This window comes from Nocardioides sp. NPDC047086 (assembly GCF_040643685.1).
Lineage (GTDB): Bacteria > Actinomycetota > Actinomycetes > Propionibacteriales > Nocardioidaceae > Nocardioides.
The window spans coordinates 47,099-96,943 of sequence record NZ_JBEYUV010000021.1; the positions used below are offsets into that span (position 1 = coordinate 47,099).

Sequence of the window (49,845 nt, forward strand, 5' to 3'; positions counted from 1 at the left end):
GTGGCGTACGAAAGTCGAGTTTCGTACGCCACAACTGCAATCTCGCGCTCCAGAACTACAGATTCGGCGTGGGTGTTGTCAGCGCTGGCGGAGGGCGGCGATGGTGAGGACGAGACGCTCGAGCGTGTACGCCGGGTCGCTGGCGGCGCCCTTGAGGTCGGCGTCGGCTCGGGCGACCGAGCGGAGCGCCTCGCCGATGCCTTCGCGGGACCAGCCGCGGGCTAAACCTGCGATGGACTTCTGCTTCCAGGGTGGAGTGCCGCTGTCGCGGATGCCAGCGACGTGGTTGGCGACGGTGCGGAGCTGGCCGGCCACTGCGGAGAGGACGTAGACGGGGGAAGAGCCGGTGTCGAGGGCCCAGCGGATCTCCTCGAGGGCCTTGACCCGGTCGCCGGAGACGATCGCGTCGGCGATCACGTAGTTCTTCACCTCGGCCCGGCCGCCGAAGTACTGCTTCACGTGCTCCAGGCCGAGTCGCTTCGCCTCGTTGTCGCCGGCGAGCTGGCTCGCCGCGGCCGCCAGGGCGCGGAGATCCTGACCGACCGCCTGGATCAGGAAGTCGGCGCCCTCCTCGTCGATGCTCGCGCCGTGCAGCCGCATCTCGGCCTTCACGAAGCTTCCGAACTCGCGCGCCTTCAGCTCCACGGACTTCTGTTCGGTCACCTTCGGGAGCTTGCGAAGCTTGGCGAGAGTGCCGCTGCCCTTCTGGCCGCCTCCGTGGACGAGGACGAGGGCAACCTCCTCCGACGGCATCCCGGCATACTCCACCAGACCCGCAACCGACTCGTCCGGCAGGTTCTCCAGGTTGCGCACCACGACGCAGCGGATGCTCGAGAAGAGCGAAGGTGCACTCAGCTCGCCGAGCGTCGCCAGCGTCAGATCGGCGGCGGTCGCCTCGGAGACCTCGGCCTCGGCGTCGTAGCTCTTCACCGCGGCCTTCGCAGCCGCGACCGTGCGCTCCCCCAGGAACTCCTCCTTGCCGGTCACCAGCGTCACCCGACCCAGGACGTCGGAGGCAGACAGGTTGCCGGTGGGGCTCGGTGCGGAGGCGGTGCGTGCCATGCTCAAACCCTCCCACACGGCACCGACATCCGAGCCTTGGCCGGCGCTTGCGTCGGCCAAACGCGAGGAGGTCGAGCGAGCGCAGCGGCTGAGCCTGCGAAGCCGCGAAGCGGGTCGAGACCAACGCTATCGAGTAACAACCGCCACTTCACCCCCGCTCTCGACGACTGCGACCGAGCCGTCGCGGTCGGTGCGGTAGACCTTGGTGCCGCTCTCCTCGAGCCCCTGGACCGTGGCGGTCGCCGGATGACCGTAGTCGTTGCCCGAACCGACCGAGGTGAGCGCGACCTGCGCCCGCAACGTACGCAGCCAGTCGAGGTCCTGGTAGCGCGAGCCGTGGTGAGGCACCTTGAGCACGTCGATGTCGAGCCCGGCGAGGTCATCGGCGAGCTGGTCCTGCCCCTCCGGCTCGATGTCGCCGGTCAGCAGCAGGCGCAGGCCGCGGGACTCGACGAGGAGGACGACGCTCGCGTCGTTGGCCGTGGAGCCGTCTCCGGGCCCGCGGGTATCGGACTCGCCCGCGGGCCAGAGCACCTGGATCTGCGCCTCGCCGACGGTGCTCGTGGCTGCGTAGGGAGCCGGAACCGGCACCACCCCGTCCGCACCGGCGGCCTCCCCGAGGACCCGCACGCCCGCGGGCGGATCCTGGAGGCGTGAGGTCCACAGCTCACCGACCCGGCGCCCGGCGAAGACGCCTTCGATGCCGTTGACGTGGTCGGCGTGAAAGTGGGTGATGACCGCGAGCGGAACGTCCTCGATCTCGAGGCGGTCGAGGCAGTCGTCGACGAGGTCCGGATCGGGGCCGGCGTCCACGATGACGGCACTCCCTGACCCTGTGCGTACCACCAGGGCATCTCCTTGTCCCACGTCGCACATCACCAGCACCCACCCCGGCGGGGGCCAGCCGGGGCTCGGCAGCCGCACCAGCGCGACCGCGAGCAGCACCAGGCACCCGGCCACCCCGGTGACCGGATGCCGCAGGATCCGAGGAGCGAGGAAGGCGATCGCGGCACAGATGACCACCAGCATCGCCAAGGCCGCCGGCCCTGTCGCCCAGCCGACCTCCGCGGTCGGCAGGCCGGCACCGAAGCGGGCCACCGCGATGATCCAGGCGACGCACCAGGTCGCGATCGTGCCCGCGACCATCCCGAGCGGATCCCACACCAGCCCGAGCAGACCGCCCAGGAGACCGAGTACCGTCGCGGGCGCGACGGCGGGCTCGACGAGCAGGTTGGCGAGCACCGCGACGAGGCTGACCTGGCCGGAGATGGCCGCGACCACCGGGGTGCATGCCAGCTGCGCCGCTGCCGGGACCGCGATCGCCTCCGCGCACCACTGCGGCATCCAACGTCTCAGGGCGTCGCGCCAGGGTGGCCCGAAGAGCAGGATGCCGGCCGTGGCCAGGACCGAGAGGGTGAACCCGATCGAGGTGGCCAGCCCCGGGTCGAGCAGCAGGAGCCCGATCACCGCCGCGCCGAGACCGCGCAGCGCTCGCTGCCGTCCGTTGTGCGTCATCGCCAGCAGTCCGACCGCCCCCATCGCGGCGGCCCGCACCACACTCGGCTCGGTGCGGGCGAGCACGATGAACCCGAGGATGCCGAGCACCCCGACTGCGTACAGCCATCTCCCCCGCACCCCGGCCCAGCGGGCGACGATGAGCAGGAATCCCACCACCAGGGTCAGGTTGGTGCCCGAGACCGCGAGCAGATGGGTGAGCCCGGTCGTGCGGAAGTCGTCCGCGAGATCGTCGGAGAGGCCGGTGTCGTCGCCGTCGACCAGCGCCGGGACCAGCGCCGCCTGGTCGGGCGGCCGGTGCGCCACCGCGTCGCGGATGGAGCCACGCAGCGTCTCCGAGGCTCGCCACCAGATGCCCGGACCCGCCACGACCCGCGGCTCCCCGGCGATCAGCAGCGCGGACTCCTCGTGCGAGTCGCTCCTGCCCAGGCGCCCGGTCGTCGACACCGTCGTCCCCAGCGGGACGTCCGCCCACGTCTCGTTGCCGAGCACGACCACCGGCGTACGCAGCTGGTAGACCACCCCACGGCCCCTGATCTCCCGCACGCTGGCGCGCCGGAGCTGGTACGTCGCGTGCTCGCCCCGCACCTCCTTCGGGTCGGTCGTGACGGTGGCGACCACCCGCACCTGCGCCTCGCGCTCAGCCAGGTCCACCACCGGGTTGTCGCTGACGCGGGCGACGTGCAGGCCGGCGACGACCGCGGCCCCGGCGATCATCAGCACCAACGCCAGCGCCGTCGGGCGGCGCTTCCGTGCCGCCCATCCTCCGCCGATGCCCAGGACCGCGGTGAGGAGCACCAGCAGGACCACCCCGGGCCGCCCGCCGGCCGCTACGACCGGCCCGGCCAACGCCCCCGCCCAGGCACCGGCCCCGAGAAGGGGCAGCCGCAGGTCGTTCACAACGTGACCAGCGGTGCCAGCGAGTCATAGGTCTTCGGCCCGATCCCGTCGACCTCGAGCAGCTCGTCGACAGAGGTGAACGCGCCGTTGGTGGTGCGCCAGTCGATGATCGCCTGCGCCGTCACCGGACCCACCCCTGGCAACGTCTCCAGCTCTTCCATCGAGGCGGCGTTGAGGCTCACCGCTGCGCCGGGCGCCCCAGCAGCCGGAGCGCCGGAGCCGGGCGCCGCGACGCCTCCGCCGCCGTTCGGCGCACCCACCACGATCTGCTGACCGTCGCTGAGCAGAGCGGCGAGGTTGAGTCCCGCGAGGTGCTTGTGAGACGCCCCGCCCGCGGCCTCGACCGCATCCACCACCCGCGAGCCGACCGGCAGCACGACGATGCCGGGCTTGGGCACCTTGCCCTCCACGTCGACCGTCACCGTCCCGGCCGATACTCCGCCCGACGGCACCGCGGCCGTGCTCGCAGGCGGGGCCGAGCCGGTCGGCAACGAGACCAGCGGCGAGGCCGAGGGCGAGGCCCGGGCCGCTGGCACCACCTCCGGGTCGGCGCGGATCATCCACCAGCAGGCCACCGCCAACCCGGCCACCAACACCAGCGAGACGACCACGAGGTGCCACGGACCGAGACTCACCCGTCCACGCAGCGGTTCCGGCAGCATCGTGTCGGGCGAGATCACGACCTGACGCCGCGACGCGTGACGCCCCGGGACCGGCACCAACGGATCCAGCTCCGCGGTGTCGGTCGCACCCGGCCCGTCCCACCACGGCGGCTGCCAGTCCCCCTCGCCCTCGTCCTCCTCCCCCGACGGGTCGAGCTCGGCGCGCAGCTGCTCCAGCCGCCGGGCGACGGCATCAGCGTGATCAGAGGTCGGTCGGGTCCGCATGACGCCGAAGCTATGCGTCGACGCCGACACTTCCGAGCGCGTTCTCAGCGCCTGTGGACAACTCGATCCTCAACCGTCCCTGTGGACGGTGATCGGCCCAGAATCAGGCCCACGGATCAGAGCTTGGGCCCCACGACGACCGCCACGCACCCCGGCCCGACGTGCGCACCGAGCACCGCCCCCAGCACCCCGACACGTACGTCGCCGTTGATCTTGCCGTCCAGCTCGGCGGAGAGCCCCTCGGTCATCGCGGCCGCCCGATCCGGGCTGCCCAGGTGAGCGACGACGACCTCGACGGCCTCCGCGTCCTCACCCGCCTCGGCCCCGAGGGCCTGCAGCCGCGCGATCGCCCGCTCAGCCGTACGCACCCGCTCGTGCGGCACGACCCGCCCCTCCTCGATCGTGAGCAGCGGCTTGACCGCCAGCGCGGTCCCGAGCAGGGCGGCGGCAGCACCGATCCGCCCACCTCGGCGCAGATACTCGAGGGTGTCGACGTAGAAGTAGGAACGCGTCGCAGCGACCCGCGACAACGCGGCCTCGCGCGCCTCGGCGGCGCTCCCGCCGCGCCCGGCCACCTCTGCGGCGGCCAGCACCGCGAACCCGACCCCGGGTCCGACCAGCCGAGTGTCCACGGTGATCACCGGCACCGGAGCCTCCCGCGCCGCGAGCATCGAGGACTCGCACGTCGCGCTCAGCTCCGCGGAGAGGTGGATGGAGACGATCTCCTCGAACCCCTGCGCGGCGAGCTTCGCATACACCTCCCCCAGCAGCGCCGGAGAGGGCCGCGAGGTGGTCACCGTCTTGTGCGCAGCCAACGCCGCCAGCAACGCTTCGGGCGACGTCTCCTCCACCCCGTCGTCGTACGAGGTCCCATCCACGATCACCTGCAACGGCACCGATGTGATCAGCTCCGCGGCATCCCCGAGATCGGATGGAAGCATCGCGGTCGAGTCGGTCACGATCGCTACCCGGGCCATGTCAGAAGCCTACAGATCGACCCATCGGGTCGGCACCACGAGCCGACCCGATCAGAGCCGATCAGTGCCGATCAGATGACGATGTTGACCAGCTTCGGCGCACGGACGATGACCTTGCGGACGGTCTGCCCCTCGATCGCGGCCGCGATCGTCGGGTCGGCCAGCGCGGCCACCTCCAGGTCTGCCTCGGAGATGGAGGGCGAGACCTCCAGGCGGGCGCGCACCTTGCCCTTGATCTGAACGACCGCTGTCACGGAGTCCTCCACGAGCAGGCGGGGCTCGACCGTCGGCCACGCAGCTCGCGCAACCGTCGGCTCGTGCCCCAGGATCTCCCACATCTCTTCAGCGGTGTACGGAGCGACCAGCGACAGCAGGATGGCGACGACCTCGGCCGCCTCTCGCACGGCGACGTCCTTCGGGCCGCACCCGGAGTCGATGGCCTTGCGGGTGGCGTTGACCAGCTCCATGGTCCGGGCGACGACGACGTTGAACTTCCTGCCTTCCAGGAGGTCCTCGGCCTCGGCAACGGTCTTGTGGGTCACCCGGCGCAGCGACACGTCGCCTGCGGAGAAGTCGACGCCCGGCTCGGAGTCAACGTCACCAGCCAGTCTCCACGCACGCTGCAGGAACTTCAGCGAGCCACCAGGAGACAGGTCGGCCCAATCGATGTCGGCCTCGGGCGGGCCGGCGAAGACCATCGTCACGCGGGTGGCATCGACGCCGAACTCGTCGATGGTCTCGCCCAGGTCGACACCGTTGCCCAGGGACTTCGACATCCCCTTGCCCTCGTTGATGACCTCACCCTGCGTCAGCAGCTCCTTGAACGGCTCGTTGAAGTCGATCAGGCCGATGTCGTTGAGCGCTTTGACGAAGAAGCGGGCGTACAGCAGGTGCATGACCGCGTGCTCCTTGCCGCCGACATAGTGGTCGACGGCACCCCAGGTCTTGATCGCCTCGGGGTCGAACGCGGCCTTGTCGTAGTGCGGCGAGGTGTAACGCAGGAAGTACCACGACGAGTCCACGAACGTGTCCATGGTGTCGGAGTCCCGCTTCGCTGGGGCACCGCACTTCGGGCAGTCGACGTTCGCCCAGTCCTCGGCTGCGGCCAGGGGCGAGACGCCCTTCGGCTTCAGGTCTGCGCCCTTGAGGTCGGGCAGTACGACCGGCAGCTGGTCCTCGGGAACCGGGACCGGGCCGCACGACTCACAGTGGATGATCGGGATCGGCGCACCCCAGTAGCGCTGCCGGCTCAGCAGCCAGTCGCGCAGCCGGTAGTTGATGGTGCCCTTGCCCTGGCCCTCGGCCTCCAGCTTCTCGATGATCTTGTGGATCCCGCTCGCCTTGTCGGCGACGCCCTCCAACTCGGGAGAGTTCACGTACGCACCGTCACCTGCGGTTGCGACGTAGGTCTCCTCCGGATTGTCAGTGTCAGGAACGTCGACAACACGGCGGACCGGCAGTGCGAACTTCTTCGCGAAGTCCAGGTCGCGCTGGTCATGCGCGGGCACCGCCATGATCGCGCCGGTGCCGTACTCCGCCAGCACGTAGTCCGACGCCCACACCGGGATCTGCTCACCATTGACCGGGTTGACCGCAGTGACTCCCAGATCAACACCTGTCTTCGGACGGTCGGTCGACATGCGGTCGATCTCGGAGGACTTGCGGACCTCGATGACGTAATCCTCCAGAGCCTGCTTCTGCTCAGGGGCAACGATCTCCGAGGCCAGGGCTGCATCGGCCGCGACGACCATGAAGGTGGCGCCGTACAGCGTGTCGGGTCGCGTGGTGAACACGGTGACCTTCTTGGAGCCGCCATCGGCCAAGGTGATGTCGAAGTCGACGTGCGCACCCTCGGACCGGCCGATCCAGTTGCGCTGCATGGCCAGGACCTCTTCGGGCCACTTGATCTGGTTCATGTCGTCCAGCAGGCGCTGGGCGTAGTCGGTGATCTTGAAGTACCACTGGTTCAGGTCGCGCTTGGTGACCGTGGCCCCGCAGCGCTCGCACTGACCGTTGACGACCTGTTCGTTCGCCAGAACGGTCTGGTCGTTCGGGCACCAGTTGACCGGGCTCTTCTTGCGGTAGGCCAGCCCCGCCTCGTACAGCTTGATGAACAGCCACTGGGTCCAGTGGTAGTACTCCGGGTCGGAGGTGTGCAGCCGGCGCGACCAGTCGAAGGAGATGCCGTAGCGCTTGAAGGACTCCGCCTGGGTCTCGATGTTGGCGTAGGTCCAGCCGGCGGGGTTCTCGTTGCGCTTGATCGCGGCGTTCTCGGCAGGCAGGCCGAAGGAGTCCCAGCCGATCGGGTTCAGGACGTCGAAGCCCTTCAGCCACCAGTAGCGGGCCAGTACGTCGTGCAGCGCGGTCACCTCGGCGTGGCCCATGTGCAGGTCGCCGGAGGGGTAGGGGAACATCGTGAGCGCGTAGCGCTTCTCGGCCCCCTCTCGCTGGCCCGCCTTGAACGGCTCCAGCTTCTCCCAGATGGGGCGCCACTTGTCCTGCAGCTCGGTGACGTCGTACGTCGCCTGCTCAGCCTGGTCCTGCGTCATTGGTCTTTCGTCCTTGTCGAGTGTCGTGCGTCAAGACTGCTTCTGGAACGATCCCTAGAAATGAGAACGGCCCCTCACATGGAGGGGTAGCCGCGTGACCGGGGTGTGTCCCTCAGGGTCAGCGCGGCTGCCTAAGAAGCAGGACAGACATCTGCATGTGTTCAGGGTAGCCGACCACCGCCACCATCGTCATTCGCAGTCCTGCCATACTCCCGCGCCCGGTGCCGGTGACAGGGTCGAAGTCCTCTAGAAAGGCACTTTCGATACCCCATGAGTTCCGCCCTGCAGATCGACCGACAGAAAATAGGTCCGGAGGGGCCTTCACCTATTGCGACGGCGCATCTGAGCGTGCCAAACTGGCGGCGCTCCGCTGCTCGTGATGTCGGTCGTGAATGAGGACCCCCCCATCTCATCCAAGGAACGCTCCGAGCAGCGGAGTCCAAATCTTTGAGGCCCGGCGACCAAGTCGCCGGGCCTCAAAACGTATTGGAGATCAAGCGCCGCGCCCGAGCTTGCGAAGGCGCGATGCGCGCGTCGAGATCCGGTCGCGTACGTGTAGCGAGCCCCACGCCTACGGCACGCGAGCAACCCATTCCCGCGTGCCGTGCTTGCTCTCGACCAGCGCCGCGGCCTCGTCGATCGTGGCCTGATCGAGGCCGACGTACGCCGCCCCGAAGCTCTGCTCGAACTCGGCCAGCAGTGCCTCGATGACCTTGTCGCGGCTCAGCCCGGTCTGGGAACGGATCGGGTCGACGCGCTTGGCAGCGCTCCTGGTGCCCTTGTCGGACATCTTCTCCCGGCCGATCCGGAGCACCTCGAGCATCTTGTCGGCGTCGATGTCGTAGGCCATCGTGACGTGGTGCAGGACGCCACCGGGGATCCGCTTCTGGGCGGCGCCGGCGATCTTGCCGACCGGGGAGGCGATGTCGTTCAGACCGGCGTAGGCGGCCTCGATGCCGACGCTGCGCAGGCCGCGCAGCACCCACTCGTCGAGGAAGGCGTAGGACTCCTGGAAGGACATGCCAGCCACGAGCGTGTCGGGCACAGCGAGGCTGTAGGTGATCGTGTTGCCGGGCTCGATGAACATCGCACCGCCGCCTGAGATGCGGCGTACGACCTCGATGCCGTGACGCTCGGCGGCGGCCTCGTCGACCTCGTTGGAGAGCGACTGGTAGCTGCCGATCACGACCGCGCTGCTCGCCCAGTCCCAGAACCTCAGGTTGGGGGCGCGGCGGCCCTCGGCCACCTGGCGGACGATGACCTCGTCGAGGGCCATCTGCATCGTCGGCGACAGCGGGCCGGTCTCGACGATCTCGAGGTCGAGATCGTCCCAGGTCGTGGCCCGGCCCAGCGCCCGCAGCACCGTCAGGGCGATGTCACGGGTGCCGAAGCCGACCAGCTCGGCATCACGGGCCGCGGCGTCCAGCTCCGCGGTCAGCTGGTCGAGGGACACCTCGACGGACTGTCCCTCCAGCGCCGTGGTCAGCCACCCCAGCGCCTCGTCGGGTTCCAGGAAGAAGTCCCCCGAGAGGACGACGTCGATGATCGTGTCAGCGGAGACCGTCACGTCGACGACGACCAGCTTGCCGCCGCGTACCTTCCGCTCGCCATGCACTCGTTCGCTCACAGTTCCTCAACACCGCGGGCGCCCCGATTCATCCTCCCTCGTCGAGGCGTCACCCGCCTGCCGCTGGTCGAGCCGCCGGAGCCGCTAGGCGGAGGCGTGTCGAGACCAACACAGTCGAATCGAGCGCGGAGGGGACTGTGTTGGTCTCGACACGCTCGGCCGCAGGCGGCCTCGCGGCTCGACCAGCGGCCGACGTAGCTGACGCTTCGGCAGGAGGGGGTCAGACGGCGGCGCCGCAGGAGCCGGCGGTGTCGGCCAGGCGGGTCAGGCCGGCCGGGCCGACGAGGGGGCGGGGGTCATCGGCGAGGGTCCAGGCTCCGTCGACGAGGACGTAGTCGCCGCGGACGTCATCGGCGAGGAGGGAACGTACGCCGGCGACCAGCCGGTCCACGTCGGCGAACGAGGTGCCGATGCCGATGCTCGCGCGGACGGCGCCGCCGGTGAGCCCGAGGCGCTTGAGGAGCGGCTGGGCACAGAACCGGCCGTCGCGTACGCCCAGGCCGTGCTCGGCGGAGAGGTAGGCCGCGACCCGGCCGGGCTCGATGCCGTCGACGGTGAACGTGACCACCCCGACGGGCTCGTCGGAGTCGGGCCAGAGCCTCACGACGTCGACACCCTCCAGCGCGGACAGGCCGGCCACGAGGCGCCCCCTCAGTGACGCCTCGTGGCGGTCCAGCTCGGCGGCCGAGAGGCTGCCGAGAGTCGTACAGGCCGCGGCCAGGGCGTCCGCGCCGATGACGTTGGGCGAGCCGCCCTCGTGGCGCGCGGGGGCGGGCTGCCACGTGGTCTCGCCCACCTCCACGTCGTCGACCGCCCCTCCCCCGGCGAGGTAGGGGGTACCGACGTCGAGCCAGTCGCGGCGCCCGACCAGGGCGCCGGCGCCGTAGGGGGCGTAGAGCTTGTGGCCGGAGAAGGCGACGTAGTCGGCGCCGGTCGCGGCGAGCGAGAAGTGGCGGTGGGCGAGCAGCTGGGCGCCGTCGACGAGGACCCGGGCGCCGTGGGCATGGGCGAGGGTGACGATCTCGCCGACCGGCAGCGCCTCGCCGGTGACGTTGGAGGCACCGGTGATCGCGACCAGGGCGTAGTCGCCGCGGGCCAGCTCGCTCGCGAGGGCGTCGATGGTGCCGGCGAGGGTGTCGCGGCCGGCGATCGCGGTGACGCCCGCCTCGACCCGGTGCCACGGGAGCAGGTTGGCGTGGTGCTCGATGTCGAGGACGAGCACCCGACCGGGTACGCAACCGGCCAGCAGGTTCACCGCATCGGTGGTGTTGCGGGCGATGACGGTGACGTCGTCCTCGCGGGCGCCGACATAGGCGCCGATGGTCGCGCGCGACTCCTCGTAGAGGGCGGTCGAGACCTGGGACAGGTAGCCGGCGCCGCGGTGCACCGAGGCGTACCAGGGCAGGACCTCGGCCACCCGGTCGGCCACGGCTTGCAGCGCAGGCGCCGAGGCGGCGACATCGAGGTTGGCGTACGTCGTCGTGGTTCCGTCCAGCAGCGGGACCTGCGTGTTCGAGCCGACGAGCGGAAGCAGGGACATGGGGCACCCTTCGGGTCATGGCTCCCCCAGGGCTGCCCGGCGAAGCACGCGCTTGCCCGCGCCACCTCGGCGAGGGCCTGGTCGTCACCCGGAGCACCCCACCGCGTGGGAGGGTTGCCCGCCAGCAAGCCGGGGCTTCGCGCTGGCAGTCGTGACCTTCGCCCGGAATGCTGCCCGAGACCGGGCGCGCCCACCAACTCGTCATCTCGATCGGTGGGCACGCATCTCAGATCACGGACGGCCTCGCCAGGGCTTGCCGTTGCCGTTGCCGTTGCCTCCGTCGTCACAGGCGCCGAAGAACTCCGCGACGGGGTCACAGTCCTCGCCGTCGTCCTCCTCCGGGGGCGGTGGCGGTGCGATCAGCTGCTTCTCGTGACCGGACTCGGGATCCTGGCCGTCGACGTAGACCGGCTCCGGGAAGTTCTCGACCTCCTTGCCCTCCATCGCCTTCGCCATGATGGCCGCCCAGGTCTCGGTGGGATAGTCGGCGCCGAAGTAGGACGGCATCCAGCCGCCGTCGAGCTTCCCTTCGCCGTTGCCGCGCGAGTAGCGGACGGCGGTGGCGATCTGCGGGGTGAACCCGACGAACCACGACGAGCAGACGTACTGCTCGTTGGTGCAGGTGCCGGTGCCGGTCTTGCCGGCCACCGGCCGGCCGATGCGCTGCGCCTTCTGGCCCGAGCCGCTCTGCACCACACCCTGCATCGCGTACGTCACGTCGGCGGCGACATCTTCGGAGATCGCGTGCCGGGCGTTCTTGCGGCCGTTCCAGCTGTAGAGGACGTTGCCGGCGCGGTCGCGGACCTTCTTCACCACGTGCACGTCGTGGCGGTAGCCGCCGTCGGCGATCGTGGCGTAGGCGTTGGCCATGTTGATCGGGCTGACGTTGGCGCGGCCGAGGGCGATCCGGTCGTCGGTCTTGTGGTCGAAGTCGGTGGTGGTGCTGGGGATCCCCGGGAACTTGGGGTCCGCCTTCGCCGGGGCGACACCCGCGGCCACCGCGGTGTCGTAGATCGCCTTGCGGCCCGCCTCGGGACCACCCATCGACTCGGTCATGTCGATGTAGGCCGTGTTCACCGACTGCTCCAGCGCCTTGAGCATGGTGATGTGCTCGCCGTAGTCCATCCCGTCGGCGATCCCGGCTTGCTCACCCTCGTTCACGACCGGCTTGCCGGTGTAGGTCGTGAACGGCGAGTCACCGGCCCAGGTCGACTCCAGTGAGTAGCCCTTCGCGATCGCCGCCGCGGTGGCGAAGACCTTCATCGTCGACCCGGCGTGACCACCGGTCGCGGCCCAGTTGTGCTGGCTGTCGAGATAGTCCTGGCCACCGTAGAAGCCGAGCAGTGCGCCGGACCCGACGTCGACCGAGGCGGTCGCCACGTGCAGGGCGTTCTTCTGCTCCGGGTCGTCCTTGACGTACGCCTTGCGGTTCTTGGGCTTGACCGTCTTGGCGGCGGTCGCGGACGCCTTCATCACCTTCGGCGAGAGCGTCGCGGTGATCCGCAGGCCACCGCTGTCGATGTCCTCCTCGGTGAACAGCGGCTTGCCGTCGGCACCCTTCAGGGCAAGCAGCTCGGCCTTGATCATGGTGAGCGCGTGGCCGCGCTGGCCACCGAGCCGGCTCGGCACCGTCTTCGCGGGGAACTTCGGCAGCGCGTCCTTCACCTTGTCGGCATCCGCCTGCTTCAGGTAGCCCAGGTCGACCATGCCGGAGAGGACGTAGCGGTAGCGGCCGAGCAGCTTCTCCTCGCCGCGGAAGGTGCTGCTGGCGGGGTCGAAGCCGGCCGGGTTGTTGAGGATGGCCGCGAGCGCCGCCGTCTCCTGCAGCGAGAGGTCCTTGGTGGACTTCGCGAAGTAGGCCTTCGCGGCCGCCTCGATGCCGTAGGCGCCCCGGTTGAAGTAGATCGTGTTGAGGTAGTCGGTGAGGATCTGGTCCTTGCTCTTCTGCCTGGTCAGCTTCAGGGCGATGACCGCTTCCTTCAGCTTGCGGGAGTAGGAGCGCTCCGAGTCGAGGTAGTAGTTCTTGACGTACTGCTGGGTGATCGTGGACGCGCCACCCGCGGTGCCCTCGGTCGTGTTGGAGAACGCGGCTCGCACGATGCCCTTCACGTCGACGCCGCTGTTCTCGTAGAACGTACGGTCCTCGGCGGCCACCACGGCGTGCTTGACCACCTCCGGGATCTCGTCGGCGTCCAGCTTGGTCCGGTTCTGGTCGCCCTCCTGGTAGCGGCCGAGCTCGGTCTTGCCGTTGCTGTAGTAGACGAACGAGGTCTCGACCTCGAAGGCGGCGTTGGGGTCCGGCACGTTGATCCGGTTGTAGGTCACGATCGCCGTCACCGACCCGATCAGGGCGATGGCCAGGAACCCGACCAGCACCACCTTCGCCGTCAGCTTCCCCCAGCGTCGCCAGCTCGTCGAAGCCCAGGAGGCCGAACCCGTGGACGTCGAACCCCTGGAGGTCGCGCTCCTGGCCGCCGCCCACTTCTCGGCCGCCCAGACCTTGGCAGGCTCGGCCCGGGCGACCCAGGCCCGGGCGGAGGCCGGTCTGGGCGCCGCGCGACGCGCGCCCGGCGGCCTGCTGGGCGTGGCCGGGGGTGGCTCGGCCACGATCCGCGGAGCGGGCGGAGGCGGCGGCCGCCAGGACGGCGGCGGACCGGTCGGACCCTTCGGAGGCTCGGCGCTCCGGTGTTCCATTGCTCCACCTGACCTAGGCAACTGATTGCGGCGGCCGTTGATCCTACCCGGGTGGGTATGACGACGGAGGCCGACCCCACAAGGGGCCGGCCTCCGTGTCGGTCGTACGCGGCGGCGTACGGCCTTCAGATCCCCAAGATCAGCGGAGCTTCAGGTCGAAGCGGTCGTTCTCCATGACCTTGACCCACGCCTTGACGAAGTCGTTGACGAACTTCTCCTTGGCGTCGTCGGCACCGTAGACCTCCGCAAGGGCACGGAGCTCGGAGTTGGCACCGAAGACCAGGTCGACGCGGGAACCGGTCCAGCCGTTGGAGCTGGTGTAGGTCGCCTCGTCGGCGGACGGGGTCCACTGCTGGTCGTAGTCGAGCAGGTTGACGAAGAAGTCGTTCGTCAGCACGCCCGGGGTCTTGGTGAAGACACCGAGGTCGGAGCCGTCCCAGTTGTTGCCGAGCACACGCAGACCGCCGACCAGGACCGTCGCCTCGGGGGCCGAGAGGCCGAGGAGGCTCGCGCGGTCGAGGAACAGGAACTCGGTGGGGAGGTTGAGGAACCCGGAGTCGTAGTTGCGGAAGCCGTCGGCGACCGGCTCGAGCCAGGCGAAGTTCTCGACATCGGTCTGCTCCTGGGTCGCGTCGACGCGGCCGGCGGAGAACGGGACCGTGACGTCCTGGCCCGCGGCCTTGGCGGCCAGCTCGATGCCCACGCCACCGGCGAGAACGAGCACGTCGGCGAAGGAGACACCGGTCGCGGCCGCGATCTCTTCGTACTTCGCGATGACCGGCTTGAGCTCCTCGGGCTGGTTGACCTTCCACGAGACCTGCGGCTCGAGACGGATGCGACCGCCGTTGGCACCACCGCGGTGGTCGGACGTACGGTGCGTGGCCGCCGCCTTCCACGCGGTCGAGACCAGCTGCTGCACGCTCAGACCGGACGCGGCGATGGCCGTCTTGGCGGCGGAGATCGCGGCCTCGTCGGTCGCGCCGCCCTCGGCGGGGAGCGGGTCCTGCCAGAGCAGGTCCTCGGCCGGGACCTCGGAGCCGACGTAGCGGCTCTTCGGACCCATGTCGCGGTGGGTCAGCTTGAACCAGGCACGGGCGTACGCGTCGGAGAAGGCCTCCTGGTCGTCCCTGAACCGGCGGGAGATCTCGTCGAACTCCGGGTCCACGCGCAGCGCCAGGTCGGAGGTGAGCATGCGCGGCTCGCGCTTGCCCTCACCGTGCGCCTCGGGGACCATGTCGGAGCCCGCGCCGTTCTTCGGACGCCACTGCTTGGCGCCGGCCGGCGACTCGAACAGCTCCCACTCGTAGGCGTAGAGAATGTGGAAGAACTCGTTGTCCCAGCGGGTCGGGTGGTAGGTCCAGGTGACCTCGAGGCCCGAGGTGAGTGCGTCCGCGCCGACACCGGTGCCGTGGCCGTTCTTCCAGCCGAGGCCCTGGTTCTCCAGCGGCGCGGCCTCCGGGTCGGGGCCGACCAGATCGTCGGGGTGGGCACCGTGGGTCTTGCCGAAGGTGTGGCCACCGGCGATGAGGGCGACGGTCTCCTCGGAGTTCATCCCCATCCGGCGGAAGGTCTCCTTGATGTCCACCGCGGACTTCATCGGGTCGGGCTCGCCGTTGGGACCCTCCGGGTTGACGTAGATCAGACCCATCTGGACAGCGGCCAGCGGCGCCTGCAGGTCGCGGTCGCCGGTGTAGCGCTCGTCGTCGAGCCAGACCTTCTCCGGACCCCAGTAGATGTCATCGTCGGACTCCCAGACGTCCGCGCGACCGCCCGAGAAGCCGAAGGTCTTGAAGCCGCCCTCCTCCATCGCCACGTTGCCCGCCAGGACCATCAGATCGGCCCAGGAGAGGTTCTTGCCGTACTTCTTCTTGACCGGCCACAGCAGACGACGGGCCTTGTCGAGGGAGACGTTGTCCGGCCAGGAGTTGAGCGGCGCGAAACGCTGCTGGCCACGGCCGGCGCCACCGCGACCGTCGTGGCTGCGGTAGGTGCCGGAGGCGTGCCACGCCATCCGGACGAAGAGCCCGGCGTAGCTACCGAAGTCAGCCGGCCACCAGTCCTTGGAGTCGGTCATGACCGCGGCGATGTCCGCCTTGACGGCAGGCAGGTCCAGGGACTCGAAAGCCTTCGCGTAGTCGAAGTCCTCGCCCATCGGGTCGCTCACAGGGGCGTCCTTGGCGAGAATCTTCAGGTTGAGCTTGTTCGGCCACCACTCCTGGTTGGCATTGCCGACGGTGGGGTGAACGCGGCCTGCGTTCATCACCGGGCACTTGCTCACGGCCTCTTCAGTCATGAGATTCCTATCCGTTTCTGATCGGACTGGCTGCTGCCAGACGCTGTGATTCACATGTGTTGCGCCGGCCGATGACAACCTCAGCCGGCGCGGGCTCTACCCCTGGGACAGGCTGCAGTCCGCGCAGGTGCCCCAGTAGATGACCTCGGCCTCGTCGATCGTGAAGCCGTTGTCATCAGATGCCGTCAGGCAGGGCGCATGGCCGACGGCGCAGTCGACATCGGCGATCGCCCCGCAGGAGCGGCAGACCACGTGGTGGTGGTTGTCCCCGACCCGGGTCTCATAACGAGCCACCGAGCCGGACGGCTGGATGCGGCGTACGATCCCGGCCGCCGAGAGGGCGGCGAGGGAGTCATAGACGGCTTGATGGGAGACGTCGGGAAGCCGCTCGCGCACCGCTCCGAGGATGGTCTCGGTGTCGGCGTGCGCGTTCTCGGTGACGGCCCCCAGAACGGCCACTCGCGGGCGAGTGACGCGCAGGGAGGCACCTCTCAGCAGCTGTTCGTAGTCCGCATTCCCCACAACCCAGAGCCTACGCGAATTCTTGAATGAGTCAAGAAACGGAGGGTGATTCTTTTCCTTCGGATCTCGCTGCCGGACGAGTCGCGAAGCGGCCGGCCATCAGCGGGATCAGGACGGAGATCGCCAGCGGGATGACGAACATCGAGCGCTCGCCGAAGAGCTCGGCGACGGCAGCGATCAGGGACGCCGCGGCGAGGTAGCCGGCATAGTTGGCGAGGTTGACCCGGGCGATCGCGTCCTCGGCGTTGTCCGGGGAGATGTGGGCGGCGGCGACGAAGGACTGCGGCGGGACCATCGCCAGGCTGCCGCCGAGGATCGCGAAGCCGACGGCCGCCACGCTCCAGTGCGGGGCGACGACGATCAGCACCAGGGCGCCCACGCCGACGATGCCGCCGGTGCGGATCACCCGCTCGGGGCCGAAGCGGGCGACGAGGCGGTCGCCGGGGAGGCGTATGGCCAGGAGGACCAGCTGGTAGGCGGCGTAGATCGCCGGCGCGACCGCAGCCGCGGCGCCCAGGCCGTCGACGACATAGATCCCGCCCCAGGCAGAGGCTGCCGAGTCGATGAACCACATCGCGAACGTCGGTACGGCGACCAGAAGGAGGGGCAGCCACGGCAGCGGGGGCTTCGGGCGCAGCGTACCGCTGGGCCTCTTCTCGGCCGCGTCGACCGCCTCCGGCGGCAGCAGGAGCCGGAAGGTGGCGAGGTTGGCGGCCAGGCCGATGAGGGCGATCGGGATCATGTCCAGGCCCAGAGGTACGCCGAGGGCGATCGTCACGGTCGCGTAGATGGCCCCGAGGACGGCCGCCGCGCTCCACATCGCGTGGAAGCCGTTCATCAGCGGGCGGCCGTACGCGTCCTGCGTGGCCGTGCCCTGCATGTTCATCGCGGCATCGACGCCGCCGAGGAAGAAGCCGTAGACGCCGTTGAGGACCAGCAGGGTCACCATCGTCGGCGCGAAGGCGGGCGCCACCGCGGTCAGCGAGGCTCCGGCGAGCATCAGCGAGAGGGTCGCGGCGCTGCCGATCCTGCTGGCGAGGTGACCCGAGACGACGCTGCCGACCGCCCCCACCGCGGTGGTGATGCCGAGCACGACGAAGACGTCGCCGGCGCTGAGGTCGAGCTTCGTCGCGATCGACTCGAGCCTGGTGATGAGCGAGGCGAAGGTCAGGCCCTGGATCGCGAAGGCGACGAAGACCGCCGTGCGGGCCAGCTGGAGTCGGGTCATGGACGCGAAGTCTGCACCCTCCCACGCTGATCGTGCACCCGTTTGTCGGGTCAGTTCCCCTTGAGCAGCCCGTCGAGGATCTTCTCGCCGTCCTTGCCGTCACGCTTGCCCAGGCTGTCGAACTCCTCGCGCAGCTGCTCCATCTCGCGCTTGGCGCTCTCGCCCTTCTCGACCAGGTCGCGGATCTGCTGGATCTGGTCCTCCCACTCCTCGGACTGGCCGCCGTCGATGACGTTCCAGCTCTCCAGGTTCTCGCGCCAGCGGTCGAGCTTGTCGAGGCGCTTGAGGGTCTTGTTGTCCGACTTGTGGGTGTCGGTGTCGTCGGAGCCGTCCGAGTCATCCGCGTCGTCGGTGTTGCTGGGCGGGTTCTCGGAGCTGTCGGAGCCGTCGGAGCCGTCGGAGCTCTGGGACGACTGATCGGCCTGGGCGGGCTCGTAGGAGGCCAGCCAGGACGCGGCGAAGACGCAGGCGACCACGAGCGCGAGCGCACCGACGAGTCGGCCGGTGGGGAACGTACGCAGCGACCTCGGGCGCGGCCCGCGGACGGGCGGCGGGGCGTCAGGACGGGGCAGGACGCCGGTGCGGGAGCCCGGCAGCGCCATCGGCTCGTCGAGCGATCGCGGCGGCATCGCCTGGGTCGGGTGCGGCGCCTGCCCGGCGGAGAGCCGGTCGGTCGCGTCGGGGTCGGCGCCGCTGAGGACATAGCCGAGCTCGTGCCCGACCTGGTCCATCGACGGCCGGGCGGCCGGGTTCTTGTCGAGCATCCGGGTGACCAGCCGCGCCAGCGGCGCGGGCACCGCCCGGAAGTCGGTGATCCGCGGCACCGGGTCGCTGAGGTGCATGTGCAGGATCTTGACCGGGTGCGGCGCGGAGTAGGGCGCCTTGCCGGTGAGCATCTCGAAGAGCACACAGCCCAGCGAGTAGACGTCGGCGGGCGGCCCGACAGGGTCGCCGGCGGCCTGCTCGGGCGAGAGGTAGGACGGGCTGCCGATCACATGGCCGGTCTGGGTCAGCCCGGCGTCGACCCCCGTCATGGCGTACGCGATGCCGAAGTCGAGCACGGTCAGCCGGCCGTCACCGTCGAACATGAGGTTGGCCGGCTTGATGTCGCGGTGCACCACACCGGCCCGGTGGGCGGCGCCGAGCGCACCGGCGACCTGGCGGGTGTATTCGACGGCCATGTCGACCGGCATCGCGCCACGCTGCTGGAGCGGCTCGGCCAGGGTCGGGCCGGGCAGCAGCTCCATCACCAGGAAGACGTCGTTGTCGTCGCTGCCCGCGTCAAAGATCTTGACCACGTCGTCGTGGACGACCCGGGCGGTCGAGAGCGACTCGCGGCGGAACCGCTCGGCCATCGTGGGGTCGTCCACATCGCGCAGCAGCTTCACCGCGACATCGCGGTCCAGGACGGTGTCACGCGCCCGCCAGACCTCGCCCATGCCGCCGGCTCCGAGCAGGGTGAGGAGCTGGTAACGACCGGCGATCCGGGGAAGCTCGTCCATGACGGAAATTATGCCGGGGTCACCCAGGAGCTGAAGAGCGGGATGCCCTCCCAGGCTCCCCCGCGCGCGATCGCGACCACGGCGTGCGGCCGGTCGAACCTCAGATCGACCTGCCGCACCTTCGTCTCGCGCGGCACCGCGGCGGCGGCCCGGACCATCATTCCGGTCACCGCGGCCGCCTTGAAGCCCTCACGGTCGTAGGACGCGACCGCCTTCTGGACACAGACGGCCTCCGTCTCCTCCTCGACCGCGGCCATCACCCCGCGGGCGACCTCGGCGACCCCCGGCGCGGCCGACAGGTCGTGACGATCCTCCTCGCTCCACTCGGGCAGATGGCTGCGCCAGCGGTCGGACGGAGCTCCGCCGAAGACCGTGACCTCCCGGACCGTCCAGGCATGACCGTCCTGCTGCGCTGCGAGAGCGTGGTCGCGCACCTCTCCCGCGTCGATCCTGCGGACGACCTCGTCGGCGGCCCGCCACACGTCGTCGGCAGACACACCCTCCTCGGCGATCACGGAGTAGATCGAGATGCCGTCCTCGCTGGGCGGGCAGGCGACCGCGACCGGGCCGGCCGCCTCGGTCTCCACCACCGCCTGGAAGCCGTCCTCGAGCAGCAGCAGCCCGTCCTCCCCCTCCCCCAGCTGCTCGCTCCAGCGTGGTGTGACCACCAGCGCGGAGGCGAGCACGATCAGCGTCTGGGCGTCGATCTCGAGCGGGAACTCCTTGATCAGGCCGCGGGTGTGCTCGTCTGCCCAGGCGTCGAGCCCGGCCTGCTCCGGGAGCGGGTCGAGCACGACCGGCAGGCCCTTGGTCAGCTGGACCCCCGGGCGCAGCCAGCCGGCGACCGCGGCCCCGATCGTCGGGTGCGGCGCCTCCAGCAGCGCGAGCGCGGCGGCCCGCGCGTCGGCCCGGTTCAGCCCCAGGATCTCGTCCGTCTCGGTCTCCGCCGCGGGCGCCAGCGAGGCGAGGAGCAGCCACAGCCCGGCGTACGAGATCACCGGGGACTCGGCCGCGCCGAGCGCGGAACGGGCGGCGGCGGCGTACGTTCGGACCGCCTCGGCGGCGGCGAGGGACAGGGGCGTCTGCGTTCCCGACTTCTCCATGCCGAAGACATTACGGCGGGAGCCACGACACGTGACCCAAATCACGATACGGTTATGTATCGAACCAGGAGGCACCATGGCCAAGCTGAATTGTCAGAGGCGGGCGCGCACGGCAGGACTGGACCCGGAGACCGAGTTCCAGGAGATCTCGAGGCGTCTGGGGCTCTACGAGTTCCCCTGGGACACGACTCAGGCACTCAGCTTCGCGCTGTTCCGGACCTATGCGGTGCCCTCGATCGGTCGTCTGCTGGCCGAGACGCACCAGTTCACCGAGAACACCCAGAAGCGCTACGACGACACCGCGTTGCTGCTCGAGGACGCGGCCGTCGAGGACCTGGACAGTCCTCGCGGCCGGGCCGCGGTGCGGCGGATCAACCAGATGCACAAGATGTACGACATCTCCAACGACGACATGGTCTACGTCCTCTCCACGTTCGTGGTGATCCCGCGGCGCTGGAACCAGGACTTCGGCTGGCGGCAGTCGACCGCCGACGAGCAGCTTGCCGCGCTGCGCTACTACCAGGCGCTCGGGAAGCGGATGGGGATCAAGGACATCCCGGCGACCTATGCGGAGTTCGAGCACCTCCTCGACTCCTACGAGGCGGAGCACTTCGGGTACGACGAGGGCAGCCGTGCCGTCGCCGACTCGACGCTCGAGCTGCTGACGACCTTCTACCCGCGCCCGCTGGCGCCGATCATCCGGATCTTCTCGCTGTCGCTGATGGAGCCGCACCTGCTCGAGGCGTTCGGCTACCCCGAACCGGGGCGGGTGGCGCGTGCGCTGTCCCGTGGCGCACTGAAGGCCCGGGCACGCTTCGTCGCCCTGCTGCCTCCGCGGAGGAAGCCGGCGTACGTCCGGGACATGCCCCGCATCAAGAGCTATCCCCACGGGTTCAACACCGACGACCTCGGCACCTTCGCGCCGGGCTGTCCGGTGCATCGGCCCGTCGCCGGCACCAAGCCGTAGCCCACCCCTCCCCCACACTTCACGGGGCCTTCACCGGGCACCGCTTCGCTGTTGTCGATCACCCCCATATCGACAGGAGCACGTCCATGCCTGCCCCCAGCAACACTCCTGATCTCCGCGGTGCCCTCCGCGGCCTCGACCGCCGCCGTTTCCTGACCGTCTCGGCCGCCGCGACCGCGTTGGCCTTCACCACCGGCCTGCCGCGGACGGGCGCCTTCGCTGCGCCGGCGGCCTCGCCCACGGCGATCACCTCGGACCCGTTCACCCTCGCCGTCGCCTCAGGCGACCCGCTGCCCGACTCGGTGCTGCTGTGGACCCGGCTCGCGCCACTCCCGCTCGAACCCACCGGCGGGATGCCGCCCGCGCGTTTCGACGTCGGCTGGGAGGTGGCCAGGGACGCCGCCTTCAGACGCGTCGTACGCCGCGGCAAGGCAACCGCGCACACCGAGTTCAACCACTCCGTGCATGCCGAGGTCCGCGGCCTGGACGCGGCGACCGAGTACTTCTACCGCTTCCGGGTCGGCCAATGGATCAGTCCGGTCGGCCGGACCCGGACCGCCCCTGCCGTCGGGGCCGCGGTCTCCTCGCTGACCTTCGCCCTCGCCTCCTGCCAGCGCTACGACCAGGGCTACTACACGGCGTACAAGCATCTTGCCGGCGAGGACGTGGACGCGGTCCTCCACCTGGGCGACTACCTCTACGAGTACGCCGTCAACGCCTCAGCCGGGACGCGCGGCTACACCGAGCCGCTGCCGGCACACCTCAACCACGAGACCGTGACGCTGGACGACTACCGGGCCCGCTACGGGCTGTACAAGTCCGACCCGGACCAGATCGCCGCCCACCTCGCGCACCCGTTCATCGTCACCTGGGACGACCACGAGACCGAGAACAACTACGCCGGCGACACCCCGGAGAACGCAGGTCCGCCGGAGGAGTTCCTCGTGCGTCGCGCCGCCGCGTACCGCGCCTACTGGGAGAACCAACCGCTGCGGCTCCCGCAGCAGCCGTCCGGTCCCGACCTGAGGCTCTACCGGCGGCTGCAGTGGGGCCGGCTGGCGCAGTTCGACATCCTCGACACCCGCCAGTACCGCACCAACCAGGCCAACGGCGACGGCTGGAAGGTGCCGACGGCCGAGTCCGAGGCGGAGACGATGACACTGCCGGGGAACGAGCAGGAGCAGTGGCTGATCGACGGCTGGCGCCGCTCCTCAGCGCTGTGGAACGTCGTCCCTCAGCAGGTCACCTTCTCGCGCCGCGACAACCCGTCCGGCGACGGCACCCGCTCGATGGACTCGTGGGACGGCTACCCCGCTTCGCGGCGCCGGATCCTCGAGGGCTGGAAGGCGTCCGGCCAGTCGAACCTGATGGTGCTGACCGGTGACGTGCACGTCCACTACGGCTTCGACATCCACGACGACGTCGACGACCCGTCCTCGCCGATCATGGGCACCGAGATCGTCACCACCTCGATCACCTCCGGCGGCAACGGCGCCGAGCACCCGGCCAACTGGGCGGCGTACCTGGAGCGCAACCCGCACATGAAGTTCTACAACGGCCTTCGCGGCTACGCGACCGTCTCGCTCGACTCGGCCGGCGCGGAGGTCACCTACAAGACCGTCCCGTACGTCAGCACGCCCGGCGCGCCGCTGACCATCGGTGGCCGCTTCTTCACCGAATCCGGCCGGCCAGGTCTGGTCGAGGCGTAGCAGCCGGCGTCTGGGTACGACGGGACGTTCTTGTCGGTTACTACCAGGTAGACCGACCAAGACGTCCCGTCGTATCCGACAATGGCGAGATCTCGAGGTCCCCGGTCAGGTAGGCCAGCGTCGTGTCGTTGGACAGGACCGCCCGGCGACCTTCGTCCGTACGCCGCTGCAGCGACCTCAACGTCGTGAGCACCTGCTCCGGGCGGTCGAGGAGTGGGTAGCCGACCCGGACGACGCCCGTGCGCCAGCGCTTCGGAATCAGCCGGATCCGATGACGCCGCGTCACCGTCCACGACGGCGCGTCGCCCCGCGTCCTGATCTCGAGGAAACGGTTCCTCACCGTGATCCCGTTCGGACTCATGACCTGCTCGAACAGATCGACGCGAAGGTCCGCCCACGCCACCGAGACCGTCTCGGGGCCCAGCTCCACCGTCAGCGCCTCGGGCGTGATCAGCACTGCTCGTCGCAGTCCCGTCGTCGTCGCATGCTCGGCCACGACGACGGCGAAGAAGACGGCAAGGAGCGTGAACGGCAGCCCGATGACCGGATTGCCCGCCCGAAAGCCGATTCCCGCCGACAGGTACAGCATGGCCAGGAGGCACACCAGCATCAGCTCTCCGCAGATGCCCGGCGCGCGCCGTAGCCGGATCACGATCCCGTCACCGGCGACCACACCCAGCCGCCTGATCCTGCGCGTGACGCTCCCGGCCGGGCGTACGCCCTTGGTGACCAGTCCGTGCACACCCGTCAGGAACAGCAGGATCCCGAAGCCGGCCCCCAGCAGATAGGGCCCGTACGCACCACCGTCGGCCACCACCGATCCGACACCGATGGCCAGCCCGATCAGGGCGTTGAACACCCCCGTCACCGTCCAGGCAACGCGGCGCACCGTCGCCATCCACGGCGAGCCCAGATCCTCGTTCCCGACCACGCCGTAGACCTTAGGGGCCCTAGGCCGCTACGGCCCGGTCGAAGTTGGCGTCAGGGCGGGTGAACGAACTTTCGTTCGTTGCGTGCACGTCGTGCCTCCCGCTCGGGGTATGCGTGAGGATCCTCTTCACCCTGAGGTCATCCGGCGCGACGTGTGTGCCCTGATCGAGGCTTCGGCCTCCTCGGCGGTGATGTCTCCGATGAGGACTCGCAGGGTGAGACCGTCGGAGAGCGCGAGCAGCTCGATGGCGCGCGCTCGCGCCTCGGCCTCATAGAGCCCGTCAGCCTCCTCGATATGGCGGGTGCACTCCTCGACACCGACCCTGGTCGCCTCGGCCAGGATCTGACGTACGGCGGCGTGGGTCATCGCCTTGGCGAAGTAGGCGTACCAGACGGTGACCCCGATGCGGCCGGCCTCCGTGTCCGGGATCTGCTGGAGCAGGAGGTGGAGGAGGCGATCCTGGGGCGGGCGGCCCTCGGTCGCGTCGTACTCGATGACGGCGCGCTTCACGAGCAGGTCGATGCCGGCGACGACCAGCGCGTCCTTGGTGCCGAAGTAGTGCTGTACGCGACCCATCGATACCCCTGCCCGGGTGGCGACGGTCCGCAGGCTGACGCCCTCGATCCCCTGCTCGGCGACGATCTGCCAGAGCCCGGCGACGATCTCGAACCGGCGCTGTTCGTGGTCGGCGGCTCTTGGCATGGCGCCAGGTTAGCAATACAGTCGCATCGCAACAGGTTTCAATGCGATCGCATCGTTATCGGGGACGAGGGGACGACATGGACGGAGCAATCGAGCATGACGGCATCGAACGACGCAGGAAGCGCCGGCGCTGGCCGGTGGTCCTCCTCACCGTCATCGCGGTGGTCTCGACCGGTTCTCTGGTGATGGTGCTCGGCACGAGCGGTCCCGGTGTCGGCCACTTCCACAGCCCGGCGGGCCGCCAGGCCTACATCGAGGCGTACGACGCGGCCTTCGCCGCGCTGCCGAAGCCGGCCGAGACGCACGACATCGAGACCACCTTCGGCACGGTCCGCGCCTACGCCTGGATCAACCCGGACCCGATCGACGACGTCCCGGTCGTGCTCGTGCCGGGACGGGCCAGCGGCGTACCGATGTGGGGCGAGAACCTGCGTGACTTCGCCGAGCACCGCACCGTCTACGCCTTCGACGCGATCGGCGACAGCGGGCTCTCCGAGCAGACCCTGCCGTTGCGCGGGATGGACGACAACGCCCGCTGGGTCGAGGAGGCCCTCGACGGTCTCGAGCTCGACCGGATCCATCTGGTCGGTCACTCCCAAGGCGGCGGGCTCGCCGCGGCCGTCGCCGTGCGCTACCCCGATCGGCTGGCCAGCCTCACCCTGCTCGAGCCGATCATGACGTTCGGCATGCTGCCGGCCTGGGCGATCGGCTGGTCTGCGGTGGCCGCACTCCCCTTCCTGCCCGACTCCTGGCGCGACCACGCACTGAATCGGATCGGCGGCGTCGAGGACGACGAGGTCGACCCGGAGGACCCGATGGCTCGCATGATCGCGGCCGGTACAGCTCACTTCGACTCCGGCAGCCTGCCCACGCCCTCACGGCTGACCGACGGCCAGATCCGCGCCCTCCGGATGCCGGTCTACGTCGCCATCGCGAGCGACAAGTCGCTGGCCGGCGGCAAGGACGCCGCCGAGAGGGCCGAGATGCTCCCCCACGCGACCGTCAAGGTCTGGCCCGAGACCACCCACTCCCTCCCCGTGCAGGTCGCGGCCGAGCTCGATGCCGAGCTCGAGAGGTTCTGGGCAGACGTACGTTGACCGCTCTAGGCCCAGAGTCCGAAGTACTCGATGAACATCCTGAAGCCGCCGTTGAACTGAGCGGTGTTCGTGATCGCGTTGATGGCGCGTACGCCCCAGAAGACCACCAGCGTGTAGCCGATCCCGAGCGCGATCCCTGCCGCCGCGGCGCTCGTTCCGGCTGCCTTCGCTCGACTCAGGCCGAGGTGTCCGAGCACCACCGCGGCAGCGATCGGGACGATCGAGGCGATCATGAGCAGCCCCAGGATCAGCCAGATGATCGGCCGATCCTCCATGCTGTAGAGGGCGTTGTAGTAGTCCTGGCTGACATCGGGGATCCCGACGATCACCCGCACCAGGGCGACGATGACCAGCATCGCCGCCGCGATTCCCAGCCCGGCGAGCCCGAGCCAGCCGCCGCTTCGCGGACCATTGGCAGGTGCCGACGGGCCCGTCGTGGACCAAGCCGGTCCCGCCCCCGCCGCCTCGTTCGGTTGTGACATCGTGCCCTTCCCGTCCAGTCGGATCGAGCCAGCCCTACCGATGTCGGGCGGCCGCATATGGCCCGAGACGCTATCCCAGAGTCCGGCACCCACCGGCAGATCCGCGCGGGCGAGCGCGTCGAGATGCGTGAGCGGTTCAATACAAGATTTCTCGACGATTTGTGTTTGAAACCCGGGATTTGGGGTAGGAGATAGTTACCAATCGCTCCGAACGTCTTGGGGGACCCTCTCGTGAACGTCGAAATCGTGGCGCCGCAGGTGAAGACCGCGGCCAATTCCATCGGGACCGCGGCTGAGGCAGTCGCCGGTCTCGATCTCGAGGGCCCGATGGCCAAGGTCGCTGCTGCGCTGCCCGACAGCACGGTCGTCGGCGCCGCGAATGGCCTCAAGGCCGAGTGGAAGAGCGACAAGGACAAGTGGGTCAAGGACGCCCGCGACCACAAGACGACCACCGTCGCCGACGCCGACGCGATCGTGGAGGCCGACACCATCACGGCGCAGCAGGCGCGCTACCGCGAAGCAATGATCGGAAGAGACTGATGGCCGTCACCTATGAGCAGCTGCAGAGCTGGAAGCCCGAAGGGCTCGACACCGCAGCCGATGACCTCAACACCGCTCGCAAGAAGCTGCTAGACCAGCAGGACGAGATGGATGCCGGCAAGGTCCCTGACACGTGGATCGGTGAGGCCGCCACTCGCGCCGAGAACCGCCACCGAGGTCTGGTCGAGAGTCTGAACGACATCGCCGCTCCGCTCGGGCAGGTCATCATGGGCCTCGACGACGCCAGCGCCACGATCAAGAAGGCGAAGAGCTCCGCCCAAGGCGCCTACCAAGCCGCCACGGGGAAGGGCTGGAAGGTCAGCACTGGCAGTCCCGTTTCGATCACGGCAGGAGAGGGCAAGACCGAGGACGGCGACGAGGCCACCATGAAGGAGCTGGCCCAGACCATCCAGGACGCACTCACCGATGCGGAGCGCGCTGAGAACGACCTGGTCGCGGTCCTCAACAGCGCGACCAAGGGTGGGTACGACGGCGGTACCGGGTCGATCGAACAAGCAACGCTTCCTCCGGAGCTCCGAGGACTCTCGGACGACGAGCTCGCCAAGAAGCTTCTGGACGACCCCGAACTGATGGATGACAGCTGGGAGGTGCTCCCACCCGAGGTGCAGGCCCAGATCGGTGACTACACCGCCAAGAAGCTCGAGGATCTCGATGACATCGACAGTGTCGCGGAGCGCAAGGAGGCCGAGAAGTGGTTCAGCATCCTCGGGAAGCACTCCGACGACCGTGACTTCGGTGAGGCCGTCATCGATCGCCTGGGCCCGGAGGGCGTGAACAACGTCATCCACCAGATGACCGGTTGGACCAGGAACCAGATCACCTACCCCGACTACGAGAACCCGCCGGTCACGATCGGCGACGAAACCATGGCGCTGCAGAAGCTCCAGAAAGAGGGTGCCGGCAACCTCGCTGCTCTCCTCGGTTCCGCGTCCCGGGGCGGCTGGATCGACAACGCGGACTACGCCGAGAAAATCGGCCAGGATTCAACAGCTGCCGCCATCCTTCTCCACGCCGCCGAAGGACGTAACGTCGAACTCGGTGCCGACTTCACGCACAAGCTCGGCACACAGCTCCTCGAGACCGAGAACGGCGACCCGCTTCGGTACTCACAGATCAACAATGGCCTCTTCTTCGGCGGCGAGTCGTTCATGGACGAGAACGGCGACCCCCTGCGTCAGTTCGTCAAGGTCGCCGACAACGGCATCGGCTCTGCTCAGGCGGTCATGGGCGACGAGAAAATGGCCAGCTACCTGATGCACGACCGGCTCACCGCCAACCACCTCGCCGAGGACATGGACAGTGTCGTCCGTGTGGCCACCGTCGATGCAGCTGCTGAGGAGGGTGAGGTTGGCAAGAAGGCGGCCGACATCGCTTCGTGGACCATCGACTACGCAGCTAAGAACGAGTTGGACGACCATTACGATGAAGAACTCGGCGGGATCATCGCTACCTACATGGAAGATGTCTACCCGGAAGTGGTGGATGACGCCGCACCGATCAAGCCTCCGCTGCTCGACCACCACGCAGACTTCTCAAGAGACGATCTCGGCAAGGTACTCCGGCATATCGGGGGAAACGAGACGGCGACGAGTGTCGTGGGATCAAGCGCAGCACAGTTCAACCAACTGCTGTTGGATCGTGGCGCTCAGGCCACGATCGACGGAGTTGGTACCGGAGACCCTTCATTCGACGTTGGGTCAGACGATCCCCTGGTGAGCGCATCGCACCGTGCGGCTGGTCTCCGCGGCTTCCTCGAGGACAACCTGGCCGACGGCGCAGTCGCGGATGGCGAGAATGAGGCCGAAGATCGCAAGAGGGTCGCGGAGATGTTCACCCTCCCACTCGACGTAATCCCTACAGATGGCACCGGCCCAGTCGGCGGATACCTGGTCGACCAAGTGAAGGATCAGATCATCAAGGGGTATGTCGGCGACCCCGCGGGAGTAGCCGCCGCCGAAAGCGACGAGTCCTACGCGAGCGCCCGTCGCAGCACCGAACTCCAAAGCCTTTACGCCATGGCCAATGCTGAGGGACAAGCGCAACAGTTGGACAATCTCCCCGAGCAGGTCGATCAAGGGGCCGATGGAAGTCTGCGGTTCAACAACGGAATCTCTGAAGACTGGCCGCGGGACTCGGAAGGTAATCTCAAGCCACCCGGATCCCTGACTCCCGCAGAGATGGACGCGATGCTCAGGCGTCCGGAAGACGAGAGCGGGATCGGTTCCGCTGTTAAGCGCGCAGTCGACAACGGATACGACAACTACCAGAACCGGAAGAAGCTGGAGGACCACGGTTGAGGATGATTCGCACAGCAGCCACGCTGGTACTCGTCGGAGCGGCGCCGGTTCTGTCGGGATGCGGTGGCGACAATGAGCCGCCGGTCTACTCAAAGGAGTCGGTCTGCGGAGTGGCAGTAGATGCGGTCGAAGGCGTCATGGGGACTAATAAGTTCACCGCAAACGAGGTTGTCACCCGATCGACCGCCGACCGCCCACCTGCGCCGCGTGGCGGCGACCTTCCGCTCAGTAGCGGGAGCGGGGGCATCACGAAGATGGAGTGCGACGTTCGGACGACGGAGGATGCTCCGTCGACGACCTTCACGTTCTCGCTGACCAACGGCGTGGACGCAGACGATCTGATCAAGGCCATCAACGCTTCCGCGGAGAAGTTCGACGTGCAGGGCGGGGTCGCAACGACGAGTTTTACTGGCGACGACCACTCCAACTGGCGGTGGGCCTGCACAGCGCCATCGGACTCTTCGACGCCCACCGCGGGCGGCTCCTTCGGCCGCGAGGACGCGACCGCGGAGCAGCGACGGGCCCTGGTTGACGCAGTTGCCGTTGCCGCGGGCTGCCCTGCAGAAGATCCATCGACGTCCTAGAGCGCACGCGATGACAACCGACGACCAATCCGTGAGGCGGGACACGACCCGTGCGCGGACCGGACGCGCCCGAGGTCACGATGCGCGGCAGTAGAGCCATAGCGGCATGCTTCGGTGTCACACTCTTGCTGACGAGCTCGGGATGTGGCGGATCTGAGAAGTACGAGAGCAGCAAAGCCTGTGGGATCAGCACAGAGGTCGTGGCCGCACTGGTCGGAACTGACAACTTCACCGTGAAGTCAGCCGGCGCTGACCTGCCATTCCAAAGCGACGACACAAGCGAGTTCACCTGCCAGGTTTCGACGGCCGACGAAGCGCCACCGGCGCTAGACGTCACAGCACGCCTCACGTCGACGACCGAACTCTCCGGTTTCAGGACCAACGTCAAGTCCGCGGACCAGACCTTCGACGTCGCGAGGGGATCTGCCAGCATCTCCACGAAGGAGGACGAAAACGCACTCGAATACGAATGCTGGTGGGCCTGCACCATCGACTCGTCCGCGGGCACCGCGGTCGTTTACATGACAGGAGAGACCGTGTGAGACGGCTGCGACGATGTCAAGGAATTTCTCGGGGCGATCGCCGACCGCACTGGATGTCGTGCATCGGCGTGATCACAAGTGGGTGCCTGACGGTTCGACCCATTGTCAGCTGATGGAACGCCCACCAGGCCGCCGCAGGTGTCCTCAACGAGTACGCGAGCTTTGCCGACTTCGAGGGGGACGCTACAAGAATGCGCTCTTGGCTTACTACCGGAAGTAGATTCCGCCTGGCCGTCGGGCTGTGCGTGACGCCAGTCGTGATGACCGCCTGCGGCACCGACTCGACATTGCTGGACACCGACGCGCTTCCCCAGGTCGAGGAGACCACTGACGGAACCATGGGGGCACCCGGGGCGGGCTGGTGTGACGCACTTGGATCTCTGGAGACGAAACTGTCGAGCGCCGATGACGGGACCACCGGCGAGCAGTACGTGCTCGAGAACAAGGATGTCGTCGGCGCCACGGTGTTCGTGCCCGGCGGCGGGTACTACCCAGACGCAGCATCGATGATTGCCGCCATCGAAGAGGCCGTGGACGAGTGCTCGGCCGACGCCGAGAAGGGCGACTACGGCGAGGCGACGTCGGAGCCGATCAGCGGGCTTCCCGACGGGGCAGTGGGATTCACCTTCACGAGCACGTCGTCGAACCCGGTCGAGGTCGGCAGCATCGCGTTCGCGGAGACGGACGACGGACGGCTCGTCGGGGTCGGAGTGACGCACAGCGGGGATGGCGAGGCATCCGTAAAGGTGGCGGACCTGCTCGCTACGGCGCTCGAGCGAGCCGCCGACGTGGACACCAAGAGCTAGCACACCGCAAGACACGGACCAGCGGCGCTGGTACGACGATTGAGGCCGTCGTACCAGCGCCGCCGGCATTTCTGCCTGTGTTAACGACTTGACCTCGCGTCACTACTCAGCGTTACTATGTACTGGTAGTCAGTAATACTGAGTAGTGGAAAGGAGGTGCCCGATGGGCAAGCAGATGACCGAGATGCTCAAGGGGACGCTGGAGGGGATCGTGCTGGCGTTCCTGACCGGCAACCCGGCGTACGGATACGAGATCACGACCTGGCTGCGGAGCCAGGGGTTCACCGAGATCGCCGAGGGCACGGTCTACGCGCTGCTGGTCCGGATCGAGAAGAACGGACTGGTGGACGTCGAGAAGCGGCCGTCCGAGAAGGGGCCGCCGCGGAAGGTCTACTCGCTCAACACCGATGGCGAGAAGTACCTCGAAGAGTTCTGGACCACCTGGGGTTTCCTGGCCGAACGGCTCGAGAACCTCCGTACGGAAGGGAAGTAAGGTATGTCCATCCGATCGATGTTCGAGGCCGTCGTCGGCGAGCTCGAGCTGAAGAAGCGCTGGCGGCAGCTCAAGGCCCGCAAGCAGCAGCTCCCCGAGAGCCACCGCAAGGCGCACGACGCGGTCGAACGCTACCTGATGTACGCCGCCGGCATCGCCGACGGCGCGATCCTGACAGCGATGGCCGAGGACCTTCTCGAGCTCTTCGAGCAGGGGGCCGCCGACGGCACCCCGGTCAGCGCGATCGTCGGCGACGACCCGGTCGAGTTCGCCGAGGAGTTCGCCAGGAACTACTCCGAGGGCGCCTGGATCAAGAAGGAGCGCGCCCGGCTCAACGAGGCCATCCAGGACATCACCAAGGAGGACGAGTCATGAGCGCGACAGCTGCCATCTCCGTACGGGGACTGGAGAAGTCCTACAAGGACAACCAGGTTCTGCGGGGCGTCGACTTCGAGGTGGCGCGAGGCACGATCTTCGCGCTGCTCGGGTCCAACGGTGCCGGAAAGACCACGGCCGTACGCATCCTCTCGACGCTCCTGAAACCCGATGCCGGCGCGGCGCTGGTCGAGGGTGCCTCGGTGGTCGAGGAGGCCCAGCGGGTGCGGGAGGCGATCTCGCTGACCGGTCAGTTCGCGGCGGTCGACGAGATCCTGACCGGGCGCGAGAACCTGGTCCTGGTCGCGAAGCTGCGCCACCTCCCCTCCCCCGGCGACATCGCCGACGGGCTGCTGAAGCGCTTCGACCTGGTCGAGGCGGGCGCCCGGAAGGTCGCGACGTACTCCGGTGGCATGCGACGGCGGCTGGACATCGCGATGTCACTGATCGGGTCGCCGTCGGTGATCTTCCTCGACGAGCCGACCACCGGGCTGGACCCGGAGGCGCGGCTGGAGGTGTGGAAGGTGGTCAAGGAGCTGACCGAGCAGGGCACGACCGTCCTGCTCACCACGCAGTACCTGGAGGAGGCCGAGCAGCTCGCCGACCGGATCGCCATCCTGCACGGCGGGGCGATCATCGCCAACGGGACGCTCGCCGAGCTGAAGGCGATGCTGCCTCCGGCGAAGGTCGAGTACATCGAGAAGCAGCCGTCGCTGGAAGAAATTTTTCTTTCACTCACCGGCTCCACCAAGCAAGGAGACCCGTCATGAACGAGCACAGCATGACCAAGCACGCTCTCGCCGACGCCGGCACCCTGTTGGGGCGCTCGCTGCGGCACATCACCCGGAGCCCGGACACGATCATCACCACCGCGCTGACACCGATCGCGATGATGTTGCTCTTCGTGTACGTGCTGGGCGGCGCGATCCGGACCGGCACCGACAACTACGTCAACTATGTGCTCCCCGGGATCATGGTGATGGCGATCGCCTCGGGGATCGCGTACACCGCGCTTCGGCTCTTCACGGACATGAAGAGCGGGATCTTCGAGCGGTTCCAGTCGATGCCGATCGCCCGCTCCGCCGTGCTGTGGGCCCATGTCGGGACCTCGATGGTGGCCAACATGCTGACCATGGTGATCATCTTGGGCGTTGCGTTCGTGATGGGGTTCCGCACCTCGGCGGACCTGGGCGCCTGGCTCGCGGTCGCCGGGATCCTGGGGCTGCTCACCCTGGCGCTGACCTGGCTGGCGGTCATCCCCGGCCTGGCGGCACAGACCATGGAGGGCGCCACCGGGTTCTCCTACCCGCTGATCTTCCTGCCGTTCATCAGCTCGGCCTTCGCGCCGACGGAGACGATGCCCGGGCCGGTGCGCGCCTTCGCCGAGAACCAACCGGTCACCTCGATCGTCAATACCATCCAGTCCCTCTTCGCGGGGCAGCCGGTCGGCGACGACATCTGGGTGGCGCTGGCCTGGTGCGTGGGCATCCTGATCGTCTCCTACGTCGCGGCCATGGCTGTCTACCGGCGCAAGATCAGTTGACGGCTTCAGGTTCAGGAGCGGTGAAGAGCCGATCTACCCCTTGCGGTGGTAGGTCGGCTGCTCGCCGTCCCTGAGGTTGCCCCGGTAGAAACCCGTACGCAGCTCGTAGGTGTATTCGTCGAGCTCGGGCATGCCTTCCTCGGCGGCGTACGCGATCTCGGCCTCGGCGTCGTAGGGAACCCGGACCCACTGGATGCCGAACGGCGCCGCCTGGTCGCTGTCCATCACGCCCTCGAGGATGACGTAGACCGGTGTCGGGTCGCTCATGCAGTTGCCGACGCTGCCGGTGTTGAAGACGGTGCGTCGCTCCCGATCGGTCTCGTAGTAGGGGTCGTGGGTGTCGGCGTAGCCGACGATGTCGGGCTCTGGCCGGTCGAAGCCGGTGGCCTCGGTGTTCTGGAACAGGCCCAGGAACTCCTGCTCGTCATGGTCGAACCTGACCCTTCTGTGGACGGTCTCCTCGGACGCATGGAAGAGCCGGATCCGGCGACCGCTCATCGTGAAGTCGTGGCTGAACGGGAGCGTACGCAGCCACTCCGCCTGCTCCCATGCCTGCAGTCGCCACCACATCAGCCCGACCGACTCCCGGCCGAAGTCGGGCTCGGGGGCGAGCAGGAAGTCCTCCCAGTTGCCGAGGATGTTGACCTCGCACCGTTCCCGGCAGATCTCGGCGACCTCACGTCCCCGCGGACCCTTGCCGACGTAGTCGCCGAGGTTGAAGATCCTGGTGATTCCGCGCGCCTCGATGTCGGCGAGGACGGCCTCGAGGGCGGTGAGATTGCCGTGTACGTCCGAGATCAGCGCGATGCGCTCTGGGGTCATGGGTCGCAGGCTATGCGATGGCTGGGAGACTGGCCCGGTGAGGATTCTGGTGACGGGTGGGGTGCGGTCGGGGAAGTCCCGGCACGCCGAGTCGCTGCTCGCGGCCGCGCCGTCGGTGGCGTACGTCGCACCGGGGCCGACGCTCGAGGAAGAACCGGATCCCGACTGGGCCGCACGACTGGCTTCGCATCGGGCCAGGCGGCCGGAGCGGTGGCGTACGGTCGAGTCGCGGGATCTCGCCGGGGCGCTGGCCGACGGCCTAGCGGCCGGTGATGCGGTGATGGTCGACTGCCTGGGCACCTGGCTCACCGCCGTCATGGACTCCCGCGAATTGTGGGAGGCCACGTCCGAGGAGGCGACCGCGGCGATCTCGGCGCTGGTCGAGGATGCCGTCACGGTCCTCGGCCGACAGAGCGGCGATGTGGTGCTGGTGACCAACGAGGTCGGCCTCGGGGTCGTGCCGGCGCATCGTTCGGGCCGCCTCTTCCGCGACCTGCTCGGGCTGGTCAACCAGCGGCTGGCCGCGGCCTGCGACGAGGTGCACCTCGTCATCGCCGGACGTGTCCTGAAGCTCTAGCCGCCCCGTCGGTCGAGCCGCGAGGCCGCCTGCGGCCGAGCGTGTCGAGACCAACACAGTCCTATCGAGCGCGGAGCGCACCGTGTTGGTCTCGACACGGATTCGCTCGTTCCTCACGAGTCCGGCTCGACCAGCGGGCGCGTCAGGCCAAAGCGACGAGAAACGCTGCCAGCGCCGCCTCGACGGCCGCACCGAAGACGTCGCCGGTCACTCCCCCGAACCGCTTGACCGCCCGCAGGACGATCACGCCCACGACGGCCGCCGCAACAGCGACCGCGAGCACTCCTCGCCACCACGGCAGGCCGGCCCAGGCGCCGACGCCGGCGAGCGCGGCGGCGACGATGGTCCAGACGAGGACGGTGACGAGGGGTGGCAGGGTCTGGGTGAACGTACGCCCGAGCCCGTCCTCGCGCGCCGGCCTGATGCCGCGCGTGCAGCACAGTGCCAGGGCCGCGCGCGAGGCGCAGACGGCGATGGCGACGAGCACCGACGAGCGGAGGACCGGCCCGTCCAGCACCGAGGCCAGCCCAGCCACCTGGAGGCCGAGAACGAGAACGATCGCGGTGACTCCGGCCGGACCGGAGGTGCCGGTCTTCATGACCGCCAGCGAGCGCTCGCGGTCGTAGGAGGCGGCCATGCCGTCGACCGTGTCCGCGAGCCCGTCGAGGTGGAGCGCCCGGTTGCCGGCGACCACGGCGCCGATCGCGATCAGGGCGGTGACCAGGTGCGGTAGACCGGCGAGCTGCCCCAGGAGTGCGATAGCGCCCGCGCCCAGCGCCAGGGGCAGCGCGGCCAGGGGCGCGACCGCCATCGCGACCGCGGCTCGACGGCGGTCGACGTGCTCGGGAGGAGGCACGGGCATCGCGGTCAGCGTGCCGACCGCAAGACGCCAGGCGTCCCGCAGGAGCATCAGGCGGGGTCGCCCGGGGCGAGCTCGGAGAGGAGTGCGACGTCGCGCAGGAGGGCGACGGCGCTGCGTACGACCGGGACCGCGGCGACCGCGCCGGAGCCCTCACCGAGCCGCAGGTCGAGGTCGAGCAGCGGCACCAGGCCGAGCTTCTCCAAGGCCATCGACTGGGCGGGCTCGGTGGAGCGGTGGCCGGCGGCGAACCACCCCGCCGCCCCCGGCTCGATCCGGTCGGCAGTGAGGGCACAGGCGACGCTCATCAGGCCGTCGAGAAGCACCGGGGTGCCGCTGCGAGCGGCCTCGAGGAGGTAGCCGGTCGTGGCAGCCAGGTCGGCGCTGCCGAGCGCGGCGAGGGTCTCGATCGGGTCGCCGACGCGCTCACCGGCACGGCGGAGAGCCGCGGTGATGACGTCGGTCTTGGTCCGCAGTGCGTCGTCGCCGATGCCGGTGCCTCGACCGGTGACCTCGCTCGCGGGGAGCCCGAGCCCGGCGGCCACCATCGCCGCCGCGGGCGTGGTGTTGCCGATGCCCATGTCACCGCTGATCAGCAGCTGCGCACCTGCGGCGATCTCCTCACGGGCCACCGCGGCGCCGGCCTCCAGCGCCGCCGTGTTCTCCTCGGCGGTCAGCGCGTCCTCGAGATGGATCGCACCGCTCCCCCGCCGGATCTTGTGCTGCGTCAGCGCTTCGCGGGTCGCCGCGTCGAGGTCCTCGAACTCCTCGTCGACACCGAGGTCGAGCACCCGGACCTGGACGCCGTGCGCCTTCGCGAGCGCGCTGACCCCGGCCCGGCCGCCCAGGAACGTACGCACCATCGCGCCCGTGATCGCCGGCGGGAACGCCGAGACCCCGTGCTGGGCGACGCCGTGGTCACCGGCGAAGATCACCAGTCGTACGTTGTCGACCGGCCGCGGCGGCACCTCGCCCTGGCATGCGGTCACCCAGACCGCCAGCTCTCCCAGGCGGCCCAGGGCTCCGGGAGGTGTCGCGAGGGCACCCAGCCGCTCGGCGGCGGCGCGGCGTACGTCTTCGTGCGGGGTCTGGAACGTCACTCGCGCAAGGTACCCCACCCCATCGCGGCCAGGCCTCGCTGGTCGAGCCGTGAGCGCCAGCGAGCGTGTCGAAACCAACGCAGCCCCGTTGCGCTCGAATCGACTGTGTTGGTCTCGACACGGATTGTTCGTTCCTCACGAATCCGGCTCGACCAGCGGAGAAGGCTAGGCCAGCAGGGTCAGGTGAGGCCGCGGGAGACGCCCTGGGCGGCGACCTTGAGTGCCGAGACGAGGCGGAGGCGGTTGCGGCGGAGGTCGGAGACGACGATGCCGAGGGCACCAACGACGCCGGAGGCGGTGGTGATCGGGACCGAGACCGAGCAAGCGCCGAGGGTCATCTCCTCGACGGTGGTCGCATAGCCCTCGGAGATCGCCCGGTCGAGCTGACGCCGCAGCAGGCCGGGGGTGGTGATGGTGTGGCGGGTGAACGGCTTGAGCGGGCCGGCCAGCACCCGGTTGCGTACGTCCTCGGGCGCATGGGCCAGGAGCACCTTGCCGACGCCGGTGGAGTACATCGGCAGGCGCGAGCCGACCGAGGAGACGATGGGTACGTTGCGGGTGCCGCGGAGCGTCTCGAGATAGAGCACGTGGCCGTCCTCGCGAACGGCCAGATGGACCGTCTCCAGGGTCGCACCGTAGAGATCGTGGAGGAACGGCGACGCGACCGAGCGCAGGTCGGTGGCGACCGGCGCGAGCAGGCCGGCGTCCCACAGCCGGCGGCCGACGGCGTACGTCCCGTCCTCGTCCCGCACCAGCGCGCCCCACTCGACCAACTCGGCGACCAGCCGGTGGGCGGTCGGGAGGGAGAGGTCCGCTCGGCCGGCGAGCTCGCTGAGCGTCAGCCGGCGATGGCCGGCGTCGAAGGCGCCGATGAGACCGAGCACGCGCGAGGCGACCGTGCGGCCCCCGCTTCCACCTGCCATCCGATTCACCCTTTCCAGCGGGCCTTTCGCTCAGCGGAAGCCCATGCTTTCATCGTACGCCTCGCACACCTAGCGTTCGGAACGTGACAGCGACCACCGAGACTCAAGCCGACCTCTCGGCCGAGATTGCCCAGATCGAGGCGAACAGCACCGAGGCCGAGGCCGCGGGTCAGAACGTACGCCAGCCCCTGCTGGACTACCCGCCCTACCGGTCCAGCATCCTGCGCCACCCCACCAAGGACCCGCGCCACGCGGACCCGGAGACGATCGAGCTGTGGGCTCCGTGCTTCGGGCACTCCGACGTGGAGCCGCTCGAGGCCGACCTGACCATCGCCGGCAGCAACGAGCCGATCGGCGAGCGGATCACGGTCAGCGGCCGGGTCCTCGACGGCGAGGGACGCCCCGTGCGCAACCAGCTCGTGGAGATCTGGCAGGCCAACTCCGCGGGCCGCTACATCCACAAGCGCGAGCAGCACCCCGCTCCGCTCGACCCCAACTTCACCGGCGTCGGCCGCTGCCTCACCGACGCCGAGGGACGCTACCGGTTCCAGACGATCAAGCCCGGCCCCTACCCGTGGGGCAACCACATCAACGCCTGGCGGCCGGCGCACATCCACTTCTCGCTCTTCGGCCGCGCGTTCACGCAGCGGCTGATCACCCAGATGTACTTCCCCAGCGACCCGCTCTTCGCGCTCGACCCGATCTACCAGTCGATCACCTCGCAGAAGGACCGTGACGCCCTGGTGGCGAAGTACGACCACGACCTCTCCACCCCCGAGTACTCGATGGGCTACAGCTGGGACATCGTCCTGACCGGCCCGAGCCGCACCTGGACCGAGCCCGAGGAGGGCGACCTGTGAGCACCACGACCCGCACTCCCGGCCAGACCATCGGCCCCTTCTTCGGCTACGCGCTCCCCTACGAGGGCGACGCCGACCTCGTCCCGCCGGGCAGCCCCGGCTCGATCCGGCTGCACGGCTGGGTCTACGACGGCGCCGGCAACCCGATCCCCGACGCGCTGCTCGAGATCTGGCAGACCGACGCCGAGGGCAACGTCCCGCAGGCCGAGGGGTCGCTGCACCGCGACGGCTGGACCTTCACCGGCTGGGGTCGCGCCGACACCGACCCGAACGGTCACTACACCTTCTCGACCGTGCTTCCCGGCCCGGCGAAGGAGGGCGCGGCACCGTTCTTCGCTCTCACCGTCTTCGCCCGCGGTCTGCTCGACAAGCTGCACACCCGGATCTACCTGCCCGAGCACCCCTCCAACGCCGGTGACCCCCTGCTGGTGTCGCTGTCCGAGGACGAGCGTGCGACGCTGGTGGCAACTGCGGACGCAACCGGGTTGCGATTCGACATCCACCTCCAGGGCGACCGCGAGACCACTTTCCTTACCTACGGCTGAGGAGTCGAATGTCGCTGCTGTGGCCAGGCGAGGAGCGCGCCGGGGATCTCTTCTCCGAGGCCGCCTATCTCGCCGCGATGGTGCGTGTCGAGGAGGCCTGGCTGGCCGCGATCGTGTCCTCCGGGATAGCCCCCGAGGAAGCACGTACGCCGCTGGCCGGCCTGGTCTCCGAGGCCGATGTCCCGAGGCTGGCCGAGGGCGCGGAGGCCGGGGGCAACCCGGTCATCGGCCTGGTCAAGCTGCTGCGTGGCCGCCTCGACGGCGAGGCGGCCCGATGGCTCCACAAGGGCCTGACCAGCCAGGATGTCGTCGACACCGCGCTCGTGCTCTGTCTCGCCGACGTGCTCGACCGGGTCGAGGACGAGCTCGCCGCGCAGGCCGCCGCGCTGGCCGGTCTCGCCCGGGAGCACCGCACCACCGTGATGTCGGGCCGCACGCTGACCCAGCACGCGGTGCCGATCACCTTCGGGCTCAAGGCCGCGACCTGGCTCTCCGGCCTGAGCGATGCCGCCGAGGCGCTCCGCCGGACGCGTACGTCGCTGCCCGCCCAGATCGGCGGCGCCGCCGGCACCCTGGCGGCGGTCGTCGGCCTGGCCCGGCTCCGCGGTCTCGGTGACCCCGTGTCCGCCGCCCAAGAGGCGGCCGCGACCACGGCGACCGCCCTCGGACTGGCCCCGCAGGCGCCCTGGCACACCAACCGCGCCCCACTGACCTCGCCCGCCGACGCGCTGGTCACCACGGCCGACACCTGGGGCCGGATCGCCACCGACATCACCCTGCTGACCCGCCCGGAGATCGGCGAGCTCGCCGAGCCGGCCGGTGAGGGGCGTGGCGGTTCCTCGACCATGCCGCACAAGTCCAACCCGGTGCTCTCGGTGCTCGTCCGCCGCCACGCGCTCGCCGCTCCCCCGCTGGCCGCCACGCTCCACACCACGGCGGCGACCTACGTCGATGAGCGTCCCGACGGCGCCTGGCACGTCGAGTGGGAGACCCTGGCCACGCTGGCCCGGCGGAGCGTGGTCGCCGCCTCGCAGACCACCGAGCTGCTCGCCGGGCTCCGCGTCGACGCCGCCCGGATGCGCGCCACGGCCGAGGCCGCGGGCGCGGACCTGCTGGCCGAACAGCGGTCGCTGACCGGCTTCGTAGGCGGCGAGATCCTGGCCGGCTCCGAGGCCGCTGCAGGTCTCGATGACTATCTCGGCGCCACCGATGCCCTCATCGACACCACTCTCGCCCGCGCCCACGAAATCTGGAAGACCGAACTCTGGAAGGACCCGTCATGACTCCGAGGATCACCCCTGTCGAGCTGGCCGGAGACCCGAGCAAACCGCTCCTGGTCGTCGGCCCGTCGCTCGGCACCTCGGTGACCGCGCTCTGGGCCGCCACCGCCGAGCTGCTCGCGGACAGTTTCCACGTCATCGGCTGGGAGCTCCCGGGCCACGGCCACGGCGCTCCCACCAAGGAGCCGTTCTCGATGGCCGACCTCGCCGCCGGCGTACTCGCCTGCGTCGACCGGGTCCTCACCGACCGCGGCGAACGCCACGGCACCTTCGCCTATGCCGGCGACTCGGTCGGCGGGGCCGTCGGTCTCCAGCTCATGCTCGATGCCCCCGCCCGGGTGAGCGCCGCGGTGCTCACCAACACCGGCGCGAAGATCGGCGAGCCCGAGGGCTGGAACGACCGGGCGACGACCGTGCGTGCCGCCGGCACCGCCTCCCAGATCGCGGGCTCCACCCAGCGCTGGTTCGCCCCCGGCTTCCTCGAGCGCGAGCCCGCCCGGGGCGGCGCCCTGCTCCATTCGCTGCGCGACGCCGACGCGGAGAGCTACGCGCTGGTGTGTGAGGCACTGGCGACGTACGACGTCCGCGGCCGGCTCGCCGAGATCGCGGCCCCGGTCCTGGCGGTCGCGGGTCTCGACGATGCCCCGACGCCGCCGGCCTCGCTGGAGGAGATCGCCGTCGGGGTGCGCAACGGGCGGCACGTCACGCTCGACGCCGTCGGCCACCTCGCTCCCGCCGAGGCCCCGCACGCCGTCTCCACCCTGATCACCTCCCACGTGACCGCGGCAGACCCGGCCTATGCGGCCGGGATGAACGTACGCCGCCAGGTGCTCGGCGACGCCCACGTCGACCGGGCCACCGCCGCGATCACCGACGTCAACCGCGACTACCAGGACCTGATCACGCGCTATGCCTGGGGCACCATCTGGACCCGCCCCGGCCTCGCCCGCCGTGACCGCTCGATCGGGGTGCTCACCGCCCTGGTCGCGGGGCGCCACTTCGAGGAGCTCGAGTTCCATCTCCGCGCCGCCCTCACCAACGGGCTGACGCGTGAGGAGATCATCGAGGTGCTCCTGCAGACCTCGATCTACGTCGGCGTACCCGCCGCCAACACCGCGTTTGCCGTCGCCAACCGCGTCCTGAACGAATGACCGTCCCGCTGGTCGAGCGCTGGCGCTCGCGGCTCGACCAGCGTAAGAACTTGGCCATGAAGCCACATTCCGCGACCGTCGTCGGCGCCGGGCCCAACGGCCTGGCGGCGGCGATCGTGCTCGCGCAGCACGGCGTGAGGGTCACGGTCCTCGAGGCCGCCGAGACCGTCGGCGGTGGCACCCGCACCGCCGAGCTGACCCTGCCCGGGTTGCGCCACGACATCTGCTCGGCGATCCACCCGCTCGGGGTGGCCTCACCGTTCCTGCATGGCCTCGAGCTGGAGAAGTACGGCCTGACCTGGCGTTTCCCCGAGATCCAGCTGGCCCATCCGGTGGACGCGAGCACGACCGCGCTGCTGCACCGCTCCGTCGAGGAGACAGCCGCCGGGCTGGGCGCCGACGGACGGCGCTGGCAGCAGCTGTTCGGCCCGGTCGTCCGCGGCTTCGACGCGATCTCGGAACACATCCTCGGCCCGATGGTGCGGCCCCCGCGGCATCCGTTCCGGCTGGCCTCCTTCGGGATGCGCGCCGCTCCCCCGGCCACTGTGCTCGCCCGGGCCTTCCGCGAAGAGCCGGCCAAGGCGCTCTTCGCCGGCTGCGCGGCGCACGCGTTCCAGCCGCTGGAGCGCCCGGGCACGGCCGCGGTGGGCACCATGCTCGTGGTCAGCGGGCATCGCTACGGCTGGCCCGTCGCCGAGGGCGGCTCCCACGCGATCACCCTCGCCATGGCGCAGCGGCTCGAGGAGCTGGGCGGCACCATCGTCACCGGCACCACCGTCCGTGACCTGGCCGACCTTCCGGACGCCGATGTGACCTTGTTCGACACCAGCCCCGGTGGCTTCGCCGACATCGTCGGTGAAGCGCTCCCCCAGCGGCCTCGACGGGCGATGCGGAGGTGGCAGCACGGCCCCGCGGCGTACAAGCTCGACCTGGCCGTACGCGGGCCGATCCCGTGGCGCGACCCGCAGATCGGCCGCGCCGGGACCGTCCACCTCGGCGGGACGAGCGCCGAGGTGGCGACCAGCGAGCGGGAGATCGGGGCAGGCAGGATGCCGGGGCGTCCGTTCGTGCTGCTCGGTCAGCAGTACGTCGCGGACCCGTCCCGCTCGGCGGGAGACCTCAACCCGGTCTGGGCCTACGCGCAGGTCCCGCACGCCTACGAGGGCGACGCCACCGACGCGGTGCTCGCCCAGATCGAGCGCTTCGCGCCCGGTTTCCGCGACCGGATCGTGGCGACCCACGTGACCACACCGGCCGGCTACGCGGCGTACAACCTCAACTACGTCGGGGGTGACATCTCCACCGGCGCCAACACCCTTCGCCAGCTCATCGTCCGACCCACCCTCACCGCCTACGAGACCGGCATCCCCGGGATGTTCCTCTGCTCCGCCGCCACCCCGCCCGGCGCCGGCGTCCACGGCATGTGCGGCTACCACGCCGCCCATCGCGCCCTGCGCCACCTGGCCGCGGAGAAACCGGGTGCCACCGGCGTACGTCCTGGATAGCGTCTGGCTCATGCCGCAAGCCCGCCTGCGCACCGAGCGCCTCGACCTGGTCCCGCTGAGCGAGGAGCATCTGCCGTTCCTGGTCGAGCTCAACTCCGACCCGGTGGTGCTGCGCTTCCTGTTCACCCGCGCACTCACGCCGCAGGAGACCGAGGAGCGGATGCACACCTGGATCCGGGTGGCGAAGGAGACCGAGGGGCAGGGCAAATGGATCGCGTACGCAGCCGGTGAGGCCGTGGGCCTCTACATGCTCGAGCCGCCCGACCATCCGCCCCGCACCGATGCCGCCGAGCTGGGCTACCGGCTCCCGCAGCGGCACTGGCGGAAGGGATTCGCGAAGGAGGGGTCGCGCGAGCTGCTCCGGCACGCTTTCGAGGACCTCGGCCTCGACACGGTGATCGCGCAGACGATGGCCGTCAACGAGGCCTCCCGGGCGACCATGGCGTCGGTCGGGATGAGCTTCGTGCGCAGCTTCCAGGAGGAGTTCGAGGAGCCGCTCGCCGGGCACGCCGACGGCGAGGTCGAGTACGAGATCAACCGCGAGACCTGGCTCGCGGGCCCCGCGGGGTAGGCTGCGAGCACGCTCGTGGCGCAGGAACCCGGTGAGAGTCCGGGGCGGTTCCGCCACTGTGACGTCCGTACCGCTGCTGGGCACGGGCACAGCCAGACACTGGCCGCGGGCAATCCGACCGATCGACGGGGCGAGAACCCCTAGGAGGAACTCGGCATGGCCGACCCTGCACGCGTACGCATCGCCCTTCTGTCCACCTCGGACACCGACCTGCTCTCAGCCCGTGCCAGCGGCGCCGACTACGCCTGGGCGAACCCGTCGCGGGCGACCGACCTCGAGGCCGTCGTCGCCGGCGCCGACCTGGTGGTCTTCCGGCTCCTCGGCTCGCCCAACGAGCTGTGGGAGGGCTTGAGCGCGGTCAAGGAGCGCGGCACGCCGGTGGTGGTCCTGGGCGGCGAGCAGCAGCCGAGCGCCGAGCTGATGGAGCACTCCACGGTGCCGATGGGTGTCGCCGCGGAGGCCCACCGCTATCTCGCCGAGGGCGGGCCGGCCAACCTCGCCCAGCTGCACGCGTTCCTCTCCGACACGGTCCTGCTGACCGGGTTCGGGTTCGAGCCGCCGGCGGAGGTGCCGGCGTGGGGGTTCGCGGAGCGTGTTGGTCATCTCGACAAGCTCGATACAACGCTCCACACGCCTTCGCCTAGCGGCTCGACCAGCGGGAAGGCTCGGATCGGGGTGCTCTACTACCGCGCCCACGAGACCAGCGGGAACACCGCCTTCGCGCACGCGCTGGCCGACGCCATCGACGCGACCGGCACGGCCACCGGCGTACCCGTCTTCGCGGGCTCGCTGCGCTCGGCGCCCGACGACCTCTACGAGGCGCTCGGCACCCTCGACGCGCTCATCGTGACCGTGCTCGCGGCCGGCGGCTCCGTGCCCGCGTCCGCCTCCGCCGGCGGTGAGGACGAGGCCTGGGACGTCGAGCGGATGGCGGCGCTCGACATCCCGGTGCTCCAGGGTCTGTGCCTCACCAGCTCGCGCGCGGAGTGGGAGGTCTCTGACGACGGCGTCACGCCGCTCGACTCGGCCAACCAGATCGCGATCCCGGAGTTCGACGGCCGGATCATCACCGCCCCGTTCTCCTTCAAGGAGCTCGACGAGCAGGGGCTCCCCCACTATGTCGCCGACCCCGAGCGCACCGCCCGCGTGGCCCGGATCGCGGTCAACCACGCCCGGCTCCGCCACACTCCGAACGCCGAGAAGCGCCTCGCGCTGGTGCTCTCCGCCTACCCGACCAAGCACGCCAGGATCGGCAACGCGGTCGGCCTGGACACCCCGGTCTCCGCAATCCGGATGCTGCGCCGCCTCCGCGAGGAGGGCTACGACCTGGGGCAGGACAACGAGGTCGTACGCCTCCTCGACGGCCCGGACGACACGGCCGCCGGCGATGCCCTGATCCACGCGCTGATCGCCGCGGGCGGCCAGGACGAGGAGTGGCTGACCAACGCGCAGCTCACCGACGCCCACGTCCGCATCTCCAAGGCGTCCTACGACGAGTGGACCAAGGATCTCCCTGCTGACCTACGCGAACAGATGGTCGAGACCTGGGGTCCGACGCCGGGCAACCTGTTCGTCAACGACGACGGCGAGCTCGTCCTGGCCACCCTCCAGGCCGGCAACATCGTCATCCTGATCCAGCCGCCGCGCGGGTTCGGCGAGAACCCCGTCGCCATCTACCACGACCCCGACCTGCCTCCGTCCCACCACTATCTGGCCGCCTATCGCTGGTTGGAGCACGGCTTCCGCGCCGACGCCGTCGTACACCTCGGCAAGCACGGCTCGATGGAGTGGCTGCCCGGCAAGAACGCCGCCCTCTCGGCGAGCTGTGGCCCGGACGCGGCGATCGGCAACATGCCGCTGATCTACCCGTTCCTGGTCAACGACCCGGGCGAGGGCGCCCAGGCCAAGCGCCGCGCGCACGCCACGATCGTCGACCACCTGGTCCCGCCGATGGCGCGCGCGGAGTCCTACGGCGACATCGCGCGGCTGGAAGGGCTGATGGAGGAGTACGACCGGATCTCCTCGATGGACCCGGCCAAGCTGCCCGCCATCCGCGGCGAGATCTGGCAGCTGATGAAGGCGGCCGAGCTCCACCGCGACCTCGGCATGGAGGAGCGTCCCGAGGACGACGACTTCGACGACTTCATGCTCCACATCGACGGCTGGCTCTGCGAGATCAAGGACGCCCAGATCCGCGACGGCCTGCACGTGCTCGGCGGCGCCCCCGAGGGCGAGGCGCGGATCAACCTGGTGCTCTCGATCCTGCGCGCCGCACAGGTCTGGGGCGGCGTCGGCGGCGCCGTGCCCGGTCTGCGGGCGGCCCTCGGCCTCAAGGAGGGCGCCGACACCCGGACCGTCGACGAGATCGAGACCCAGGCTCGCGCTCTGGTGGAGCGCATGGACGCGGCCGGCTGGGACCCGGCCGTCGCCGAGTCGCTCCACGACGACCCGGCCGTCCAGCAGGTGCTCGCCTTCGCCGCCGAGCAGGTGGTCCCTCGCCTGGCGAGGACGACCGACGAGCTGGGCGCCGTCCTGCACGCGCTGGACGGTGGCTTCGTCCCCGCGGGGCCCTCTGGCTCGCCGCTGCGGGGGCTCGTCAACGTACTTCCGACCGGGCGCAACTTCTACACCGTCGACCCCCGCGCGGTCCCGAGCCGGCTGGCCTGGCAGACCGGGCAGGCGATGGCCGACTCGCTGCTGCAGCGCTACCTGGACGAGACCGGCGACTACCCGACGTCGGTCGGGCTCTCGGTCTGGGGCACCAGCGCGATGCGTACGTCCGGCGACGACGTCGCCGAGGTGCTCGCGCTCCTCGGGGTGCGCCCCGAGTGGGACGAGGCGTCGCGTCGCATCACCCACCTCGACGTCATCTCGCTCGCCGAGCTGGGCCGGCCCCGGATCGACGTGACCGTACGCATCTCCGGGTTCTTCCGCGACGCGTTCCCGCACGTCGTCTCGATGCTCGACGACGCCGTCCGGATGGTGGCCGACCTCGACGAGCCGGCCGCGGACAACTTCGTCCGCGCGCACACCCTCGAGGACCTCGCCGAGCACGGCGACCAGCGCCGGGCGACGGCCCGCATCTTCGGCTCCAAGCCCGGTTCGTACGGCGCCGGGATCCTGCAGGTGATCGAGGCCGGCAACTGGCGCTCCGATGCCGATCTGGCGGATGTCTACACGGCGTGGGGCGGCTTCGCCTACGGCCGCGACCTCGACGGCGCCCCGGCGGCCGACGACATGCGCACCAACTACCGCCGGATCAAGGTCGCCGCCAAGAACGTCGACTCCGCCGAGCACGACATCGCCGACTCCGACGACTACTTCCAGTACCACGGCGGCATGGTCGCGACCGTCCGCGCGCTGACCGGCAGCGAACCGAAGGCGTACGTCGGCGACTCCACCTCCCCCGACGCCATCAAGACCCGCACGCTGCAGGAGGAGACCAACCGCGTCTTCCGCGCCCGGGTGGTCAACCCGCGCTGGATCTCGGCCATGCAGCGCCACGGCTACAAGGGTGCCTTCGAGCTGGCCGCGACCGTCGACTACCTCTTCGGCTTCGACGCGACCGCCGGCGTGGTGCAGGACTGGATGTACGAGAAGCTCGCCCGCGAGTACGTCCTGGACGAGACCAACCAGGAATTCATGCGGACCTCGAACCCGTGGGCGCTGCGTGGGATCGTGGAGCGGCTGCACGAGGCAGCCGAGCGCGGGCTGTGGGAGTCGCCCGACCCCGAGCTCGTCGCACAGATGCAGGAGATCTATCTCGACATCGAAGGCGACCTGGAGGACGAGTGACGCGTCGGATCAAGATCATCGGCGTCGGTCCCGGCGACCCCGACCAGGTCACCCTCGAAGCCGTCGCCGCGATGCGATCGGTCGACTACTTCCTGGTCACCGACAAGTCGGGCACGGCCAAGGGCGGGATGCCGGATCCGCTGGTGCGGGCCCGTGAGGAGCTGCTCGACCGCCATCTGTCCACGCCCGCGCGAGTGGTGAAGGTCGCCGACGCCCCTCGCGAGCGGCGTGAGGAGTTCACCGGGACCGACGAGGACTATCAGACGGCCGTCCGGGAGTGGCACCGTGCCCGGGTCGAGCGCTACCTCGCCGTGCTGGCCGAGCACCCGGGCGACGTCGGCTTCCTGGTCTGGGGCGACCCGGCCTTCTACGACTCCACGATCCGGGTCGTCGACCAGATCGCTTCGCTGGTCGACGTCGAGGTCGACGTCATCCCGGGGATCTCCTCGGTGCAGCTGCTCGCCGCGCGGCACCGGCTCGTGCTCCATGACGTCGGGCGACCGCTCTACGTCACCACCGGCCGCGCGGTGCTCGAGGCCGTCGAGGCGGGTCACGACAACCTCGTGGTGATGCTCAACCGCGTCGTCGACCTCCCCGGGCTCGAGGACTGGCGGATCTGGTGGGGCGGCAACCTCGGCACCCGCGAGGAGGAGCTCGTCGCCGGTCGGGTCGGCGAGGTGCTCCCGGCGATCGACGCGGCTCGCACCCGGCTGCGCGAGACGTCCGGCTGGGTGATGGACATCTACCTCCTGCGAGCCCCACGCCGATGAGTGGCCTGCTGGTCGCCGGCACCACCTCGGACGCGGGCAAGTCGGTCGTGACCACCGGGCTGTGTCGGGCGTTCGCCCGCCGCGGCGTCAAGGTGGCGCCCTACAAGGCCCAGAACATGTCCAACAACTCGATGGTGGTCTCGACAAGCTCGACCACCGGAGGCCAGGGGACCACGGCGGAGATCGGGCGCGCACAGTGGGTGCAGGCACGAGCCGCCCAGGTCACCCCGGAGCCGGCGATGAACCCGGTCCTGCTCAAGCCCGGCTCCGACCGCCGCAGCCACGTGGTGCTGATGGGCCATCCCGCCGGTGAGGTCTCCTCGCACGACTGGGAGGCGGGGCGCCGGCATCTGGCGACCGCGGCCCATGCCGCGTACGACGATCTCGCCTCTCGGTTCGACGTGATCGTCGCGGAGGGCGCGGGCAGCCCCGCCGAGATCAACCTGCGGGCCGGTGACTACGTCAACATGGGGCTGGCGCGGCACGCCGGGCTGCCGACAGTGGTCGTGGGCGACATCGACCGGGGTGGGGTATTCGCGGCGATGTACGGCACCTTGGCCCTCCTCGAGCCCGAGGACCAGGCCCTGATCAGCGGTTTTGTGATCAACAAGTTCCGCGGCGACGCGGGGCTGCTGAAGCCCGGGCTCGACTCGCTGGAGTCGCTCACCGAGCGCCGGGTCTTCGGGGTGCTGCCCTGGGAGCCGTCGCTGTGGCTCGACTCCGAGGACGCGCTCGACCTCGACGGGCGCCGTGCGGAGGCCGGCGCCACCCGCAAGGTCGCGGTCGTACGTCTCCCCCGCATCTCCAACTTCACCGATGTCGACGCGCTCGGCCTGGAGCCGGACCTCGACGTCGTCTTCGCCTCCTCCCCGGCCGACGTCGCCGACGCCGACCTGGTCGTCCTGCCCGGCACCAGGTCCACGATCAGCGACCTGGCCTGGCTCCGCTCGCGCGGCCTCGACGTGGCGATCACGGACCACGTACGACGCGGCCGCCCGCTCCTCGGGATCTGCGGCGGCTTCCAGATGCTCGGCTGCGTGATCGCGGACCCGGACGGGGTCGAGGGGTCGATCGCCGAGGTCGAGGGGCTGGGCCTGCTCGACGTACGCACCGACTTCACCCCCGCCAAGAACCTCCGGCTGCCCACCGGGTCGGCGCTCGGCGTCGAGGCCAGCGGCTACGAGATCCACCACGGTCGGATCACCCGCGGCGACGGGGTCACCGAGTTCCTGGGTGGCGCGCGATCCGGGCAGGTCTTCGGCACGATGTGGCACGGGTCCTTGGAAGGCGACGCCCTGCGCGGCGCGTTCCTCGAGGCGACCCTGGGCCGCGAGCCGTCGACCGTCTCCTTCCCCGCCGCCCGCGAGCGCCGCCTGGACCTGATCGGCGACCTCGTCGAGGAGCACCTCGACGTCGACGCGCTGCTCGACCTGGCCGTCTCCGCCGTCGGTCGAGCCGACGCCCCCGCTGGTCGAGCCACCCCCGCTGGTCGAGCCGACGCCGTTGGTCGAGCCGACGCCACCGCTGGTCGAGCCGACGTCGTGAGGGACGAACGACGTCGTGTCGAGACCAACACGGTCCCATCGAGCGCGACAGGGG

43 protein-coding genes and 2 riboswitches are annotated in these 49,845 nt (G+C 69.6%); of the genes, 23 read left to right on the forward strand and 20 right to left on the reverse strand.

Features of this window, described 5'->3' with window-relative positions:
• Window positions 1-78 precede the first annotated feature (78 nt).
• The 8 genes from holA to ABZ796_RS16265 all read right to left on the reverse strand — a co-directional run bounded on the left by holA (window position 79) and on the right by ABZ796_RS16265 (window position 13,433).
• Window positions 79-1,062: a DNA polymerase III subunit delta gene (gene holA, locus ABZ796_RS16230; RefSeq protein WP_357338195.1), complete on the reverse strand. Its 984-nt coding sequence runs from the start codon at window positions 1,060-1,062 to the stop codon at window positions 79-81.
• 126 nt (window positions 1,063-1,188) lie between these two features.
• Complete coding sequence (locus ABZ796_RS16235) at window positions 1,189-3,477, reverse strand: ComEC/Rec2 family competence protein (RefSeq protein WP_357338196.1); 2,289 nt, start codon at window positions 3,475-3,477, stop codon at window positions 1,189-1,191.
• The gene (locus tag ABZ796_RS16240) at window positions 3,474-4,364 is read right to left on the reverse strand and encodes a helix-hairpin-helix domain-containing protein (RefSeq protein WP_357338197.1); all 891 of its coding nucleotides are present in this window, start codon (window positions 4,362-4,364) and stop codon (window positions 3,474-3,476) included. Before ABZ796_RS16240 ends, ABZ796_RS16235 begins: the two co-directional genes overlap by 4 nt.
• A gap of 116 nt (window positions 4,365-4,480) precedes the next feature.
• Window positions 4,481-5,341 (reverse strand): DegV family protein, encoded by an 861-nt coding sequence (locus ABZ796_RS16245; protein WP_357338198.1) that lies wholly within the window; start codon window positions 5,339-5,341, stop codon window positions 4,481-4,483.
• A 71-nt stretch (window positions 5,342-5,412) separates the two neighbouring features.
• A complete protein-coding gene (gene leuS, locus ABZ796_RS16250) occupies window positions 5,413-7,890 on the reverse strand; it encodes a leucine--tRNA ligase (RefSeq protein WP_357338199.1) in 2,478 nt (825 codons plus the stop codon).
• A 571-nt stretch (window positions 7,891-8,461) separates the two neighbouring features.
• Window positions 8,462-9,517 carry a biotin/lipoate A/B protein ligase family protein gene (locus ABZ796_RS16255; protein WP_357338200.1) on the reverse strand — a complete coding sequence of 352 codons (1,056 nt, stop codon included), beginning with the start codon at window positions 9,515-9,517 and terminating at the stop codon, window positions 8,462-8,464.
• A 220-nt stretch (window positions 9,518-9,737) separates the two neighbouring features.
• A complete protein-coding gene (locus ABZ796_RS16260) occupies window positions 9,738-11,057 on the reverse strand; it encodes an aminotransferase class V-fold PLP-dependent enzyme (protein ID WP_357338202.1) in 1,320 nt (439 codons plus the stop codon).
• Window positions 11,058-11,100: 43 nt separating this feature from the next.
• Window positions 11,101-11,214, reverse strand: a riboswitch (SAM riboswitch).
• A 74-nt stretch (window positions 11,215-11,288) separates the two neighbouring features.
• A complete protein-coding gene (locus ABZ796_RS16265) occupies window positions 11,289-13,433 on the reverse strand; it encodes a transglycosylase domain-containing protein (RefSeq protein WP_357338203.1) in 2,145 nt (714 codons plus the stop codon).
• Between ABZ796_RS16265 and ABZ796_RS16270 the strand changes: the two genes are divergently transcribed.
• Window positions 13,411-13,776 (forward strand): hypothetical protein, encoded by a 366-nt coding sequence (locus tag ABZ796_RS16270; protein ID WP_357338205.1) that lies wholly within the window; start codon window positions 13,411-13,413, stop codon window positions 13,774-13,776. The two genes, ABZ796_RS16265 and ABZ796_RS16270, sit on opposite strands and share 23 nt — an antisense overlap.
• Window positions 13,777-13,890: 114 nt before the next feature.
• Here the strand turns inward: ABZ796_RS16270 and katG are convergent, their stop codons facing one another.
• The 5 genes from katG to ABZ796_RS16295 all read right to left on the reverse strand — a co-directional run bounded on the left by katG (window position 13,891) and on the right by ABZ796_RS16295 (window position 20,399).
• Window positions 13,891-16,044, reverse strand: a complete 2,154-nt coding sequence (gene katG / locus ABZ796_RS16275; protein ID WP_357338207.1) for a catalase/peroxidase HPI — start codon at window positions 16,042-16,044, stop codon at window positions 13,891-13,893.
• A 96-nt stretch (window positions 16,045-16,140) separates the two neighbouring features.
• Window positions 16,141-16,566 (reverse strand): Fur family transcriptional regulator, encoded by a 426-nt coding sequence (locus ABZ796_RS16280; RefSeq protein ID WP_357338208.1) that lies wholly within the window; start codon window positions 16,564-16,566, stop codon window positions 16,141-16,143.
• Between the two features lie 31 nt (window positions 16,567-16,597).
• Window positions 16,598-17,794: an MFS transporter gene (locus tag ABZ796_RS16285; RefSeq protein WP_357338210.1), complete on the reverse strand. Its 1,197-nt coding sequence runs from the start codon at window positions 17,792-17,794 to the stop codon at window positions 16,598-16,600.
• Between the two features lie 50 nt (window positions 17,795-17,844).
• On the reverse strand, window positions 17,845-19,296 hold the full coding sequence (locus ABZ796_RS16290) for a protein kinase (protein WP_357338212.1): 1,452 nt from the start codon (window positions 19,294-19,296) through the stop codon (window positions 17,845-17,847).
• A gap of 8 nt (window positions 19,297-19,304) precedes the next feature.
• A complete protein-coding gene (locus ABZ796_RS16295) occupies window positions 19,305-20,399 on the reverse strand; it encodes a hypothetical protein (RefSeq protein ID WP_357338213.1) in 1,095 nt (364 codons plus the stop codon).
• 76 nt (window positions 20,400-20,475) lie between these two features.
• Here ABZ796_RS16295 and ABZ796_RS16300 point away from each other — a divergent pair, with 76 nt between their 5' ends.
• Window positions 20,476-21,366, forward strand: coding sequence for an oxygenase MpaB family protein (locus ABZ796_RS16300; protein ID WP_357338215.1), 891 nt, complete (start codon window positions 20,476-20,478; stop codon window positions 21,364-21,366).
• 86 nt (window positions 21,367-21,452) lie between these two features.
• Window positions 21,453-23,075, forward strand: coding sequence for an alkaline phosphatase D family protein (locus tag ABZ796_RS16305; protein WP_357338217.1), 1,623 nt, complete (start codon window positions 21,453-21,455; stop codon window positions 23,073-23,075).
• Between the two features lie 40 nt (window positions 23,076-23,115).
• On the opposite strand, the gene ABZ796_RS16310 is transcribed toward ABZ796_RS16305, so the two are convergent.
• Window positions 23,116-24,006: a hypothetical protein gene (locus tag ABZ796_RS16310; protein WP_357338218.1), complete on the reverse strand. Its 891-nt coding sequence runs from the start codon at window positions 24,004-24,006 to the stop codon at window positions 23,116-23,118.
• Window positions 24,007-24,132: 126 nt separating this feature from the next.
• Window positions 24,133-24,708 (reverse strand): TetR family transcriptional regulator C-terminal domain-containing protein, encoded by a 576-nt coding sequence (locus tag ABZ796_RS16315; RefSeq protein ID WP_357338220.1) that lies wholly within the window; start codon window positions 24,706-24,708, stop codon window positions 24,133-24,135.
• Window positions 24,709-24,785: 77 nt separating this feature from the next.
• Here ABZ796_RS16315 and ABZ796_RS16320 point away from each other — a divergent pair, with 77 nt between their 5' ends.
• Window positions 24,786-25,805 (forward strand): alpha/beta fold hydrolase, encoded by a 1,020-nt coding sequence (locus tag ABZ796_RS16320; RefSeq protein ID WP_357338221.1) that lies wholly within the window; start codon window positions 24,786-24,788, stop codon window positions 25,803-25,805.
• Window positions 25,806-25,810: 5 nt separating this feature from the next.
• On the opposite strand, the gene ABZ796_RS16325 is transcribed toward ABZ796_RS16320, so the two are convergent.
• Window positions 25,811-26,287, reverse strand: a complete 477-nt coding sequence (locus ABZ796_RS16325) for a hypothetical protein (protein ID WP_357338223.1) — start codon at window positions 26,285-26,287, stop codon at window positions 25,811-25,813.
• A 231-nt stretch (window positions 26,288-26,518) separates the two neighbouring features.
• Here ABZ796_RS16325 and ABZ796_RS16330 point away from each other — a divergent pair, with 231 nt between their 5' ends.
• The 9 genes from ABZ796_RS16330 to ABZ796_RS16370 all read left to right on the forward strand — a co-directional run bounded on the left by ABZ796_RS16330 (window position 26,519) and on the right by ABZ796_RS16370 (window position 33,488).
• Window positions 26,519-26,827: a hypothetical protein gene (locus tag ABZ796_RS16330; RefSeq protein ID WP_357338224.1), complete on the forward strand. Its 309-nt coding sequence runs from the start codon at window positions 26,519-26,521 to the stop codon at window positions 26,825-26,827.
• Window positions 26,827-29,145: a hypothetical protein gene (locus ABZ796_RS16335; protein WP_357338225.1), complete on the forward strand. Its 2,319-nt coding sequence runs from the start codon at window positions 26,827-26,829 to the stop codon at window positions 29,143-29,145. The genes ABZ796_RS16330 and ABZ796_RS16335 overlap by 1 nt, the downstream gene beginning before the upstream one ends.
• A gap of 2 nt (window positions 29,146-29,147) precedes the next feature.
• Window positions 29,148-29,729, forward strand: a complete 582-nt coding sequence (locus tag ABZ796_RS16340; RefSeq protein ID WP_357338226.1) for a hypothetical protein — start codon at window positions 29,148-29,150, stop codon at window positions 29,727-29,729.
• 50 nt (window positions 29,730-29,779) lie between these two features.
• Window positions 29,780-30,271 (forward strand): hypothetical protein, encoded by a 492-nt coding sequence (locus ABZ796_RS16345; protein ID WP_357338227.1) that lies wholly within the window; start codon window positions 29,780-29,782, stop codon window positions 30,269-30,271.
• Between the two features lie 245 nt (window positions 30,272-30,516).
• Entirely contained in the window at window positions 30,517-31,077 is a 561-nt protein-coding gene (locus ABZ796_RS16350) for a hypothetical protein (RefSeq protein ID WP_357338228.1), read from the forward strand.
• A gap of 163 nt (window positions 31,078-31,240) precedes the next feature.
• Entirely contained in the window at window positions 31,241-31,570 is a 330-nt protein-coding gene (locus ABZ796_RS16355) for a PadR family transcriptional regulator (RefSeq protein WP_141805770.1), read from the forward strand.
• A gap of 3 nt (window positions 31,571-31,573) precedes the next feature.
• Complete coding sequence (locus tag ABZ796_RS16360) at window positions 31,574-31,945, forward strand: DUF1048 domain-containing protein (RefSeq protein ID WP_357338229.1); 372 nt, start codon at window positions 31,574-31,576, stop codon at window positions 31,943-31,945.
• Window positions 31,942-32,715: an ATP-binding cassette domain-containing protein gene (locus tag ABZ796_RS16365; RefSeq protein WP_357338231.1), complete on the forward strand. Its 774-nt coding sequence runs from the start codon at window positions 31,942-31,944 to the stop codon at window positions 32,713-32,715. Before ABZ796_RS16360 ends, ABZ796_RS16365 begins: the two co-directional genes overlap by 4 nt.
• An 11-nt stretch (window positions 32,716-32,726) precedes the next feature.
• Window positions 32,727-33,488 (forward strand): ABC transporter permease, encoded by a 762-nt coding sequence (locus ABZ796_RS16370; protein WP_357338256.1) that lies wholly within the window; start codon window positions 32,727-32,729, stop codon window positions 33,486-33,488.
• 33 nt (window positions 33,489-33,521) lie between these two features.
• Here ABZ796_RS16370 and ABZ796_RS16375 read toward each other — a convergent pair whose 3' ends face one another.
• Window positions 33,522-34,310 carry a metallophosphoesterase family protein gene (locus ABZ796_RS16375; RefSeq protein WP_357338232.1) on the reverse strand — a complete coding sequence of 263 codons (789 nt, stop codon included), beginning with the start codon at window positions 34,308-34,310 and terminating at the stop codon, window positions 33,522-33,524.
• Window positions 34,311-34,347: 37 nt separating this feature from the next.
• On the opposite strand from ABZ796_RS16375, the gene cobU reads away from it, so the two are divergent.
• Window positions 34,348-34,887, forward strand: a complete 540-nt coding sequence (gene cobU / locus ABZ796_RS16380) for a bifunctional adenosylcobinamide kinase/adenosylcobinamide-phosphate guanylyltransferase (protein ID WP_357338234.1) — start codon at window positions 34,348-34,350, stop codon at window positions 34,885-34,887.
• Window positions 34,888-35,029: 142 nt separating this feature from the next.
• Here the strand turns inward: cobU and ABZ796_RS16385 are convergent, their stop codons facing one another.
• The 3 genes from ABZ796_RS16385 to ABZ796_RS16395 form a co-directional block, all read right to left on the reverse strand.
• Window positions 35,030-35,797, reverse strand: coding sequence for an adenosylcobinamide-GDP ribazoletransferase (locus tag ABZ796_RS16385; protein WP_357338235.1), 768 nt, complete (start codon window positions 35,795-35,797; stop codon window positions 35,030-35,032).
• Complete coding sequence (cobT, locus tag ABZ796_RS16390) at window positions 35,797-36,846, reverse strand: nicotinate-nucleotide--dimethylbenzimidazole phosphoribosyltransferase (protein ID WP_357338236.1); 1,050 nt, start codon at window positions 36,844-36,846, stop codon at window positions 35,797-35,799. Before cobT ends, ABZ796_RS16385 begins: the two co-directional genes overlap by 1 nt.
• 179 nt (window positions 36,847-37,025) lie before the next feature.
• Window positions 37,026-37,769 (reverse strand): IclR family transcriptional regulator, encoded by a 744-nt coding sequence (locus tag ABZ796_RS16395; RefSeq protein ID WP_357338237.1) that lies wholly within the window; start codon window positions 37,767-37,769, stop codon window positions 37,026-37,028.
• A gap of 83 nt (window positions 37,770-37,852) precedes the next feature.
• Here ABZ796_RS16395 and pcaH point away from each other — a divergent pair, with 83 nt between their 5' ends.
• The 9 genes from pcaH to ABZ796_RS16440 form a co-directional block, all read left to right on the forward strand.
• Window positions 37,853-38,629 carry a protocatechuate 3,4-dioxygenase subunit beta gene (gene pcaH, locus ABZ796_RS16400; RefSeq protein ID WP_357338238.1) on the forward strand — a complete coding sequence of 259 codons (777 nt, stop codon included), beginning with the start codon at window positions 37,853-37,855 and terminating at the stop codon, window positions 38,627-38,629.
• Window positions 38,626-39,174, forward strand: coding sequence for a protocatechuate 3,4-dioxygenase subunit alpha (gene pcaG, locus ABZ796_RS16405; RefSeq protein ID WP_357338240.1), 549 nt, complete (start codon window positions 38,626-38,628; stop codon window positions 39,172-39,174). The genes pcaH and pcaG overlap by 4 nt, the downstream gene beginning before the upstream one ends.
• 8 nt (window positions 39,175-39,182) lie before the next feature.
• Window positions 39,183-40,457, forward strand: coding sequence for a lyase family protein (locus ABZ796_RS16410; RefSeq protein ID WP_357338242.1), 1,275 nt, complete (start codon window positions 39,183-39,185; stop codon window positions 40,455-40,457).
• Window positions 40,454-41,605, forward strand: a complete 1,152-nt coding sequence (locus ABZ796_RS16415) for an alpha/beta fold hydrolase (RefSeq protein ID WP_357338244.1) — start codon at window positions 40,454-40,456, stop codon at window positions 41,603-41,605. The genes ABZ796_RS16410 and ABZ796_RS16415 overlap by 4 nt, the downstream gene beginning before the upstream one ends.
• Before the next feature lie 56 nt (window positions 41,606-41,661).
• Entirely contained in the window at window positions 41,662-43,110 is a 1,449-nt protein-coding gene (locus ABZ796_RS16420) for an NAD(P)/FAD-dependent oxidoreductase (RefSeq protein WP_357338246.1), read from the forward strand.
• A 10-nt stretch (window positions 43,111-43,120) separates the two neighbouring features.
• Window positions 43,121-43,681: a GNAT family N-acetyltransferase gene (locus ABZ796_RS16425; protein ID WP_357338248.1), complete on the forward strand. Its 561-nt coding sequence runs from the start codon at window positions 43,121-43,123 to the stop codon at window positions 43,679-43,681.
• Window positions 43,681-43,804: riboswitch (cobalamin riboswitch) on the forward strand. Its footprint overlaps the gene before it by 1 nt.
• A gap of 33 nt (window positions 43,805-43,837) precedes the next feature.
• The gene (gene cobN / locus ABZ796_RS16430; RefSeq protein ID WP_357338250.1) at window positions 43,838-47,476 is read left to right on the forward strand and encodes a cobaltochelatase subunit CobN; all 3,639 of its coding nucleotides are present in this window, start codon (window positions 43,838-43,840) and stop codon (window positions 47,474-47,476) included.
• Complete coding sequence (gene cobF, locus ABZ796_RS16435) at window positions 47,473-48,246, forward strand: precorrin-6A synthase (deacetylating) (protein ID WP_357338251.1); 774 nt, start codon at window positions 47,473-47,475, stop codon at window positions 48,244-48,246. Before cobN ends, cobF begins: the two co-directional genes overlap by 4 nt.
• Window positions 48,243-49,845 (forward strand): cobyric acid synthase (locus ABZ796_RS16440; protein ID WP_357338253.1); only part of this gene is annotated, 1,603 nt, incomplete at its 3' end. The genes cobF and ABZ796_RS16440, both read left to right, overlap by 4 nt.

Bases quoted from the DNA above. Each gene is read 5' to 3' on its own strand.
- holA (WP_357338195.1), bottom strand. From the start codon at position 1,062: ATGGCACGCACCGCCTCCGCACCGAGCCCCACCGGCAACCTGTCTGCC.
- ABZ796_RS16240 (WP_357338197.1), bottom strand. From the start codon at position 4,364: ATGCGGACCCGACCGACCTCTGATCACGCTGATGCCGTCGCCCGGCGG.
- ABZ796_RS16245 (WP_357338198.1), bottom strand. From the start codon at position 5,341: ATGGCCCGGGTAGCGATCGTGACCGACTCGACCGCGATGCTTCCATCC.
- leuS (WP_357338199.1), bottom strand. From the start codon at position 7,890: ATGACGCAGGACCAGGCTGAGCAGGCGACGTACGACGTCACCGAGCTG.
- ABZ796_RS16260 (WP_357338202.1), bottom strand. From the start codon at position 11,057: ATGTCCCTGCTTCCGCTCGTCGGCTCGAACACGCAGGTCCCGCTGCTG.
- ABZ796_RS16270 (WP_357338205.1), top strand. From the start codon at position 13,411: ATGGCCAGGAACCCGACCAGCACCACCTTCGCCGTCAGCTTCCCCCAG.
- katG (WP_357338207.1), bottom strand. From the start codon at position 16,044: ATGACTGAAGAGGCCGTGAGCAAGTGCCCGGTGATGAACGCAGGCCGC.
- ABZ796_RS16285 (WP_357338210.1), bottom strand. From the start codon at position 17,794: ATGACCCGACTCCAGCTGGCCCGCACGGCGGTCTTCGTCGCCTTCGCG.
- ABZ796_RS16290 (WP_357338212.1), bottom strand. From the start codon at position 19,296: ATGGACGAGCTTCCCCGGATCGCCGGTCGTTACCAGCTCCTCACCCTG.
- ABZ796_RS16295 (WP_357338213.1), bottom strand. From the start codon at position 20,399: ATGGAGAAGTCGGGAACGCAGACGCCCCTGTCCCTCGCCGCCGCCGAG.
- ABZ796_RS16300 (WP_357338215.1), top strand. From the start codon at position 20,476: ATGGCCAAGCTGAATTGTCAGAGGCGGGCGCGCACGGCAGGACTGGAC.
- ABZ796_RS16305 (WP_357338217.1), top strand. From the start codon at position 21,453: ATGCCTGCCCCCAGCAACACTCCTGATCTCCGCGGTGCCCTCCGCGGC.
- ABZ796_RS16315 (WP_357338220.1), bottom strand. From the start codon at position 24,708: ATGCCAAGAGCCGCCGACCACGAACAGCGCCGGTTCGAGATCGTCGCC.
- ABZ796_RS16320 (WP_357338221.1), top strand. From the start codon at position 24,786: ATGGACGGAGCAATCGAGCATGACGGCATCGAACGACGCAGGAAGCGC.
- ABZ796_RS16325 (WP_357338223.1), bottom strand. From the start codon at position 26,287: ATGTCACAACCGAACGAGGCGGCGGGGGCGGGACCGGCTTGGTCCACG.
- ABZ796_RS16335 (WP_357338225.1), top strand. From the start codon at position 26,827: ATGGCCGTCACCTATGAGCAGCTGCAGAGCTGGAAGCCCGAAGGGCTC.
- ABZ796_RS16340 (WP_357338226.1), top strand. From the start codon at position 29,148: ATGATTCGCACAGCAGCCACGCTGGTACTCGTCGGAGCGGCGCCGGTT.
- ABZ796_RS16355 (WP_141805770.1), top strand. From the start codon at position 31,241: ATGGGCAAGCAGATGACCGAGATGCTCAAGGGGACGCTGGAGGGGATC.
- ABZ796_RS16360 (WP_357338229.1), top strand. From the start codon at position 31,574: ATGTCCATCCGATCGATGTTCGAGGCCGTCGTCGGCGAGCTCGAGCTG.
- ABZ796_RS16365 (WP_357338231.1), top strand. From the start codon at position 31,942: ATGAGCGCGACAGCTGCCATCTCCGTACGGGGACTGGAGAAGTCCTAC.
- ABZ796_RS16370 (WP_357338256.1), top strand. From the start codon at position 32,727: ATGACCAAGCACGCTCTCGCCGACGCCGGCACCCTGTTGGGGCGCTCG.
- ABZ796_RS16375 (WP_357338232.1), bottom strand. From the start codon at position 34,310: ATGACCCCAGAGCGCATCGCGCTGATCTCGGACGTACACGGCAATCTC.
- ABZ796_RS16385 (WP_357338235.1), bottom strand. From the start codon at position 35,797: ATGCTCCTGCGGGACGCCTGGCGTCTTGCGGTCGGCACGCTGACCGCG.
- ABZ796_RS16395 (WP_357338237.1), bottom strand. From the start codon at position 37,769: ATGGCAGGTGGAAGCGGGGGCCGCACGGTCGCCTCGCGCGTGCTCGGT.
- ABZ796_RS16410 (WP_357338242.1), top strand. From the start codon at position 39,183: ATGTCGCTGCTGTGGCCAGGCGAGGAGCGCGCCGGGGATCTCTTCTCC.
- ABZ796_RS16415 (WP_357338244.1), top strand. From the start codon at position 40,454: ATGACTCCGAGGATCACCCCTGTCGAGCTGGCCGGAGACCCGAGCAAA.
- ABZ796_RS16420 (WP_357338246.1), top strand. From the start codon at position 41,662: ATGAAGCCACATTCCGCGACCGTCGTCGGCGCCGGGCCCAACGGCCTG.
- ABZ796_RS16425 (WP_357338248.1), top strand. From the start codon at position 43,121: ATGCCGCAAGCCCGCCTGCGCACCGAGCGCCTCGACCTGGTCCCGCTG.
- cobN (WP_357338250.1), top strand. From the start codon at position 43,838: ATGGCCGACCCTGCACGCGTACGCATCGCCCTTCTGTCCACCTCGGAC.